At 63.1% G+C, this 57,671-nt stretch carries 42 protein-coding genes (2 of these 42 running past the window's edge); 21 read left to right on the top strand and 21 right to left on the bottom strand.

Translation table 11 applies throughout. The features are described from left to right. The 6 genes from HPY44_05285 to HPY44_05310 form a co-directional block, all read right to left on the bottom strand. On the bottom strand, positions 1-571 hold the start of the coding sequence (locus tag HPY44_05285; GenBank protein ID NSW55404.1) for a family 20 glycosylhydrolase. 1,607 nt of this gene lie to the left of the window's left edge; the window shows 571 of its 2,178 coding nt (coding positions 1-571); the start codon lies at positions 569-571; its stop codon lies beyond the left edge, outside the window. Between the two features lie 62 nt (positions 572-633). Next, positions 634-1,014: a hypothetical protein gene (locus HPY44_05290; GenBank protein ID NSW55405.1), complete on the bottom strand. Its 381-nt coding sequence runs from the start codon at positions 1,012-1,014 to the stop codon at positions 634-636. Between the two features lie 164 nt (positions 1,015-1,178). Then, positions 1,179-3,944 carry a hypothetical protein gene (locus HPY44_05295; protein NSW55406.1) on the bottom strand — a complete coding sequence of 922 codons (2,766 nt, stop codon included), beginning with the start codon at positions 3,942-3,944 and terminating at the stop codon, positions 1,179-1,181. A gap of 142 nt (positions 3,945-4,086) precedes the next feature. Continuing rightward, entirely contained in the window at positions 4,087-4,770 is a 684-nt protein-coding gene (locus HPY44_05300) for a response regulator transcription factor (GenBank protein NSW55407.1), read from the bottom strand. A 437-nt stretch (positions 4,771-5,207) separates the two neighbouring features. Then, complete coding sequence (locus HPY44_05305; GenBank protein ID NSW55408.1) at positions 5,208-6,185, bottom strand: Gfo/Idh/MocA family oxidoreductase; 978 nt, start codon at positions 6,183-6,185, stop codon at positions 5,208-5,210. Between the two features lie 120 nt (positions 6,186-6,305). Further along, entirely contained in the window at positions 6,306-8,729 is a 2,424-nt protein-coding gene (locus HPY44_05310) for a right-handed parallel beta-helix repeat-containing protein (GenBank protein ID NSW55409.1), read from the bottom strand. 1,277 nt (positions 8,730-10,006) lie between these two features. On the opposite strand from HPY44_05310, the gene HPY44_05315 reads away from it, so the two are divergent. The 6 genes from HPY44_05315 to HPY44_05340 all read left to right on the top strand — a co-directional run bounded on the left by HPY44_05315 (position 10,007) and on the right by HPY44_05340 (position 20,588). Next, complete coding sequence (locus tag HPY44_05315; GenBank protein NSW55410.1) at positions 10,007-11,176, top strand: 1-deoxy-D-xylulose-5-phosphate reductoisomerase; 1,170 nt, start codon at positions 10,007-10,009, stop codon at positions 11,174-11,176. A 45-nt stretch (positions 11,177-11,221) separates the two neighbouring features. Continuing rightward, entirely contained in the window at positions 11,222-12,646 is a 1,425-nt protein-coding gene (rseP, locus tag HPY44_05320) for an RIP metalloprotease RseP (protein ID NSW55411.1), read from the top strand. 9 nt (positions 12,647-12,655) lie between these two features. After that, the gene (ispG, locus tag HPY44_05325; protein NSW55412.1) at positions 12,656-13,747 is read left to right on the top strand and encodes a flavodoxin-dependent (E)-4-hydroxy-3-methylbut-2-enyl-diphosphate synthase; all 1,092 of its coding nucleotides are present in this window, start codon (positions 12,656-12,658) and stop codon (positions 13,745-13,747) included. 63 nt (positions 13,748-13,810) lie between these two features. After that, positions 13,811-16,678: a DUF1638 domain-containing protein gene (locus tag HPY44_05330; GenBank protein NSW55413.1), complete on the top strand. Its 2,868-nt coding sequence runs from the start codon at positions 13,811-13,813 to the stop codon at positions 16,676-16,678. Positions 16,679-16,757: 79 nt separating this feature from the next. After that, positions 16,758-19,430, top strand: a complete 2,673-nt coding sequence (gene mutS, locus HPY44_05335) for a DNA mismatch repair protein MutS (GenBank protein NSW55414.1) — start codon at positions 16,758-16,760, stop codon at positions 19,428-19,430. A 24-nt stretch (positions 19,431-19,454) separates the two neighbouring features. Beyond that, positions 19,455-20,588: an LCP family protein gene (locus HPY44_05340; protein NSW55415.1), complete on the top strand. Its 1,134-nt coding sequence runs from the start codon at positions 19,455-19,457 to the stop codon at positions 20,586-20,588. 14 nt (positions 20,589-20,602) lie between these two features. Here the strand turns inward: HPY44_05340 and HPY44_05345 are convergent, their stop codons facing one another. Further along, a complete protein-coding gene (locus HPY44_05345) occupies positions 20,603-21,349 on the bottom strand; it encodes a hypothetical protein (GenBank protein ID NSW55416.1) in 747 nt (248 codons plus the stop codon). Between the two features lie 77 nt (positions 21,350-21,426). Continuing rightward, positions 21,427-22,632: a hypothetical protein gene (locus tag HPY44_05350; GenBank protein ID NSW55417.1), complete on the bottom strand. Its 1,206-nt coding sequence runs from the start codon at positions 22,630-22,632 to the stop codon at positions 21,427-21,429. 183 nt (positions 22,633-22,815) lie between these two features. Here HPY44_05350 and HPY44_05355 point away from each other — a divergent pair, with 183 nt between their 5' ends. The 3 genes from HPY44_05355 to fsa all read left to right on the top strand — a co-directional run bounded on the left by HPY44_05355 (position 22,816) and on the right by fsa (position 26,075). After that, positions 22,816-23,778, top strand: coding sequence for a sugar kinase (locus HPY44_05355; GenBank protein ID NSW55418.1), 963 nt, complete (start codon positions 22,816-22,818; stop codon positions 23,776-23,778). A 1,344-nt stretch (positions 23,779-25,122) separates the two neighbouring features. Further along, positions 25,123-25,356 carry a NifU family protein gene (locus HPY44_05360; protein NSW55419.1) on the top strand — a complete coding sequence of 78 codons (234 nt, stop codon included), beginning with the start codon at positions 25,123-25,125 and terminating at the stop codon, positions 25,354-25,356. A 68-nt stretch (positions 25,357-25,424) separates the two neighbouring features. Continuing rightward, positions 25,425-26,075 (top strand): fructose-6-phosphate aldolase, encoded by a 651-nt coding sequence (gene fsa / locus HPY44_05365; GenBank protein NSW55420.1) that lies wholly within the window; start codon positions 25,425-25,427, stop codon positions 26,073-26,075. A gap of 208 nt (positions 26,076-26,283) precedes the next feature. Here fsa and HPY44_05370 read toward each other — a convergent pair whose 3' ends face one another. From HPY44_05370 to HPY44_05395, 6 genes are all read right to left on the bottom strand, one after another. Then, entirely contained in the window at positions 26,284-26,592 is a 309-nt protein-coding gene (locus HPY44_05370; GenBank protein ID NSW55421.1) for a redoxin domain-containing protein, read from the bottom strand. 18 nt (positions 26,593-26,610) lie between these two features. Next, positions 26,611-26,754: a redoxin domain-containing protein gene (locus tag HPY44_05375; GenBank protein NSW55422.1), complete on the bottom strand. Its 144-nt coding sequence runs from the start codon at positions 26,752-26,754 to the stop codon at positions 26,611-26,613. Positions 26,755-26,767: 13 nt separating this feature from the next. Beyond that, entirely contained in the window at positions 26,768-30,334 is a 3,567-nt protein-coding gene (locus HPY44_05380) for a hypothetical protein (protein NSW55423.1), read from the bottom strand. A 53-nt stretch (positions 30,335-30,387) separates the two neighbouring features. Beyond that, a complete protein-coding gene (locus HPY44_05385; GenBank protein ID NSW55424.1) occupies positions 30,388-31,785 on the bottom strand; it encodes a hypothetical protein in 1,398 nt (465 codons plus the stop codon). Between the two features lie 29 nt (positions 31,786-31,814). Continuing rightward, a complete protein-coding gene (locus tag HPY44_05390) occupies positions 31,815-32,198 on the bottom strand; it encodes a response regulator (GenBank protein ID NSW55425.1) in 384 nt (127 codons plus the stop codon). A 126-nt stretch (positions 32,199-32,324) separates the two neighbouring features. Beyond that, positions 32,325-33,206, bottom strand: a complete 882-nt coding sequence (locus tag HPY44_05395; protein ID NSW55426.1) for a DMT family transporter — start codon at positions 33,204-33,206, stop codon at positions 32,325-32,327. Between the two features lie 458 nt (positions 33,207-33,664). On the opposite strand from HPY44_05395, the gene HPY44_05400 reads away from it, so the two are divergent. The 8 genes from HPY44_05400 (at position 33,665) to HPY44_05435 (ending at position 44,155) form a co-directional block, all read left to right on the top strand. Further along, positions 33,665-36,124: a PBP1A family penicillin-binding protein gene (locus HPY44_05400; GenBank protein ID NSW55427.1), complete on the top strand. Its 2,460-nt coding sequence runs from the start codon at positions 33,665-33,667 to the stop codon at positions 36,122-36,124. Positions 36,125-36,241: 117 nt separating this feature from the next. Then, positions 36,242-38,362 (top strand): hypothetical protein, encoded by a 2,121-nt coding sequence (locus HPY44_05405; GenBank protein ID NSW55428.1) that lies wholly within the window; start codon positions 36,242-36,244, stop codon positions 38,360-38,362. 38 nt (positions 38,363-38,400) lie between these two features. After that, complete coding sequence (locus HPY44_05410) at positions 38,401-39,471, top strand: peptidoglycan bridge formation glycyltransferase FemA/FemB family protein (GenBank protein NSW55429.1); 1,071 nt, start codon at positions 38,401-38,403, stop codon at positions 39,469-39,471. Positions 39,472-39,504: 33 nt separating this feature from the next. Continuing rightward, positions 39,505-39,852, top strand: coding sequence for a hypothetical protein (locus tag HPY44_05415; protein ID NSW55430.1), 348 nt, complete (start codon positions 39,505-39,507; stop codon positions 39,850-39,852). Next, positions 39,824-40,189, top strand: a complete 366-nt coding sequence (locus tag HPY44_05420) for a hypothetical protein (GenBank protein NSW55431.1) — start codon at positions 39,824-39,826, stop codon at positions 40,187-40,189. Before HPY44_05415 ends, HPY44_05420 begins: the two co-directional genes overlap by 29 nt. A gap of 73 nt (positions 40,190-40,262) precedes the next feature. Then, a complete protein-coding gene (locus HPY44_05425) occupies positions 40,263-41,657 on the top strand; it encodes a TldD/PmbA family protein (protein ID NSW55432.1) in 1,395 nt (464 codons plus the stop codon). A gap of 42 nt (positions 41,658-41,699) precedes the next feature. Continuing rightward, positions 41,700-43,037, top strand: a complete 1,338-nt coding sequence (locus tag HPY44_05430; protein NSW55433.1) for a TldD/PmbA family protein — start codon at positions 41,700-41,702, stop codon at positions 43,035-43,037. Between the two features lie 29 nt (positions 43,038-43,066). After that, positions 43,067-44,155 carry an NADH:flavin oxidoreductase gene (locus tag HPY44_05435; protein NSW55434.1) on the top strand — a complete coding sequence of 363 codons (1,089 nt, stop codon included), beginning with the start codon at positions 43,067-43,069 and terminating at the stop codon, positions 44,153-44,155. Between the two features lie 34 nt (positions 44,156-44,189). Here the strand turns inward: HPY44_05435 and HPY44_05440 are convergent, their stop codons facing one another. The 7 genes from HPY44_05440 to HPY44_05470 all read right to left on the bottom strand — a co-directional run bounded on the left by HPY44_05440 (position 44,190) and on the right by HPY44_05470 (position 53,633). Continuing rightward, complete coding sequence (locus HPY44_05440; GenBank protein NSW55435.1) at positions 44,190-46,826, bottom strand: hypothetical protein; 2,637 nt, start codon at positions 46,824-46,826, stop codon at positions 44,190-44,192. 20 nt (positions 46,827-46,846) lie between these two features. Then, positions 46,847-47,602, bottom strand: a complete 756-nt coding sequence (locus tag HPY44_05445; GenBank protein ID NSW55436.1) for a sugar phosphate isomerase/epimerase — start codon at positions 47,600-47,602, stop codon at positions 46,847-46,849. Between the two features lie 47 nt (positions 47,603-47,649). Continuing rightward, a complete protein-coding gene (locus tag HPY44_05450) occupies positions 47,650-48,549 on the bottom strand; it encodes a sugar phosphate isomerase/epimerase (protein NSW55437.1) in 900 nt (299 codons plus the stop codon). Further along, positions 48,527-50,212, bottom strand: coding sequence for a hypothetical protein (locus HPY44_05455; protein ID NSW55438.1), 1,686 nt, complete (start codon positions 50,210-50,212; stop codon positions 48,527-48,529). Before HPY44_05455 ends, HPY44_05450 begins: the two co-directional genes overlap by 23 nt. Before the next feature lie 253 nt (positions 50,213-50,465). Further along, the gene (locus tag HPY44_05460; GenBank protein ID NSW55439.1) at positions 50,466-51,329 is read right to left on the bottom strand and encodes a formylglycine-generating enzyme family protein; all 864 of its coding nucleotides are present in this window, start codon (positions 51,327-51,329) and stop codon (positions 50,466-50,468) included. 119 nt (positions 51,330-51,448) lie between these two features. Then, positions 51,449-52,225 carry a hypothetical protein gene (locus HPY44_05465; protein NSW55440.1) on the bottom strand — a complete coding sequence of 259 codons (777 nt, stop codon included), beginning with the start codon at positions 52,223-52,225 and terminating at the stop codon, positions 51,449-51,451. 424 nt (positions 52,226-52,649) lie between these two features. Next, positions 52,650-53,633 carry a DUF128 domain-containing protein gene (locus HPY44_05470; GenBank protein NSW55441.1) on the bottom strand — a complete coding sequence of 328 codons (984 nt, stop codon included), beginning with the start codon at positions 53,631-53,633 and terminating at the stop codon, positions 52,650-52,652. A gap of 202 nt (positions 53,634-53,835) precedes the next feature. Between HPY44_05470 and HPY44_05475 the strand changes: the two genes are divergently transcribed. From HPY44_05475 to HPY44_05490, 4 genes are all read left to right on the top strand, one after another. Beyond that, entirely contained in the window at positions 53,836-54,927 is a 1,092-nt protein-coding gene (locus HPY44_05475; protein NSW55442.1) for a glutamine amidotransferase family protein, read from the top strand. Between the two features lie 5 nt (positions 54,928-54,932). Continuing rightward, on the top strand, positions 54,933-56,438 hold the full coding sequence (locus HPY44_05480; protein NSW55443.1) for an IMP dehydrogenase: 1,506 nt from the start codon (positions 54,933-54,935) through the stop codon (positions 56,436-56,438). A 217-nt stretch (positions 56,439-56,655) separates the two neighbouring features. Further along, the gene (locus tag HPY44_05485; protein NSW55444.1) at positions 56,656-57,090 is read left to right on the top strand and encodes a 4Fe-4S dicluster domain-containing protein; all 435 of its coding nucleotides are present in this window, start codon (positions 56,656-56,658) and stop codon (positions 57,088-57,090) included. Continuing rightward, on the top strand, positions 57,083-57,671 hold the start of the coding sequence (locus HPY44_05490; protein NSW55445.1) for an NAD(P)/FAD-dependent oxidoreductase. The gene runs 701 nt beyond the window's last position; the window shows 589 of its 1,290 coding nt (coding positions 1-589); the start codon lies at positions 57,083-57,085; its stop codon lies off the right edge, out of view. Before HPY44_05485 ends, HPY44_05490 begins: the two co-directional genes overlap by 8 nt.

The raw sequence follows: 57,671 nt of genomic DNA on the forward strand, positions 1-57,671 counted from the left end.
AGACTTCGCCCTCGTACTGGATCGGCCAGCAGTTGTAGATGCCGATGGTCAGCACGTTGAGCTTCATCCTCGACAGGATGTCGATGGCGTTTTTCCAGTCTTCGAGGGTCATCAGGTCCTGTCCCCAGCGCGACTCTGCGAACAGGCCGCGCCACGCAAGATCTGGCCAGTCGCGGATCACGCCTGCCGGCGCGATAATGCTCTCACCATCCCTGCACATTAGATTGCAGAGTGTCACTGCGCCGTAATATGCCCCAAGCGCCGCTGATGCCCGGATCGTCGCCCCCTGTCCATCGATACGCAACTCGTAGGCCTGTTCGCGGTTTTGGGGGGCGAACTCGGCCGCGTCGTCGTAGATTTCTATCCGGATTTGGCCTCCAACTTCGCGCACGAGGTCGCGGCCCAATTTCGTGGCCGTGCGCTCCAGTTCGAGGATCGCAGACTGAATCAGTGGTCCGGCTTGATCATCCGCGAAAACGCTGAGAGCGGCCGGTCCTGATGCCAATGCAACTGTGTCGCCCGACCATTGCTGAAATTGCGGCTCGGGGAAGATTACGACCTCACTTGGCATGGGATAGTCGCCATCCTATTTGAGCTTGCTCTCTACTGCCCGGCTAGTCACACCCGGTCATCTCAGTCCCGGCTCGCCAGTTCCTTCTCTTTCTGGTCAGCCAGCGCCTCCTGGCGTAACGCAGCAACGCGCTCCATCTCCATCGGCTCCCAGTGAGGGCAGCGATCTTGGCCGCACTGCCCGAAATCGGAGAGCCTCTCCACGAGTTTCTCGCAACTCGCGTAGTAGACGTTCACATCATGGGCCCCACCGTACTGGTCCACCTCAACACCCATGTTCAGGTGAGCGCACCGGACTTCATCAACGATGGCCCTGGCTCTGCAACCGCCGCAAGCGCTGGGCACAACCTCGGCGGTTGTATACCGACGGTCGCGGATGGCAATGGCGCAAAATGTGCGCCCCTTGTAGATGTAGCGAAAGGGACATGGAGCGTGCTCAGGCATCGAGGGGCTTCTGCCTCCATTTCAGGGTCTGGACGGTGCTTTCTGCGACGGCTCCACGGTGACCTGCCCCGGATGTGGAAGAGCCGACCGTGTCTACGGTCGGCTCCTGTGGATCACTCTCGTGGATGCGGCCACCGTTCACCTGACGCGCGGGTGGCAACGGCCTAGAATTTGTAGTCGAACTTCAGGCGACCCTCGTAATTGTCCTTCACATCAGGAAGGCCGTCTGTGACATCCGTCTTGTTGAATTGAAGAGTGAGCTTATTGCCCTCTTCATCCCACTGCTTCTCATACTGGAGCGAGAAGGTCGACGTGGGCGTGTTGGCCGGTTTGTTCGCGACCAACTCCACAAAGTCGCCGGAAGCGTACGCGAACTGGATAGCGCCGCCCCGGTTCACCTTACCACCTGTGAGCTTCATCTGGAGCCACTGGTCAACGCGGTCATCGACTGTGGCCTTCTCGGGATACTCGCAATACCGATAGGAGAGCCCCAAAGCCACATCACTGAACACCGTGCTCTCCAGACTGGCGTCGTACATGTCCGCGCCGCGGATGCGTTGCTTCTTGGGATCCCTGGGGTCAATGACGTTCTGTGACAGTTTCAGTCCCAGCCGGGCATCGCCCAGGGGCAGACCCAAGCCGTATTCGCGTCGGGGATCGGGCCGCCCCTTCGCATCCTCGTAGGCCAGGGAATACTGAACCTCATTCGCGTCCCCGTGAACCATATCCACCTGGATGGTCGGTTCGCCGAGATCCGTCAGCTTCGTTTCATCGTACTCCTGGTAGCGAACGCTGGTCTCTACGTTGCGCTTGCGGTCGCCGAAGCCCACCTCAACTACTTTCATCAGGTCGCCGTCCGCATTATGGTCGTCCGTGGAGGTGAGCGCTGCGCGCAGACGCAGATCCGATGGTTTCTCGTTCTTATGCTGCAACACCAGCGTCCTCTGGATCAATGGGCTCTTATCAAGCTGCTCCTTCTCCAGGTAACGCCAGTTCAGCGCGAGCCGCTTCGAAAGGCTGTAGCCCATGTCCACGCGGCGCTCATCGGTCTCTTTGAGCGGGCCGAGATCGACGATCCGGTAATCACCGGTGATTTGCAGGGCTTCCGTCGGTTTGGCCTCGACCGCAAAATGCGTCGTCCGGTGCTCGATGTCTCCCGGCAGGTCCTTCGCTTCCCAGTCCGCCTGGATCGACGCGGTCTGGGCAATCGGGACCTTCGGGCTGGTCACGTTGACTACTCGCGTCTGCTTTTCCTGGCCGCTGGGGGTAACCTCGGTCACCGCCTGGCGCCTCACGGTTACCTGCCCCGGCTTGGTCGGGATCGCAAACTGCGTCACGAGGCTGTTCTGCTCGCTGCCGTCGGCCCGGTTCAGCGCCGCATACTCATACTGGGTCTGCACCTTGCGGTCGATGACCATTATCGGCGCCGCAGCGCTTGCCAGGAACCGTATGGACTTGCCGTCGGGGCCACGCTCGGTGATGCGCTGCAGGTCCGGGGTGACCGGCGTTCCGAACAGCGTCAGAGGCATCAGAAGGTGAGCAGTCCGGATCTCCTTGAAGGGCTGGCCTGGCTTGGGTTGCAGGCCCTGGATATCATACGTGAAGCTCGAGCCCTTCACGAAATGGGAAAGCGGCAGGTTCAGCTTCGCGATCCTTTCCTTGCTCACCAGTGCAGTGTCCGCCTGTACGCTCTTGGACGTGTAGCTGATGCCGGCATCCGTCCCAAAGAAGCGGAACGGGAGACTGAAGGCCATGTTGGTCGTCTTGTTGTCCTTGCCCTTGTCGTACCGCATCGCCCGGGTCCACGACGCGGAGACGTCGTAGCCTCCGAGCTTGGTCGTGAAACTCGCGGCGCGGTCCTCGGCCATCAGCTTCTCATCCTGCTGGACGGTGCTCGCATCATATTTCATTGCGAGGACCGTGCCATCGAACCGGAACGGAATCTGGTAAGACTGCTTCTTCGTTTCAGTGACCGACATGTTCTGGCGCTTGGCCTCGTTGGCGATCGAGAAGACAGCCGCGCCGCTGTTGAACTGTCTCGTCAGGCTGATGTTCCGGCTCTGTGAGTGAAGTCCCGTCTCCCGGTTCGCATGCGCCTGGGCGTAGCCGGCCGTCAACTTCGTCTGCGCCCAGAGGCCGGTGTCCAGCTGAAAGCTCTCTGTGCGGAGTTCATCCGGTTGCTGGTCGGGCTTCGCAATGGACGTGAGACCGCGCCGGTATTGCAGATTAGCCTGGCCGCCGAGTATCGACAGGCCCTGCTTTATGCCCATCTCCTCGGTGGTGTTGGTCTGCGTGTTCTGCAAAGGCGCGAAGGGATCGTCTGCCGAGGCTGTGAGCGTCTTGACAACGCTGCGCTTGTAGTCCAGCGTGCCGGTGCTCTTGCCGCTCCCATAGCCCTGCTGGAGGGACATGGTCGTCTTCTCGCTGCCACCCAGGCTCATCCCGGCGAGGTCAATCGTTTCAGTGCGTTCGCGGTTGAACCCCATCACGAGACCTTCGAGGGCTGAGAAGGTGACGCCTTCCTGGGTCACCCCGCGGATACCCATCCCGAAAGGCCTGCCCTTGGCATCCACCCGGTCCTCATCGAACTTGCGGGTGACTGTCAGGCCTTCGGCGGCACCCCATTCGAGGTCAAACTGGTACAGGTCAAGCTGGTGCTTCCCTCGGACCCAGTCGTGGCTCTCGTCGTACAGGATGCTCTCCAGTGGGTTGTTCAGAGGCTGCAGGCTCTCAAACCCTGCCTGTCCGGAAGGCTGCAGACTCTCCTGCTGGAAACTCTCGGTATCCGCCACTGGAGGGACTGTGGGGGTCGGCCGGATGCTTTCCACGTTGATGCGCAGACCCGCATGCTGCGCGGTCGCACTCACAGACACGATCGCAAGCAGGAAGATCAGCGACAGTTGCAGATTAGTTTTGATGAGTTTTGCCATGGTCATCAGGCCATGCCGACTATATTTTGTAGTAGACGTGAGCAGACTCCTCCGCCCTGTATAACTATAGACACCGCCTGCCCCATTATTGTTTCGTGGTTCGGCGGAAAACTGCACCAAATCCCCCGGCGGCCGGAGCATTCTACACGGCGAGTTTGTAGCCCAGGCCCTTGACCGTCAGGATCACCCGCGGCCTTCGGGGGTCCGGCTCGATCTTCTGTCGCAGGTTCGAAATGTGCACCTGGACCGCGTGGGCATCTCTGTCCTGGGGCCAGAGCGCTTCAAGAAGGCGCTCTTTGGAGAACACCCACCCGGGGTGCTCGGCAAAGAACATGAGCAGCCGAAGCTCGGTTGCACTCAGCTCGACCAGCCGCCCATCAACCTTCACCAGGGCGCGGTCTGGGTCGATCTCCAGCGGCCCCACTCGCATAACCCCCTGGCTCGGCAGGGACCTCCGGCGCAGAGCGGCGCGAACACGGGCCCGCAGTTCATTCAGATGGAAAGGTTTGCGTACATAGTCGTCGGCGCCCAACTCCAACGCCGTCTCCGCTGTTCGCGCGTCGTCCCGCCCGGTGATGACGATGACGCGGGGCCCCTGAAGCCCCACGATCTCCTTGCAGACCGACATGCCGTCAATGTCCGGCAGGCCCAGGTCAAGCAGCACAAGTGCGGGAGGGTGTTCGCGAACGCTGAGAAGGGCCTGCGCCCCGGTCACCGCTGTCCGGACCCGTTCGCACACACCCTTCACCATCTGGGCAAGGGTGTTCGCCAGATCGACGTCGTCCTCGACGATGAGCACGTCCCAGTCCCGGCGAGTATCTGCCATTCTATTTTTGCCCTCGGACCTGCGGCTGTGGCCCATCAGCGCAACCGTGAACTCGACAACCTCTCTCGGACCAGACGCGCGCCACTGGTCCGCTTCCCCAGGGAAGTTGCAGCCAAATTGAACCTGTCTGGAAGCGGAGTGAACCTCCGTCACCTACACTGATCGCCGTCAGTTTTCGGGAGGGCACGGGTTTTCGCCGTTCGCTGCACCGACCCGGCATCGGTGCACTGCGGCCAATCGGGGGGCGAGCCCACAACTCGATGCTACCATACTCACAGAGGTAGTTCAAGGCCGCGCCCTGGGGCAGATCACGCTCCGGGGCTTGCGAACAGAGACCCTGGCCCTCCCGACCTTCTACCTGACGCCGCTTCGGTCCTGCTTTTCCCACCGCCACTGCCCGCATTTCTTGCCTGCGCGACGCCGCATCGCAGACAGGCCTACAGACTCACGCCTTTCGCCTGTGCGTCCGCGTAAGCCGCCGCGATCACCCTATGGGTGTGCAGGGCCGTCTCGGCGTTGCTGATCAGCTCTTGCTGCCCTCTCACCGCCGCCAGGAAGTTGGCGAACTCGCCTTCGAAGCGATCGCCAGGTTGCACCTCGTGGTCCAGCCATTCTCCCGATCCCTTGGGCTGGAAGCGAACCGGGCCCGCGAAGTAGTTGTCGATGCGGATGACACCCTTCTCGCCGATGATCTTGAACTCCGTGTGGTCGCCGGGCAGGGAGTAGCCCACGAGGATCTCTCCGAAGCAGCCATTCTCTCCCTCGAAGATCATCACGGCAACGTCATCGGTCTCCATATCCTGCAGGAGCGTCCCCGCGCGGCAGGAGACATTCGCAACCTTCCCCATGAGGAACTGGTATATGTCGGCTGCGTGTGAGCCATTGTCAATCAGCGCACCGCCACCAGCCTGTGCCTTGCTGGCCCGGTGGTTGCCCGAGAACTCAACCCAACCCGCGAAAGCGCAGCGGAAGAACAGGGGCTTGCCGAGAACGCCCGAGTCCAGCAGCTGCTTCACCTTGAGAATCGGCGGGTGCCAGCGGTGGCAGTAGGCGATCATGAGCTTCGCGTCCATATCTCGCGCTGCCTGGGCCATCGCCTCGGCGTCCTCGGTGGTCGCCGCGATGGGTTTCTCGCACATCACGTGGACTCCGCGCTGCATGGCCTCGATCGCCATCTCCCGGTGCAGGAAGGGCGGCGTGCAGATGCTGACGACGTCGAGGCTCTCCTCATCCAGCATCTTCTTCCAGTCGGTATACCCCTTGAAGCCATACTTGTGGGAGACGCTCTTGGCGAGTTCCTCGCTGATGTCGGCTCCTGCCACAAGCTGGACACCCTCGGCCTTGCGGTAGTTGGAGATATGCTGCCCGGAGATGCCCCCGAGCCCGATCACGCCTGCTCTGAGTGTCTCTGACACAGGCTACTTCACCTTCCCACTGCTGGTAGTGTGCGGCCGTCGGTTGGCCGTTCGCATCGTCAACGCTTTTTCGCCGCCATCTCTCGTGTTACCTCTTAGCGCCGGCGTCTCGCCTCAACGTTACCTCACGTTCTGCTGTTGCCATTCATAGATGGAAGGCACCGGGGGCACGGGCCGCGCTGCATCCTGCAACTCCAGCGCCTGATTCCCCTCAGTAACCAGCGGCTTGCCCAACCCGGCCGCGAACTTCCCGCTTCCTCCGTAGACACGGTTGCCGATGATCTCCACCCCGCTGCAGTCCGGAGTGGCAAGCATCACCATCGGGGAAGTGCTGTCCTTCAGTACGAAGACATTGCCCTTGATGATATGGTCGAAACTGGCGGTCTTCATGAATACACCACGACCGGCGGCCACGGTGAAGCGGTTATACAGGATCAGCCAGTTCTCGTTCATCCCGCCCATCCACAGGCCGTCTTTCGGCGATGTCACGTCGCAGTTGTAAACCACATTCCGCGGCCCGTTGGGGCCATGGGCCGTATCTTCCGGAGGCGATGCCCACATCCCGAAACCGTAGCCCCCATTGCCGTAAGTGGACTCGATAATGCAGTTCTCGAACAGGTTCTCGTTTGTCCAGCCGGAATGCCACTGGCCGTCACTGTCGTGGAACACGCTGTTTCGGATAACGCATCCGCTGGCGGCCCACTGGTACAACGGCGCGTGGCGGAACTTGAAGGTCTCACAGTCCTCCATGAGGCAGTCGAAGCAGTTCTCCCAGCCGGTATAGGCCGTCCCGCCTCCACCCTTGTACCAGGCATCATCGAAAACGCAATCCCTAATCTCGCAGAACTTTGCATTCCCTCCATAGACCGGATTGCGTCCGCACTTCCTGACCGTAACCCCTCGCGCCCAGCAGTTCCAGGCCCAGTTGAACTGTGCGGTGGTGATCCACAGGTCCTCAGTCTGCTCGATGCTGAGGCCCTCCAGCCCGCAGTTCTCTGTCGCGACCAGTTTCTGAACATACGAGCCGTCGATCACCGGGAACTCGATCCGCAGAGGCTGGGCCAGCGACACCTTGTTCCCGTCGACACCCGTGATCTCTACCATGTAGCGCCGGTATGTGCCCCACGGGCACTTGTTTCTTGTGAGCTCCTTCCAGCGTTCCGTTGCCGGGCCATCAATCAGGATGCGGTCTCCCGCCTTCAGGTCGCCGGCGTCCTGGAGCTCAATCTGTGTCGCGCCGCGCTTGCCGTCCTGCGCGAGGAGCCTCTTCGGCCCGACCAACCCCTGGCCCGAGAACGTGATGGCCGCCTGCGACCAGGGAACCAGGTTCTTCTCGGTGTAGGCTGAATCAACATCAATAGTAATCTGGCCTGTTCTCTCCGAACCGTCCTGGTATTCCGCGACGCCTCTGAGTGTGTGCTTGCCGTCCGGTACCTTGCCGACCACCTGGCTACCCCAGGCCGTCATTGCAAATGTATTGCCTGAGTGCGCGCTGCGTTCCCAGCTCTTGATTACCACGTCGTCCACCATGAGTCGCATCTTCATCAGCTTCGCGGGAACGGCGTGCATCTCAAGCTGCGTGTTCCTGCCTACCTTCGCCCCGTCCTGAGGCGCGTAGATTGCCACACCGCTTTCGGGAAGCGCATATCGGAAGATGATTCTGGTCTTGCCTGCTCCCTGTCCCCGGATGACCACGCCGGAGTCGCGGATGGTCACCGGCCGATCCATGTAGTAAATGCCCTCCCCCAGCACCACCGCTCCGCCGCCCGCCTTGCCGCAGGCCACGCAAGCCCTGTCCAGGGCTGCCGCGTCATCCTCATCGTCGTTGGCCACACCACCAAAGTCCGCGAGGTTCGCGAACGCCCGGACTTGCGGGATGCCCCCCTGCACTCCACACTTCGTCCAGTTCGGGTATACGATGCCATCAGGCCCGACGACATCGGCGGCCGTGAGGCGACCAGTCTCTTCCGGGCGGATCTTGTACTGGGGTTCCCAGGGAGGCTTCAGCGCATCCGCTCCCAGGGACACGAAATGCAAATCATCGAGATACGCCTCCACGATAGCGTGGCTGTAACTGTGCACCCACAACTCCAGGAAAGCGGCTTCGTCGCCCACATAGATCGGCAAGGTGAAATCTACCCACTGCTTCCCCGAGCCTCCAAGGCCCATCTGGAAAGTATCCCCCGGCGCAACCAGGGCCCCGTCCTTTCCCTGGACACGCACGTACATCCCCAGGCCGGAACCGGAGACCGGAAAGAGCTTCCCGCGCAGTTCATAGACCCCCGCGCCCGGGATAGCGACCTTGGTCGCCACTGCATGGGAACCGTTCTTGTCGTGAGAGTCCACCACTTTGAGGGAGTACTTCCCACTCGCGGCCTGTTCGTCCGATACGACCGTCTTGACGCCGTCGAACTCCTGGATCTGCCAGCCTTTGGCTCCAGCCTCGAAGTCGCCGTTGGGTATGGGGATTACCTCCGGCGCGGGCGACGCTACGGCAGCGAGCAACGCAAGCGCCAGACTCAGAGAGATTCTCGTGGAATGCATCAGAAACCATCCCCTGGGGTGTGAAAATCGCGCTGATCCATTCGCGCCGCCTGGAGATCAGCCGCCGGAGAACCGGCTTGGGCGATCAGGATCGGCCTGCGCAGCCCCCCGCCGCCCTTGCCACATTGATGTTCCGCACTGGAAGCCACCAGACCTGCCGGACCTCGGAAGTCCGAAGGCCGGACATAGCAACGGCTCCCGCGGGAGGAACGGGAGCCGATAGAAAGGCGGGTGTCAGCCGGGAACAGTATCATGGCGTGATCATTGCTTCGTTTTTTCTCGCCGCTGACGCCCGCTCTTGGCCTATTTTTACCCACAGGCCAGCACAGGCAAACGCAGCACGCATCTCGAGGGGAGAGGGAAAAAAGGAGCGCGCGGGCCCTGTGGGGGGTGACAGGGCTCGCGCTCACATGGAACGAAATCGCCGGGCGCTTGTCTTTGCGGGGCAACGCGGGTACCAGCGTGTCTCCGGCGACCTCATGCGTCCCATGTGTGTTCAGATCATAGCACAATCTCAAGCTAGACTCAAGGGCCAAATGGCAAAAAAGGTGCGTTCCCCGAAAACAGGTGCGTTTCGTGGAGCCCGAGCCTCATCTTTTTCCTCGGGCGTACCCGGCAATGAAAAAAGGCTTAGCTCCTACCCAACAGCCCGTGAAGCGGGCGGCACGACCCCGCAGCATGTCGATCATTTCTGTCGCCTTCGGGGGCTTAGGCGATCCGAGGCGTACCGATTCCACAGGTTCCGTTCCGCTTCGCTCCACTCCACCCGTGGCTATAGGCTACCGCCCGCTTCGCGGACTGTGAGGCAATAGGCCCACCAGCGGGATTTCCACACGCTCCAGATCAGCGGAGCTCATGTCAGAGAGGGAGGCCGCCCGATTTCTGCGGGTCCAGAGACACTCCGTGACGGCGGAACTTATTCCAGACAGGCAGAGCGGATGCTTTTGTTGGGCCCAGAGACGCTCGGGACAGCGTCAGAAAACGCGCAGATGCTTACAGGACTGAAACGGCCTCAGCGAAAACTGCCTGTCGGTTATGTGCGGGCGGCAAATCATCGCGATGCCCGGCGGCAGTGGGGAGGACCTGCCCCGGATCCGGATGGACGCCCTGTTCGTCGCCAATGGGGTCGCTTCCCGAAAACCTGGCGGTGCTGCTGCGCTTCGCTTTCGTGAAGTGTCCGACGGAGCTTGACGAAGGCGGTGTGTCGCGTCTATCCTTGCTCGAGTGCATCCGGCTCCGACAGGCCTGAATCCGGCTGGAAACCGGGAGCGAAGCAATTGTCACCGAGCCCGCGACGGATATACATCTTGGGTTCCACCGGCTCTATCGGCCGACAGACGCTGGACGTTGTGGCGCGCCATCCCGGCGCCTTCGATGTCGTCGGCCTGGCTGCCGGAACAAGGGTGACCGCGCTCCTCGAGCAGGCGCGAGACCACGGCGTTCGGGCAGTCGGGGTCACAGGTGAGAGTGCGGGCACGGAACTGCGGGGCGGTGTGTCAGGACTGCAGACTGCCGTGGGCATGGATGAGATCTGTGCCCAGATGGTCTCTCTGAAGCCGGACCTGGTGGTCGCGGCCATGTCCGGGGTTGTCGGGCTCATACCGGTGATGGCCGCCGTCTCTGCCGGGCTTGACGTCGCTCTGGCCAACAAGGAGCCGCTGGTAGCCGCCGGCGAGCTCGTAACGGGCACAGCTGCCCGCACAGGCTCCCGCCTCATTCCCGTCGATTCCGAAATCTCCGCCGTGTTCCAGTGTCTTGAGGGGCCGTCCCGCCCATACCTGAAGCGTGTCCTGCTGACCGCCTCCGGTGGCGCCTTCCGTGACCTGTCGCGGGAGGAACTGGCGCGGGTCACTCCCGAGCAGGCGCTCAATCACCCGACCTGGAACATGGGGCCGAAAATAACCGTTGATTCTGCTACACTGGCAAACAAAGGGTTCGAAGTCTTTGAACTCAAGTGGTTGTTTGACCTCGACTTCTCAGACATCGAGGTCCTCATACACCACCAGAGTATCATTCACTCCCTGGTAGAGTTCGTGGACGGGTCGATCCTTGCCCAGATGAGTCTGCCGGACATGCGCTTTGCGATCCAGTACGCTCTCACCTGGCCGGAGCGCGTGGCGTCAGACTACCCGCGCCTGGACCTGGCGCAGGTCGGCAGTCTCACATTCGGACAACCGGATCTGGTCAAGTTCCCTTGCCTGCGTCTCGCCTTCGACGCCGGCAAAGCGGGCCGCAGTTACCCCGTGGCACTCAATGCCGCCAATGAAGAAGCGGTGGACCTGTTTCTGTCTCGCAGGATCGGGTTCACGACGATACCTGAACTGGTGGAAAGGGCGCTGGACGAGCATGATCCGGCTGATGTCAAGTCCCTCGATACCGTGCTCGCCGTGGACGCCGACACACGCAAGCGCGTGCGAGAGTTGGTCAAGAGTGACAGATACGTGTAGCTCATTACGAGATGTGGCCGGCGAAGCGGAGGTATCCTGAACTTCATGGAATGGTTACTCTCGGGGGTGAACTCGGTTCTCGCAATTGGGGTAGTGCTGGGGTTGTGCCTGTTCTTCCACGAGGCGGGCCATTTCATCGCGGCCAAGGCCTTCCGGATGCGGGTCCACCAGTTCGGCCTGGGCTTTGGCCCTGCCATCTGGAAGCGGCGCATCGGCGAGACACTTTACAGCATCCGTCTGGCTCCATTGGGCGGCTTCGTGCAGATCGCCGGGATGGATGGCGAGGACCGGAGTGTCCCCGACAGTTTCTACAGCCGGCCCCGTTGGCAGGGCGCCATTGTAATCTGTGCCGGCGTTTTCATGAATATCGTGCTCGCGGTTCTCGTATATTGGGCCGTCAACGTGGGCTCGGGCATGCCCATCCCGGGCGACCGCTCCGTGGTGATACGAAAGGTCTTCAGTGGCGGTCCTGCTGCGTCCGCCGGCATCCAGCCAAATGATGAGATCATCGGGCTGGCTGGAAGTCATCGGTCACTGGAAGTCACCGATGTCACCGCCGGATCAGTGGGTGACAAGATGGGGCTGCGACCCGGTAGCCGCATCTTCCAGATAGGCGACAAGCCCGTGGCTGTCCCAGCCGATGTCCTGCGCGTGCTCAGCGCGGGGCTGCCCAAAGGCCACCGTATCTGGGCGGTCAACGGTGAGGCCAAGGGCATCGAAGATGCGGTCATTCCCCTCAAGGCACCTTCCCCTGACGTGTTTGCCGGCGTGCCGGATAACATCACGAACCCCGAGGCTGACCGTCTGCTGGGGAAACTCCTGGGCGTGCGGTTTGCGCCCATGGACCAGTTTACCGCGCACCGGTTCATCTCTGCCAGACCCGGTGAGACCATCACTATTTCCATCCTGCGCGGGGACGAGACCGTCAATGTGCAACTCAAGCTCGCCAGCGACACCGATCGCGTGGAGATGGTGGCGTCTGACGGCAAGCTCACCAGCCCTCACAGGACGGTGGGGCGCATTGGGATCACTCTCGGGCCGGACGTGAAGCCAACCGGCGTATTCTACGGGCTGCAACTCGCCCTGGTGCAATCGTACAACGCCGTCGCTACAGTGTTCGTGGCCTTCAAGGCGATGGTACTTGGAAAAATCGCCGCCGAACCCGCGGGCCCCATCGGGATCATGGCGATGACTGCAGAGCGCGCCAAACTGGGCTGGGCATCGGTCTTGTCACTCTGCGGGCTGATCAGCGCCAATCTCGCGGTCATCAACATGCTGCCCATGCCCCCGTTTGATGGCGGGCATATCCTGCTCATATCTGTTGAATCGGTCCTCAACCGCTTCGGGCGGCGACTCGACGAACGATTCGAAATGCTCGTCCGGGTCGCGGGACTTATCATCGTCGTGAACGTCTTCGTCCTGCTCACCTACAAGGACATCGCCAATCTCGTGAAGTACGGGACGTACTGAGGGACCCGTATGGCCCACGCAAGTTCGGCGGACTGGGTTCGCCGACCGACACGCGCGGTGTCGGTCGGCAGCGTTCTTATCGGGGGTGGGGCTCCCGTCTCCGTTCAGTCCATGACCAAAGCCGACACCGCTGACGTCGACGCTGTGCTCGCGCAGATCAGAGCCTGCCACGATGCAGGCGCACAGATCATCCGCGTCGCCATCCCCGGCCGCCACGTTCTCGACGGCTTCGCGCGTATCTGCGAACTAAGCCCGCTGCCCGTGGTTGCAGACATTCACTTCGACCACCGCCTGGCAGTTGAGGCCGCACGCTTGGGCGCTTCCAAGCTGCGGATCAATCCAGGGAATATCGGCGGCGATGATCGCCTGGGCCCCGTAGTCGAGGCGGCTGCCGCAGCCGGGATCCCCGTGCGCGTTGGTGTGAATGCGGGGTCACTGGAAGCCGATTTGTTGGATCAGTACGGCGGGCCCACCGCAGATGCCTGCGCCGCCAGCGCCTACCGCAGCGTGGAGCGCATGACCCGCCTGGGGTTCTCGAATCTGGTGGTATCCATCAAGGCGTCCGACGTCCCGCGCACCGTCCGGGCAAACCAGCTTTTCGCCAAAGACAGCGATCTGCCGCTGCATATCGGCATTACGGAAGCCGGCTTTGGCGAGTCCGGTCTGGTCAAGTCCGCAGTGGGGTTGGGCGCCTTGCTATCTCGGGGCATCGGGGATACCATACGGGTCTCATTGACCGGCCCCCCGGTGGAGGAAGTGCATGCGGGCAGGGACATACTCAAGAGCCTCGGACTGCTCTCCGGCCCTGAGCTTGTTTCCTGTCCCACCTGCGGGCGCTGTCGCGTGGATCTTGGCACCCTCGCGAGGCAGGTCGCCGGGCTCCTGCCCGGCATCGATGATGACATCGTGATCGCCGTCATGGGCTGCGAAGTCAACGGTCCGGGGGAGGCCCGAGAGGCCGACATCGGCCTGGCCGCCGGCAAGGACCGGGTCACGCTGTTCCGGGGCGGAGACGTCATTCGCTCTGTGCCCTTCGAACAGGCGCTCACTGCTCTGCAGGAAGAACTCGAGACCTTGCGCTCCGAGCGCAGTCGCGGGTAATGCCTGCGCTGCACAGTAGACCCTCGCGCTTGACCAGCGCTTAGGATTGCGGGGAAACCAACCGTGCGACTGAAAGTCGTTGCCTGTGGAGTGTTCGAGCCCGAACTCACCGCACTTGCGGAAGAGACCCCCAATGAGGTGCACCTGCATTTCCTTGATGCCGGGCTGCACGCCACGCCGGATCGTCTGCGCATTGAGACCCAGGCGCAGATCGACGCTGCGGTGGGGCAGGGATACGACGGTGTCGTCGCCGGATACGGCCTTTGTGGACGAGGCACTTCGGGGATACTTGCCGTGGATACCCCTGTCGTCATCCCCCGCGTACACGACTGCATGACTCTCTTCCTCGGTTCCCGCGAGGAGTACCGGCGCCAGTTCTCGCGGCACCCAGGAACTTTCTACACCACCCCCGGTTGGTACGAAAAGAAGTCCCTGGGGGATCGGCTCAGCGAGTCTCGCAACGAGACCCTGGAAGATATTCACAACGACGTGCGATTCCCCGAACTCGCCGAGCGGTTTGGCGAGAGCAATGCAGAGCATATTATCTTCTTCTTCGATAGCTGGAAGCGCAACTACACTCGCGCCGCGTTCATCGACACCGGCGTCGGAGCCACCGGCCGGTATGAGGATTACGCGCGTCAGATGGCTGAAAGCTTCGGGTGGGAGTACGAGCGCATCCCCGGCGACGTATCCCTCTTGCGTGAGATACTGGATGGACGGTGGGACCCCTCCCGTGTCCTCGTGCTGCAGCCCGGCCAGCGTTCGGTCCTCACTGGAGATGACAGCATCTTCGCCGCCGTGGACGTTCGCTCAGGCCAGGAGGCTACGGCGACCGCCACAGAGCCGGAGCAGCAGCAGGAGTCCGTCGCCGTTCCGGTTTTCTCGGGTTCATCCTGCACCAGTCCCGGACGCATCGTGCGTCCGAAGCGCAGGGGCGAGCCTCAGCCGTCGCTCACTCCGGGCAGTATGCTTGGGCTCGGCATCGACGCCGGCGGCACCTACACTGACTGCGTGCTGTACGATCTCGCGTCGGAGCAGGTCGTGGCGAAGTCCAAGGCGCTCACCACCCGCCATGCGTTGATGATCGGGATCGACGAGGCCCTCGACCGCCTGGACATCGCAGACCCATCCCGCGTAGTCCTGGTCGCTCTTTCTACGACCCTCGCCACCAACTCAATCGTCGAGGGCAAGGGCGGCATTCCCGGCGCCCTGATCATGTCATCTGCAGTCGGTGGGACGCTGGACCTCGACTGGAAGCATACTCGCTTCATTGCCGGCCAGATGAGCATCGGCGGCCAGGAACTGGAACCTCCCGATCCCGACCAGATTGCGGCTGCGGTGGACGACCTTCTCGCCTCGGGCGTCGACGCCTTCGCGGTCTCTGGCTACTCCAGCGTGAAGAACCCGGCGCATGAGATCCTGGTCCGCGACATCATCCGCCGTCGGTCAGACCTTCCCGTAGTCTGCGGGCATGAGCTGTCCAGCCGGCTCAATTTCGTGAGCCGCGCCAACACGGCGATTCTCAATGCGCGGCTCATGCCGGTCATTCGCGAGTTGCTCGACGCCGTTGAGGCCTCACTGCAGCGGCGCGAGATCCGTGGCACGCTCATGGTGGTCAAAGGTGACGGTGCGCTGGTTAACCGCGCCACCGCTCTTGAGCGGCCTATCGAGACAATTCTCTCCGGCCCCGCAGCCAGTGTCTCCGGTGCCAAGCACCTCACCGGTCTTTCCGACGCCATCGTCCTCGACATGGGGGGCACCACCACCGACACCGCAATCATCGAAAACGGGCTGGTCCGCATCAGTCCCGAGGGCGCACGAGTTGGCGGTTGGTTCACCAGTGTGGAGGCAGCCGATATCTCCACCGTTGGCCTGGGCGGAGACTCTCACATCGACTTCACGGCCGACCGCAAGCTGCTTGTGGGGCCGCGCCGAGTCGTGCCGCTAGCCTATCTCTGCGGCCGGTATCCTGAGGCGCGCCGGTTCCTCGAAACCATCGACCCGACCACACAGCAGGAGCGCTCTCGGGCAGCCGCCCTCGACTTCTTCATCCTCGTTCGCCCAGACTACCGCGGGCCTTTGAGCGACCGCGAGCAGGCCATCTTGAAAGCCCTGTCTGACGGGCCGTTGTCCCGCAGTATTCTCGCGCTGCGCCTGGGCATCCAATCCCCGAGCCTGCTGCGCACGGCCCGGCTCGAAGAACTGGGAATCGTACAGCGCTCCGGCTTCACGCCCACCGACGTCCTGCATGTCACCGGTGAGTTCAGCGCGTGGGATGCGGAGGCATCGAAACTCGCACTGGATATATTCGCAGGTCTTTACGGAGCCGCTCCTGACGAGGTGATCCGTGCGGTGAAGCAAGCGGTGGTGGAGCGCCTGGCAGGGCAGATTCTTGCCCGCGAGTTGCCCGACTGGCCCGCTGGCGATCCTGACGGCTGGCCGTCTCTGGTGCACACCGTGTTTCGTCCGAAACCTGGTGCACACTTGTCTGCGCAACTGGCGTACAAGCGCCCGATTGTCGCTCTTGGGGCGCCGGTGGAGCCTTTTTTCCCGGCGGTTGGCAGCTACCTCGGTGCGCAAGTGGTCATTCCACAACACGCTGAAGTGGCCAATGCCATCGGCGCAATTGCCAGCGAAGTTGTGGTGCGCGAGCAGGCGGTCATCCGGCCCGGTGAAATTGTGAACTTCGTGCTGCACACCCGGGCTGGCCGGTACGAATACGACGACCTGCACGAGGCGATCGAGTCTGCAAAGAGCGAGACAGCCCAGTTGGCGCATGAACGAGCGCTGCGGTCTGGAACGGCTTCGGCGCAGGTCCGCCATATTGTCAACGAACGGCGGGCGCTTTCGGCAGACGGAGACAATGTGCTCATCGAGGTTCTCGTCGAGACAACCGTGAGCGGCAAGCCTGAATTGCGGGCGGCCACCTGATCGCCCCATCCTTCGTGCGCATCAACTCCCCGGATCCGCGGGTGTCCAGTCTGTGAAGAAAGAAAGCGACCTCACACCCATGTACCGCCAGTGGGCGCAGGCTAAGCGGGACTATCCCGATGTCCTGCTCCTGTTTCGCATGGGTGATTTTTACGAGATGTTCGATGAGGATGCCCGGGTGGCATCCGAGGCCCTCGGCCTTACGCTGACCAGCCGCAAGTACTCGGGCGATGAACGAATCGCCATGTGTGGAGTGCCGTATCACGCCCTGGACCGATACCTGCGGCAGTTGGTTGCAAAAGGCTTCCGCGCCGCGATCTGCGACCAGGTGGAAGACCCGAAATTGGCGCGCGGTCTGGTTCGTCGTCAGGTGACCCGGGTAATCACTCCCGGCACTCTCATGGAGGACGAACTCCTGCAGGGGGCTGACCACAACTTCTTGCTCTCCCTGGACGTCGTCGGCGACCGTGCCGGCATCGCGGTGGTGGATGTGTCCACGGGAGACTTTCTGGTCACCGAGATACCCCTTGTCCCGCGACACACAGCAGGCCCGCAGACGCTGGAATCCGGGCTGGATGGGGGAGACGGCCGATTCCTTGCAGTTGCTGACGAGATTGCCCGCCTGCAGCCCGCCGAGATACTGGTCGCTTCCGAACTCGCCGAGCAGGATGGAATGGACGCTGTCCTATCGAAAGTAGGGCGGGCGCAGGTGACCACTCTGGACGCTGACCCGACGGAGTTCCGCTCCGCGAGCAGGCAGCTTCAGGAGTTCTTTGGGGTTGACTCACTGCGTGGATTCGGGTGCCAAGAGATGCCCGCTGCCCAGAGTGCCGCGGCTCTTGCGCTCCGGTACCTGAAGCAGAACCGCATGGACGCCTTACCGCATCTCACCGGTATCGCGACCTACTCAACAGCGCAGTTCATGGTCATCGATTCCGCGACCCGCCGGAATCTTGAGCTTGTACGCACCTTGCGCGATAACTCCCGCGACGGCAGCCTCCTGTCGCTCCTTGACCGCACCCTCACACCCATGGGCGCCCGGCTCCTGCAGCAGTGGCTCCTGCAGCCCTTGCTGGATGTGGACCAGATCTGTCGCAGGCTGGATGCCGTCGAGGCCCTCGTGCAGGACGCAGTCATGGCGGAGAGTCTCCGGGGAGCGCTGCGCAGCGTTCGCGACCTTGAACGCCTCACTAACCGCGTCACTGCAGGTACCGCAAATGCCCGGGATTTGTCCGCTCTCGGCGCAAGCATCGCGTCCGTGCCGGAGGTTATCCGGTCCCTGGCTGCGGGGCGGAGCGGTTCCGCCGAAGACGGCCTCCTCGCAGACCTGCGCGACCAACTCGATCCGCTCGAGGACGTTGCCAACCTGATCTCCCGGGCCATCGCAGACGAACCACCCGCCCAAATCACTGAGGGCAACGTCATCCGCGATGGTTATTCCGCCGCACTTGATGAACTGCGGGACGCCATGATGAATGGGCGTGAGTGGATCGCACAGCTTCAGGAGAAGGAACGCCGGCGCACGGGGATCGAGAAGCTCAAGATCGGCTATAACAAGGTTTTCGGGTACTACCTCGAAGTCTCACGCGTCAACACTGATCGGGTGCCTGCAGACTACCTGCGCAAGCAGACCCTCGTGAACGCCGAGCGCTTCATCACCCCCGAGCTCAAGGAAATGGAGGACAGGATACTCGGCGCGGAGGAGAAGTCCCACGAGCTGGAATATGACCTGTTCTGCCAGGTGCGCGCACAGGTCGCCGCTGAGGCCGACCGTCTTTTGTCCACAGCCCGCTCAGTGGCCCAACTCGATGTGCTCCTTTCCCTGGCCCGGGTGGCGGTGGAATACAATTACACCCGCCCGGAGGTTGACAACTCGGACATCGTGGAAATCCGGGATGGCCGCCATCCCGTGGTGGAGCGCACCCAGTTGGCCGAAGCGTTCGTGCCCAATGACGCCCATCTCGACTGCGAGCATAGCCAGATGCTTATCGTGACCGGCCCCAACATGGCGGGGAAGAGCACGTATCTGCGGCAGGTTGCGCTCATCTGCCTCATGGCGCAGATGGGCAGCTTCGTCCCCGCCCGGTCTGCGCGCATCGGGGTGCTTGATCGCATCTTCACCCGCGTGGGAGCAAGCGACGACCTGGCCACCGGCCAGTCAACCTTCATGGTCGAAATGACCGAATCCGCCAATATCCTGCATAACGCCACGGCCCGGAGCCTCATCGTACTGGATGAAATTGGCCGCGGGACAAGCACCTTTGACGGCCTGTCCATCGCTTGGGCGGTGGCCGAATATATCGTAAACCAGATCGGCGCGAAGACCCTCTTCGCGACCCACTACCACCACCTGAACGAGCTGACTGAGACCGTGCCTCGGGTTCGCAATCTGCGCATTGCGGTCAAGGAGCAGGGGGAAGACATCGTCTTCCTGCGCAAGATTGTGCCGGGCGGAACCGATCGCAGCTACGGCATACAGGTTGCTCGGCTTGCGGGGCTGCCCCGAGCTGTCATTGAACGCGCGCGGGAGGTCCTGCACTCGCTGGAACAGGAGGATCTGGGCGCCGGTGTCGCCCCGTCTCGTGACGCTGCGGCGCGAGTGGCCCCGGCGATCCAGTTACAGCTCTTCGAGGCCGCTCCCGACCCCGTGGTGGACCGACTCTGCAAGCTCGAACTGGAGACACTCACGCCTGTTGAAGCGTTAGTCATGCTGAAGGAACTACAGGACCAGGCGCGCAAGCGAATGGTCTGAAGCGATCACGCGAGGAGTACAATATTGCCCAGTGCAGTTGCCGTTTCACGTCCCTATCGTCCTCCGGTGCGCAACCGCGTGGCCCTGGATGCTTTCGTTGCCGCCCTCGCGAGTTTTGTCGTGCTCGCCGGTACCTATGGTGTCTATGATGTGCTCATGGCTCCACAGGCCAACGGGCGCGACAGCCAGGCGAGCTTGTCCGCCGGGACACGTCGCGCAAGTGGCGGCCTGCTCGGGTCCGTGTTCGCCCATGGGGGGATGGAACTGTGCCCCGGAAAGCAGCAGGTCAACATCCTGGTCCTGGGTACAGATGAGAAGCGTGAGGGCGGGCGAGCAGACACCATAATGCTTGTCATGCTGCGCAAGGATACCAAGCGCGCCGCGGCAGTTTCGATCCCCCGAGATCTGAAAGTCCGTATCCCGGGTTATGGGTATCAGAAAATCAATGCGGTCTACGCCTTCAACCGCCGCAAGGGCACTGGTGAGATCATGACCCTGCGCACGGTGGAGGAGATGTTCAGACGCCAGGTGGGCTATCCGCTGGACATTGATTTCTACATAAAAACCGATGTCACCCGCTTTCCCAAGCTATTCGATGCCGTGGGCGGCCTGGACCTCTACGTGGACCGCGATATGAAGTACCGCGATAATTACGGCGGCCTGGACATCGACTTGAAGAAAGGCTTCCAGCACCTGAACGGCAAACAGATCGAGGGTTTCGTTCGGCACCGCAAGGACTGGAGGGGAAGAGCGAGCAGCGACTACATGCGCAACCAGCGCCAGCAGTACGTGCTCAAGGAACTGGTCAAGCAGAAGGCCAAGCCGGCCACCGTGACCCGTCTGCCCCAGGTGGTTCACGCGCTGCGCGAGATGGTCAGCACCAACATGACCGTCGCCGAGCTTGCGGCGCTCGGATTGCTGGCGAGGGAGCTCGACCTCGATAACACCATCTCTCGTGTAATCGCCACTCGCCCTGAGCACAGTAGCGCATGGTATGCCATCCTGCTTCCGGGCGAAACCAAGGCGCGAATGGAGGAGGTCGACGCGGCGCTCTCGGGTGGAGAGATCGCTCCCGACAAAGATGTGGAAGCCGACCCCACAATCGGTGGGGGGCCCGAGCGCTCGGAAGCGGGGGGTACTGAGGAAACCGAGGACTAAGGGGCGCGCCGGGGTTACATGGTCGATGCCGACTCGGTCTGCGGCAGGGGCTTGATGCGGTACCGGTACTGGGGCGCAAGTCTCCGGATCACCACATCTCCGGGGCTGTGGCAGTTCCGCACGAACTCCGCGAATGGCGTCCGGCTGTAGCGCGCCTCAGGCCAGCGTTTCAGCTTCGTGTAGTCATACACTCGGCCGTCGCTTCCGACAATGCCCACGTGCCAGCAGGCGCCTGGATATGGTTTGTACCAAGGCGAGTGACGCACGCTGACTATGTCGCCCGGCTGCACCGGAACCCCGGGCGCCCAGGTTATCGCTTCAAACAGCCGCGGGTTCTCTCCATGTATGTGCTCGCCGCCGGCACGCCGGAACCGGGCACCCACTCCCAGCCCCTCATCAACCGCGCAAGCCACAAAGTCCGAGCAGTCGTTCCCGTGCCGGCCTGGCTCGACGGCGAGTACGAAAGGCCCCATCGGCTTCTCGTTGTACAGCCTGACAGCGGCAACTGCGATGTCCCAGTTGAGCGGCTTGCTGTTGGGGAAGTTCACACTGAACTGGAAACGCGCCCATTGCTCGTAGTCGACAATCCGCAGTGCGGGGAGAACCACAGTCCGGCGCATACACCCGTTCGAGCCCTCGGTGAAGTACAGGACCGCAACCAGCGCGCAGATGGCAGTGACCACCATCAGCGCAAAGTACGTAGACCCCTTACGCCGGGCCTGCATGGATACGGTGTCCCACTGTTCTGGCGATGCTTCCATTCCAGTTCGCCCAAAAGGAACGGGCCGGAGAGCAAAGCCCTCTGGCCCGTTTCCGCAAGCGATATCCGCCCAATTCTCTACTCCGTGAAATCCACACCCAGCAGCTTCAGCGCGGAGTCCACATAGCGTTCTGATTCATCGAAATCCCCCCTCGCATAGGCGCTACGGCACGCTGCGAGAAGGTCGGCGATGGGTTTGGCGGCGTCTGAATTGCTCTGGCGCAAGTTCAGGTAGGGCTCCCGCGTGGCCTCCAGCTTCTTCCGGATGCGGTTCTTCTGGGGCACCTTGGCATACGACGGGTCACCGCTTTTCGCCGTGGGCAGGTTGGCCGCTGCTGGAACGCTAGCCTGGGGGCTCGGGGGCGGGACACTCACGGCGCCGGCCGCTGGCGCGGTGGTGGTGACTTCTGTGTCGCTGGTGCTGGGCTCGACCGGGGCGACCGGTTCGACTGCGGGCTCCACCGGCTCCACCGGCTCCACCGGCGTCGTTGTCACCGGGACGGCGGGGCCGGGCTGCGCGGGAACCGCCGCAATGTGCGTTGTGGCCGGCTGGAGCGTGCTCGCGACCTTCCCGGTGATAAATGGGGTCAGGTCCTGGATCAGGTGCTGAACCAGTTCCTCGCGCTTGTTGGCGTACTCTTCCTCCGTCAGCGCCCGCACGGTATTGAACGCATCGCGCACCAGCAGTTCGGGCGCTCCGATGGCTGCGACCACGGGACCGGCCGGCACCACCGCCCGTGGGGTGGTGGCCCCGGCCAGGGTCGTCTCCGGCGCCGCGGGGGCTTCCGGAGCCTCAGGCTTCGGGACATCGGGAGCGGGAGGCTTGGGCGTCACAGCCGCCGGCGCCTGTCCGGGCTTTGGCTGAAACGCGCTGGCGGGGAGCTTGGAGCAGGGGGTGCAGCGCGGGAACGCCTCGCGCAGATTCTTCAACCACACTGCCGCAAGGCTCTTGGGGGGCAGGCCGTTAGCCTTTGCCTCTGATGGGAAAACGGTGACGAGCTGAACAGGACCCGCATAGATCCGCCACAGCCCCCCCTCCTCCTTCATCGTCAGGTTGAGCTTCTGGGTGTCCTGGGTGGAAATGACCTGAGTGATGGCCTTGTCGATGGCAACGGCCCGGTCCCGGATGGTGTTGTATGTGCCCTTCTCGCGAATCGTGATGACCTTCGTGTTCGCGATATAAATGCTCTCAGATTCGCCGGTCTGGGCCAGACATGGCAGGATCAGGAGAAGGCTTAGCGAGAGGACAGCGACGATGGTGAAGCTGAGGCGCAATGTGGGCATACGAACACCCTCCTCGTACAGACTCCGGGCAGCTTGTGGGAGCATAGCTGACTATATAGCACAGCCGTTCCTGCGTCAAGCAAGCGGCCCGTCTCGCAAGCTCTCTGGGATAACGGAGGATTCCCGAACATGCTCGTGGAACCTCCCCTGTGTCCGACCCAAATCCGCTCGAGGTGATTTGCAATGGCCGACGTAGTCTGTCTTGGTATCCTGGTAGCCGACGTCTGGGGAAAACCGGTCAATGACTGGCCGGAACGTGGGAGGCTTTCCCTGGTCGACGAGATCGGCATCGGCATCGGAGGCTGTGCGGCCAATACGGGCATCTCTTTGCTCAAACTCGGCGGCGACGTGGCCATCATGGGCAAAGTGGGCAGCGACGGTTTTGGGGACTTCGTGTGCGAGACCCTGCGCAGCTGCGGTGCTGATGCCTCCCGCATCCTGCGTGACCCGGAAGTCGGGACATCCGCCACGATGATCATGGTTGATGACGCCGGAGAGCGCACTTTCATCCATTACATCGGGGCAAACGCCCGGCTGAAACCGGAAGAACTGGACATGGATCTGATCAGCGGCGCGAAGGTGTTTCACTTTGCCGGCGCACTGGTCATGCCCGGTTTCGATGGAGAACCCGCGGCGTCCGTGTTCCAGGCAGCCAAGCAGGCGGGCGTCATCACCTCCCTGGATACCGTTTGGAACGATACCGTGGACTGGCTCGGCCTCATGTCCCCGCTGTTCCCGCATACTGATTTCTTCCTGCCTGGACTCTCTGAGGCCCAGAGGATCACCGGGCAGGATGCGCCTGCCGACGTGGCCGCCGCGCTGCTGGACATGGGTATTGGCACGGTGGCCCTCAAGATGGGTGATGCGGGTTCCTACGTGCGCACGCTGAGTGAGGCGTTCACTGTGCCTGCGTTTGAAGTTGCCGCGATGGATGGCACGGGGGCTGGTGACGCCTACGTTGCCGGGTTTCTCCGCGGTGTGCTCGAAGGCTGGGATCTGGAACGCACTGCGCGTTTCGCCAGCGCCGTCGGGGCCCTGTGCGTCACCGCCATGGGAACGACCGCCGGTGTGCGTGACTTCAACGGCACCCTCGAGTTCCTGGCCGAACGCGATGGTGCCCACTGGCTCGATCTGCGCCGCGACTGAACAAGCGCGGCGACGCGAACGTCACCACAGTTGCGGACCGGACCTGGAGGGCGTCCGGGCTTCATTGCGGCACCCAAGGCACCTGCTCTGCGCACAACTCAGAGGAGGTGTTTGCCGTGGCTGCTCATCGAACGTCCCTCTTGCTGCCGGCCGTACTTGCTGTGATCTCCTGCGTCCCCGCCATCGGCCAGGTCGTGGGTGAAGGCATGACGGTCGCTCCCAACGAGGGAACACTGGCCAGTCGGACTCCCGCCACAACCGAATCGTCTCCGGCGGATCGGGCTCTGGAGGGGTCCCGCCTGCCCGAACCCTTCGACGAGCCGGAATCCGATAGTGTGGCAGTTCCCGAGCTCACCCCTGGCGACCTTGCTCAAAGTGCTGCCGCCGGCCGGAATATTCCGCGCGCCGATCGCGACGCATTCCGCGCTCGTTGGGGGCTGGACGCCGAGCGCCAGAACATGCGGACCAGGCTGCGCGCGGCTGCTCGGAACCGTCCCCGGACGGCAGGAAAAGACCGCCAAGACGACTCGGATAATGCCTGGCTTCGTTGGCGCTTCCACCGCTACGATTCTCTGGACAGGATGCTTCATTGGCCTGACTCAGCCGTGCCCGACCGTCACGGCCTTCGGACTCTTGAGCCGCGGCAAGGCGATTGGTTTCGCCCCGGGGGGCATGCCTTCCGGGACTGGCGAATGTGGAACCCGGTCCCGGAAAAGCCCGAGTATAATGGCCCCTGGCCCTGGGAACAGGATTCCGATGGGACACCGCCGGGGGATACAAGTGTCCGCGGGGGTATTCGAAACCTGTAGACCAATTCCCAGTATCAGGCGAGCGCTTCAGTTCCCGTGCACGCACCCGATTTGTGCCGGGTGCGTGCACGGGGGGCAGGTGGGGCCGTTCGCGCCGGGGCCTCGCACTCTCCCTCGGCTCTGCTCGACACCGAAACGGGGCACTGCCTCGATCCGTAACCCGCGAGAGGGTGGCGCAGGACTATCCGGGGCAGGGTCCGCGAAGCGGACTGCAGCCCATGAATGCCGGCACCCGAAGTCAGCCAACAGCTCTTGGATGAGGACGCACAACCGCGGAGCGCTCTCATCATTTCTGTCCCCCCTTCGGGGGCTCAAGTGATGTGAGGTGCGCCGATTCCACGGGTTCCTTTCCGCTTCGCTCCACTTGGGCCTTGAGCACAGGGGCGTCGCGTGGTAAACTGGTGCCCGTGGGCATCCGCGCACTCTCGCCCGGATGCCCTTTGCCACGACCCGTTGAAAGACTGCTTGTGCTGAACGTAATAGAGTTATATAATGGATGCGTTGGCCACAACGCTGCCCATTGGAGGCAAATTAGATGACCCTCAAGGAAAAAGTGGAAAAGGCACTGGAGGACGTTCGTCCCGCTCTGGAGGCCCACGGCGGCAACGTCACGCTTTTGGATGTCAGCGAGGACGGCGTCGTTTCGGTCGAGCTCCAGGGAGCCTGCAAGGGCTGCCCGATGTCCCAGATGACCCTGCGCATGGGCATCGAACGCCATCTGAAGCAGGAGATCCCGGAAGTCACTCAGGTCGTTGGCGCCAGCCAATAGCAGAAAGCCGGGATTGCCCCGGCGTTATGCTGCGTGCGTCCAGCCGCAGGCAACACAGGTGATAGGGCATGAAGTTTTTTCTCGACACGGCGAATGTAGACGAGATCCGCAAGGGCATGGATTGGGGGTGCGTGGACGGCGTAACCACCAACCCGTCGCTTGTTGCCAAGGAGGGGCGCAACTTCGAGGAAGTCGTCAAAGAGATCGTGTCTTTGGTGCCGGGCCCGGTCAGCGCCGAAGTGGTGAGCGTGACCGCGCCGGAGATGCTCGAAGAAGCGCGCAGGCTGGCCGCATGGGCGCCGAATATCGTCGTGAAAATACCCCTGATCCCCGAAGGTATCAAGGCGGTCAAGGTCTTGTCCGCCGAGGGCATTCACACCAACGTCACCCTCTGTTTCTCACCCAACCAGGCGATCCTTGCCGCCAAGGCCGGAGCCAGCTACATTTCGCCCTTCGTTGGCCGACTTGATGATGCGGGCAATGAAGGCATGAAGATCGTCGCGGAGATCAAGCAGATCTACGAGAACTACGGGTTCGAGACAGAGATCATCGTGGCCAGCGTCCGCAGCCCCATGACTGTGACCGAGGCTGCCCTGATCGGCGCGGACATCGCTACTGTACCCTTCAAGGTCATGGAGCAGATGTTCAAGCACCCGTTGACCGACCGCGGCCTCGAGAGTTTCCTGGCGGACTGGAAGAAGTTCCAGGAAAGCCTCTGAACCTGACAATCTCCTGTCGCGCCTTTGCCGGGCGGTCACCCTTAGGCGGCCGCCCGGGTTTGCTTGCCGTCACCCCTCGCAATGAGCGCGTCAGTCAATTGCGCCCCGTTGCCGGTTCTCACACAGGCATTTCGCTGCACCGGACGCCGTGCCCCTGGTCCGGGCTGAAAGTCCTTCTCCACGCCGGCCCCTTGGTTTCGCCCGGCCTTCAGCCTTCAATGTCCGCCAATATGTCCGAAACAGCGGGAATGTCCGCCATTGTCCTTCCGTAGTGCGCGGAGCGCACCACTCCTTCCCGATCTACCAGCACCATGGCGGGCATGCGACCAAGCTTGAAAAGGTTCACCTCTTGTCCGTACAGCTTGAGCACCGACGCAGAGGGGTCGGGAAGGCCTCGGAAGGGCAGATCGTGCTTGGCCCAGTACTGGGCAAAGCGTTCGGGGCTATCCGGCCCGAGAACGACGGGTTCGACACTTCTTGCTTGCAGCGTGGCATAATCCCGGCGCAACTGCGCCATGCTTGCGCGGCAGAACGGTCACCCAAAACCACGGTTGAAGACCAGGAGAATGGCGCCCTTGCCACGCTGGTCGGAAAGACGAAACACTTCGCCCTTATGGTCGGGAAGGGTGAAATCCGGGGCCGGAAGGCCGATCTCCACGCGCCCGCTTTTCGGTCTCATGCCTCCTTCCTCCTCAGGGTTTCGCCACCGCCTGCGCGCCCTGCGGCAGCGAAATCGTCACCGGCACCGGCGCGCAGACCTCGTATGTGTGTTCACCAGTCTTCTTCACACTCACTGAATATGGCCAAATGACCTCGTACCCTGGTCCGAAGTCGTAGACGTCAAACCACGCGCCTTCCGGGAACTGGGCCGCGAGGACATCCGCGCCGGCGCCTCCATGGGCCTGCGCGTCGATATACGCGCCATCGCCGCTACGGACATCGCTCAACGTGTACCCGGTCTTGCCGTCAGGACTCACCATCCACGCACCCTGATAATAGCCGTAGTTGTGCAGGGGGAACTCGGTTGCTGACCGTACCTTGTTGTCTGCCACGGCCGCCACTCGGCCGGTGCCGATGCGCGGGTCGGTGTACAGGACAAGCTCGGCTTCATCGCCGACCTTGCGCGCCCCGATGACTTTATACGCCACGCGGCGCGGGCCGAAGCTGAAATAGATCGTGGCGCCCTCCATTGCACCGGGGGATGGGGGACAGGGGGCTATTCGCACCGTCTGGTTAGCGTAATCCGCCGACACCACGCGTCCCCGGTATTCACCTGACTGGGCCTGGATTCCGAAGCCGTTCTTCTCGAGCCGGGTGCCGCCGACCAGCGACATCGCCTCCGGCACCCCGTCTCGCTCGGCATACAAGCAGAAGCGCCCCGCGAACTCCAGGCCATCCCCGGTTCTGCAAGCGACTTCGGCGTCTGTAGAGTGAACCAGCGTATCCACTCGTCCGTTGGCCAGTGCGACCCGGCAGGCCTTTGCAGTCCCAACGCCCTCGGAGAGGGTGAGCATGGTGGTCGAAGTAATCAGCGGCTCTCCCTCATATGTTTCCAGCGCGCTCACGAAACTGCTCCGTACCGGTTCGGCGCCTTTCGCGTGCAACATCAACCATTTCATCTCATAGGGTGAGCCGCCGGACGCCGCTTTGCCGTCGGTGATGTTGACCTCCACCGGGCTCCCGTCGCCGTTCGCGGCCTGAATCATATGCAGTCGCACCTGCAAACCATCACCCGTCTTGAGCCTCCAATTCGCCCACCACGGATCGCGCGTGGCTCCCTTGTCCACGTTGTACAGGAACGGGAAGACGAAGTTCACACCTCTCCACCCATAGCTGTGGTGGAGAGTGGCGCCGTGGTCCTTGAGCCACTGTGTATCGCCGTAGGGCACATCGGGTCCCGCCAGGGTTCCGCCTTCTTGTCTCTTGAGCTCAATGCCCCCGGTGGTGAAATCGCCTTCCTGGCAGTGAAATGCCCACCAGTGGTCCTCGCCGCCGCTCACATCGTAGAAGTCCACACAGTAGAACTCGGTGGGCGAGACGTCCACCAGTGCCAGGGTCCGGCGCTGGCCGTAGTTTTCCGGCGGCGTGGCTCGGACCCCGTCCGAACCCAGGTTGTTGTGCGCCTTCGCCACGCACTCGGCTACCTGCGCGATCCCGGCATCTGCGAACAGTTCGCTGCGCGCGACCTGCGTCAAGTACGGGAACTGTCGCGCCAGGTTGTGGCTGGACCACGAGTACTCCCAGTAGCCCCAGTTGCGCGGGTAGCCCATGTGTCCCAGGATCAGGCCCTCATGCGCCTGCAGCCCGATGTCCATCAGGTCGTCCTGGTTATGCCCCCGCGCCCAGCCGTAGCGCATCCACAAAGCCCGCTTCGCGTCGCCTTTGCCGCCGCGCAGGATCGCGATCCCGTATCCGTCGTGCAGAGAACTCGCATCATTCCAATCATCGGGCCACAGTGCCGCCTGTTCCTCGATCTCCTGTCTCGTAAACGGGAAATCAGGCGATGGTCGCCACCCGGGTGCATTGGCCAGCGCCCAGGCGAACTTGGGTGACCTGAAGATCCGGTAGGCGTGCTCGAAGGCCGGGATGTCCGCATCGTGCCAGGTGATCTTGGGCAGCTTGTGGTACTCCGGGTGACTCCCGCCGTCTCCGATCTGCGGGAACGAGCGGTCGATGGTGACGGTATCCATGCAGAAGTCGAACACATTGCGGTACCGCACGGACTTGCTCAGGCTCGGGTACCGGTCTTCGGGGTAGACTTCGGGACGCATCGACCGGAGATGTTCCACAGACTCCACAATTGGCCCAAGCGCAGTCACATGCATCGAGTTGTAGCCGCCAGTGGACTCGTAGGGCGCGCCGTCCCGAAAGAACCCGTTGGGTACAAAGGTCCGCATTCTCCCCGCGCCGTCGTAGAGCCAGTCCATGAACTCGTTGCCGCGGGGGTAGTTGAGCACTTCGGCCATGCGGATCAAACCGCGTTGGTGGAATGGCTCGTTGGAATGGGTTGCCCCGTCCATCGCGGCCTGCATCCACACTGCGAAGAGATTCTCTTCCAGGAAGCGCCGCACGTCCTCGTGGGTCTGCACATCAATTCCCTTGCCCTGCAGGAAGGGGATGATCTCCTGATCTTTCTCAATGTCCGGGAAGATGAGGTCGTACGCTTCCGCGTGGCTCCACTGGTAACGGGGTTGGTCGATGCAGTAGACCGTAAGCCCCGCGCCATACAGTGATGGCCCCTCGCTGAAAGGCGCAGGGCCCAGCCTCTCCACCTGTGATTGGCTGTTGCGGTGCCGGTGCTGGGTCATTGTCGCAAGGTAGGCATATTCCAGGGCGAGACGGGAAAAAGCCACAAGGGCCTTGTGCAGGTACGTCTTGTCTCCGGTGGCAATGTACGCTCGAGCGCAATCCGGCGCCACCTTCAACATTTCGTGGCAATATGCCTGGTTGATCTCCGCAATGAACCCGTACCTTTGCCCTCCCTGCGGGTACCCGCCGCCGATGCCGTCGTCCGGGAATTCGCCGCTGGTCATGTCTCCGGCGCCGAAATCATTGGAGGGATACTCCTCGCCACCCACCGGACACTTGATCTTCCAGCGGTACGGAAACGATGTGTCCTTCTCCCACGGATAGTATGCCTTCTTCGCATAGATCTCCGTCCCGTGAACCGGGCACCCGTGGGACACGTTCACCCAGTGCCAGCGCGGGATGGTGCTGTCGGTCTGCAAGGCCCAGATATCATCGTCGCTCATCGCGGCCCACTGTGACGCCCTTCCCGGGCCGCCCCCGGTCATGCGCGCGATGTCCGCGTCGGTGTACACCGTGCGCCCTTCCTTCAAGCTCGGCAGCATCTCGCCCAGCGGCCATCGACGCGGCAACTGGTAACCTTTGAGCTGACGGAACTCTCGCAGGTCGTCGTAGGACCAGATCGTCACCGGGACGCGGATGTCGTACCCGCCGCCCGCGAAACGTATCTCCGCATTCTCCGCGGGCTTCACTGACCGGAAGTAGTACCTGCGCTCGGCGTGCTTCGCCGGCAGGGGTGTGCGGTCGAACAAGACGATGCTGTCGGGGTGCGTGACTTCCATCCTGGGCGCATCCACCGGCAGCGCCAGCACCACCATGAAGATGCGGTCAACGCCCACGATATCCGGCGCGTAGGTCACCAGTTGCTCCATGGGTTCTCCCTGTCCGGTACACGCTGCTGCCACAAGCAGCAGCAGAGCTGTAAATACGGTTGTCAGCATTCTCTCTCGCATCTGGTTTCCTCGTTCCGCCCTGCGCGGGATGTACGGATACTGGTTTGGGCACCCTACGCGAAAACGATCTGCAGAGCCCCTATCGCGGCATCGCGGATCATCTCGAAGGCTTCGGGGGATAGCTTCGCCCAGTACCGCGTGCTCGCTTCGTGTCCGCCGCGTTTGAGCGCCTCCGCGGAAGGGATGTACCCCACGTACTGGGATGTGCAGTGTGCGATCAGAGTGCGTCTTGCCGGCGACGCGAGTTTGATCGCCAGCCCAAGCTCCACGAACGGCTCGCCCGGAAGCCCGACGACAGCGTCGTCTCCGATGCGCAGAATCTGTATCTCGTAGTCGAGCACAGGTGATCGACGCCGCGCCAGTTCCACACTCCACTGGCTCGCTGCCGCCATCCATGCCGGGTCTATAGTCACCGGATCATTCCCCGTCACTTGCGGCACTGGATGACGAGACAGCACGTCCTCGCAATGCGCCCTTTCCTGGGACGTCAACTCCCGCAAGGGTATTGGCAGACGGGTGACATGGACTGCCAGGGCGGCTACGGGCTCGAATCGCGTGTGTGCCAGAGCGGTGCGGGCAGTCTCTGCAAGTCCTGCGCCCATGCGCCGGTGATCCGCCACGTACTCCGGGTCGAAAGGCGGCCACGGGTTGATGTTCCCGCAGGCGCCATTGACCACCAGAGCCGTGCAACCCGGCCCACAGTCGCTCTCAATCTTATCCGCCAGTGCGCCGGGCCAGTCCGCCGACACGAAAGGCCGGGGGAAAACATGCACCGGGTGGCAAGCGTAGTTGGCCAGCACCGACACGAACCCCAGCGCCTCATCGCGGAAGCTCAGAACCGCGAGTTCCGGGTCGATCGGGCCTTCGATGTACTTGATCCACGTCGGACCGAGAGGCGCTTCCCACGTCGGCCCGGGCATTCCCACCGACCCGTCCGCTCTCACCGCCCGACGGTTGTGTGCCCAGCGACCGTCGATCGCACTGACCGACCCAAGACACACCGGCCGCAGGCCTTCCAGTGCATGACCCACTGCCTCCACGCACCGCGAGGCCGCCCAACGGCTGTGGGAGTCCTCACTCCCGCGCACCCACTCCAGTTCGGGCGGAAGTTCGGGGAAGTCCGGGTCCAGCATGATGTGGCCCAGAGTCGGCGCCGAATGGGTCTGAGTTGCGTGGACCATGATCGCGTCGGGATCCAGGCCGAAGCGTGAGGCGCACTGCTCCCGGATCCAGCCCGTGTATTGCCCGGTAATGATCGTTGCATCCACACAAAGCAGGCAGGCCCGGGTCGCCCCAAGCTCCAGCGCCAAAGCTCTCGCGTGCAGGGGGTCCCACACCTGCTGTGCGGGTCGGTGCCGGGCAATGTCACCCGCGAGATGCACTCCCCAACGCGGGGTGATATCCACACTCGCCGCTCCGGCGCCCAAGGCCGGGCTCTTTCCGCTTGCCACGCGCTGCGCCTCCAAGTCGCCAGTGGGCACTATGCTTCCAGGATGCGTTGCACAATCAGCGCGACGTCTTGTGTGAAGCCCATTCGCTTCTCGACAAACACGCCGTCGTACTCGATGATGTGCGTCAGGTCCTCAGCGGACTGCAACTCTCCGCTGACCACAATCACTTTGATGTCTTGCCACAGTGGATTGTTCTTGATTGCCTTCAACGCTTGCCATCCATTGAGTTCCGGCATCACAATGTCGAGGGTGATCAGGTCATACGGCTTGTTTTCCACGACGCTCGCACACAGTTTTTCAAGAGCAATGCGACCGTTGGCGGCAGTGTCTGTTTCCATGCCGGCCATCTCAAGCTGCATCTGGATGACCTCGCGCACAGCGGGATCATCGTCGACCACGAGGATTCTGGGCATATGCGAGCCAATCCTTTCACCATGGTTGCGCCCAATCACGGGGCAGCGACTGCGGAAGGCGCACCCTGCGCAAAGGCTGGTTTCCCGCTTGCCCGCTCCGTCACCTGCCTGTGGCCTGAGCCGGGGTTACCCGAACTGCAGCAGGATTACCCCCGCCACCAGCAGACACGCGCCGGCTACTGCGGCCGCCGAGAACCGTTCCCGGAAGAACACCCAGCCGATTATCGCAGAGATCATGGGGTAAGTTGACGTGATACAACTGATCCGCGGGGGACCGGCGATCTCGATCGCTCTGACCATAAGCACGTAAGCCACGGAGAAACTTATGAGGCCGTGGGTTACGTAACACAGGATGTCCCGGCTTGGTATGGTCGCGAACCGTCGCCAGGCGCCCGACACCACTGCGTACCCGGCATACACCACCAGCCCGCACCACAGCAGCAGCGCATTCTTGGCCACCGCGTTGATGCTTTCGGGCAGGGTTCCGATCAGCGTCTCACCCGCCCCCCAACAGATGCAGGCCCCCATTGCCAGAAGTAGTGACAGCCGGTGACCGTCGCGGGATTTGCCCTCCGGCGCGCAGTTGGTCTGAAGACCCAGGACAACGCCGCCCAGAACCACAAGCACACACGCGCCCAGGAGCCACCAGGTAAAGGTCTCCAGACCCAGCGCCAGCGTGAAAGCCAGCACAAGAATGACCTTGAGCCGGGTCACTGGAACGGCGATGCTCATACTGCCCCGCCGGATGCTCTCGTAGTAGAGCATGCACCCGAGCGTGAACTGGAGCGTGCCCGTCAGCGCGAATCTCCCCATTTCGGTCCACGGGAGCGACGCGAAGGCCAACAGCTCTCGGCCCGCAAGAATGCTCGTGGCCAGTGCCCCGGTGAGCATGGAGATGCCGATACCCAGCTTGCCGGAAAGTTTCGTTAGCTTGATCGGCACGACGACAACGCCCCAGCAGAGCGTGGAGACTGCAGCCAGCGCATAGGCGTATGCGAGTTGAGACACAGAGCCGTTCCCAGGGAGTGAAATGGCGCGCAGACGGCCCATTCCTCCTGTGGGGCAGTCAGACCTGCCCGCGCGGAACACTCCAGCCGGGCCAGACGTCGCTACATCAGGGCAGGAGAATCCGACTTTGTGAGAGGCGTGCTTGCCGGGTGCGAGGTCAGCGTCCGGTGCCCGGGGTATTGGGGCCGTGGCGTGTGCTGGCAGGCTCGGCTCCGGATAGAGCCATCCGCCTGCAGTATCCGGCGGATACCGGGGGATACAGGCCCCGGCTATGCGCTGTCCCTCCCTCCACGGCCTGTGGGGCAGGGACTCGGGGCGATGGGTCCGCTGAACGCGGTTCGGCTCAGCCGGCACGCGTCCCGCGAGACCGATGCTCCTGCACATCAGGGCCCCGCGATTGCGGACCTTCTCTGCATGCCGTATAATCGACCTGCGATTTCCTGCCGGAGTGCTCGAATATGCGTCGCAGTCGGAGAAAGAAGGCAGTCTCACCCGTCCGATACTTCTTCCGCTATCTCAATGCGGGGGTCGTTGTTTGCTGCTTCGCCGGGACGGGGTTCGTCCTGGGCGCTATGCAGCAACTCAACCACATCATGCCCCAGTCTGATGAGCTGTGGGACTACCGCCCCCGGCTTTCCACTGAGATTTACTCTACCGAGGTCCACCCCGACGGCACCGAGACCCACCAGTTGCTCGCCAAGGTGTTCGACGAAGATCGCGAGCCAGTGGAACTGAAAGATGTACCGGAGGAGTTGGTCCAGGCTACCATTGCCATTGAGGACCGGCGCTTCTACTCCCACCGGGGAATTAGCCCTCGGGACATGTTGCGCGCCGCCTGGGTCGACTTGCGCCACCAGGACGTCAAACAGGGCGCGAGCACCATCACTCAACAGCTTGTCCGCAACGTCTGGCTCAGCCAGGAACGCACCTGGGATCGCAAGGTCAAGGAAGCCGTTCTCGCCCTGGAGATGGAGCGCAAGTACTCCAAGGACGAGATCATGGAGATGTACCTGAACCAGGTCTGCTACGGTCACGGCGCCTTCGGCGTCAAGACCGCCGCCAAGCTCTACTACCGGAAGGCCCCAAAGGACCTGAAGTTGCATGAGGCAGCCATGCTCGCGGGAATGCCTCAATGGCCCGTAGGCTACTCCCCCTACCGTTACCCGGAACGCTGTGAGCAGCGCCGAAACGCGGTGCTCAGGGCTATGGCAGAGGAGGGCTTCATCACCGAAGCCGAGCGCAGAAAGGCCGCTGAAGTGCCCATCAAGCAGGGCCTCAAGCCTCTGCAGGAACGTGGTGTTGTTTCCCTGCTCGCGCCTCACTTCACCAACTGGGTCTTGCGCGAACTCATTCGCGAATACGGCGATGAGACCGTCTACCAGGGTGGGATGCGGGTCTACACCACGCTTGACACCCGCCTTCAGAAGATCGCCGAGAAGGAACTCACCCAGCAGGTCGAGCGCCTCCGGCGCAGCGGGGCCATGAAGCCCGGTGTTCACGGCGGACAGGGAGCGCTGGCCTGCGTGGAGGTCAAGACCGGGCGCGTGCTTGCTATGGTCGGCGGTGTCGGGGATTACAAGCAGGTCCAGACCAACCGTGCTCACCCCGGCCCGCCGGGATATGGCCGCCAACCCGGATCAAGCTTCAAGCCCTACATCTGGGCGTGCGCCGTGGAGAACGGTTACGGGCCGGACTCAGTCTTCAGCGCTGAGCCCATCAATATCAACGGCTGGTCGCCGAAGAACTACTCCCCCCGCCAGGGGGGCACATACACCCTTCGCAATGCCCTGCGCGACTCGGTCAACCTGGTCTCCGTGCGTCTGGTGCTGAAGCTGTCGGTCTCCAAGGTCGTTCGCTTCGCTGCGCGCATGCTCAACATCCCCCGGGAGCGCCTGGCCCCATACCCGGCTATCGCTCTCGGAGTATCCAATCTTAGCCCTCTCGAACAGGCCCTGGGCTACTGCGCTTTCGCCAATAACGGCTTGCGTCCGACCTGCCGCTACGTGCGCCGCATCGAAGACCAGGAAGGCCGCGTGCTGGTGAATTATCAGCCCGAGCTGGAGCGCGTCATCCGCTCCACTACCGCTCAAAGCATGCTGTCCATGCTTCAGACGGTGGTCCAGTCAGGCACAGGCACTCGCGCTCGAGCCTGTGGACGCCCTGCGGGTGGCAAGACCGGTACCACAAACAGCGCCTGCGATGTGTGGTGGGTCGGTTTCACTCCGGAACTGTGCGCCGCTATCTGGCTTGGGAACGAGCGACCTTCCCGTCTGTACGGCGCCACTGGAGGCGGTTGGGCAGCACCAGTGTGGGCTTCCTTCATCAAGCAGGCCAGCGAGATTCTGGGCTGCAACGGCGACTTCCCTCAGGGCCCTGGCGCCACTGCGGTTGAGCGGGGAGAGCCCGCCAAGCGCGAGGGCACCCGCATTGAGGTCTGTGTGGAGACTGGGCTTCGTGCCGGGCCCTACTGCCCGGCGAAGCGCACTGTCTGGATCGGGCGAGACGAGGAAATGCCCGGCGTCTGCGATGTGCACACAAAGCCCGGGGGCAATCAGTCCCTTGAGACTGAAGTGGTGCGACCGGACACCATCGGGGCCGGCTTGGTTACCCGGCGGATCTGCACCTCAACCGGGCAGCTGGCCGGTCCCGGTTGTCCGTCCACTCGCACCGCGACGTTCCCGGCGGGCGAACAGCCGACCAGCCGCTGCAGTCTTCACGGCGGGGGATCTGGTGGCGAACACGCACGGCCCCAGGGCAACGGCGAGAGCCCGGCTGCTGTCCAGCCGGATCGGCCTGAAGGTGGGGCAGGGGGAGGCGCAGCGCCGCCAGCTGCTGCGGCAGGGCCCACGACCTCTCCGGGGCCGCCGGCGGACAGGCCCCAGGGCCAGGCCGACGTGCCGGGGCCGCCCGGCGAGTAGAGCGCCGGTTCTGCCTTTAAGCGCCAGTCATAGTCGTGCCGACACCGAAATCCCATCGCCTCGTGCCGACGGTACCACGCCGCGAGGCCGTCCCAATCATTCATGCATCAGCAGACGTTGCGCATCCGAATTCTAGGCACTTTCATGGGGCTGCTCCTTGCGGTCCTGCTCGCGCGCCTCTGGTGGCTCCAGCTCACCAACTGGTACCAATACTCCTCCCGCGCCCTGGACAACCGCACCACAGTGGTCTACAAGCCTGCGCCGCGCGGCCTCATATATGACCGCCGGGGCGAATATATCCTTGCGGAGAACTGCGATGTCTGGAGCCTCCACGCCGTGCCGGGCGAGCTTCCCCGTGATGAGCAGGAGCTTGAACGCATCGTGCAGTTCCTGGCGGGCGTCCTCTCGACCGAAGACGCGCCCACATCGACCGCCGAAGTACGCCATGCTCTTGCCGATGCTCGGCTCGCGAAAGCTGTCGAGCCCGTGCCTCTTGGGACCCTCGGTCAGGACCTGACCTTTGATCAGGTCGCGTCCATCGAAGAGCATCGAATCGAGCTGCCTGGCATCGTCGTCGTGACTACGACCCGCCGTCATTACCCCTACGGACGTCTCGCCGCGCAGGCGGTCGGCTATGCCCGGCAGATCAGTCGCGAGCAATTGGACAGGCTGTCCGGGTACCAACAGCCGCCCGACCCGGACGACCCCACTGCATCGGAACTCGAAGCCACCGCAACCGACCCGGTCTACCGGCCGGATTCTATCATTGGCGCCGAAGGGGCCGAAGCGCTCCTCGAGCTGGACACCAACGGTGACCGCACGCTGCCCATTCTGCCCGGTCGCGCGGGCCGCACGATATATGAGGTTGACGCCAACGGTAACCCGCAGCGCCTGATCGCCACGCGGGAACCGGAGATTGGCGCTCAGGTCTATCTCACCATCGACGCTCGGGCCCAGGCAGTGGCCGAGAGGCAACTCCGCAAGGCCCTCCAGGGCCACCCGGAACGCATGGGTGCGGCGGTGGTGCTTGACACCCGCAACGGCGATGTGATCGTCCTGGCCAGCGAACCGTGTCTTGATCCCAATGACTGGGTCTTCGGGCTGACCGGGGACCAGTGGAAACAGGCGCTCGAGGACCCGGGCCTGCCGCTTCTGAACAAAGCCCTGGCAGGGACGTACCCCCCGGGGTCCATCTTCAAGGTTGTCTCCGTTTGTGCTGCTCTCGAGACAACAAACGTCAAGCCAACCAGCACCGCGGTGTGCACCGGCGCCATTCACGTTGGACGCAAGCGTCGCCCCTTCGTGTGCTGGATGGCGGATCGCGGCGGCCATGGTCCCGTGGACCTCGTCTCCGCCATCGCCAAGTCCTGCAATATCTGGTTCTACAATTGCGTCCTCAAGTTCGGCCTCGATCCCAATGATATAGCCCTGTATGCCCACCGCTTTGGCCTGGGCAGCCCTACCGGGCTCGGCCTGAAAGGAGAGCTCTCCGGCGACGTGCCGGAACCCAGGTACGGTGAACGCCCATGGACCCAGGGGAACTCTCTCAACTACGTGATCGGTCAGGAACTCACCGTCACGCCTGCCCAGATGGCTCGCGTGTGCGCTGCAGTGGCCAATGGCGGTAAGCTCCCCAGGCCTCATCTGGTCCGTCGCATCCGCTGGCCGGCCCGCATGAACCTGCCGCCGACCAAGCCCGCCGGGGTGCTGGAAAAGGTGAAGCTCGAGCACGAAAACACTCTGCAGATCGTCCGCCTGGGGATGCGCCGCGCGGTGACCATGGAACACGGGACCGCGAAGCTCCTCAACGATCTGTCCCAGCTCGGGGGCAAGATCAACAATCCCGGGCCCTCGGTGTTTGGAGAGCCACTAGGCCGTCCGCTTCTCGTCGGCGGCAAGACGGGAACTGCCCAGCACGACCGCCGGAAGGAAAACCATTCCTGGTGCATCGCTTTCGCGCCGTATGATGCCAGGCCCGATGAGCCCCAATACGCGGTCTGCGTCTTCGTCGCGCAGGCCGGCAGCGGCAGTGGCACTGCAGTACCCATCGCTCGCGAGGTGCTCCGGGCGCTCTTCGGTCTCTACGAGGCGGATGACCCGGATTTCGCCGTGCCCCGGCCCATGGACCCGGCTGAAGTGGCGGCTCAGCGCAAGCAGCGAGTTGCGCAGGCCAAAGCGTGGGCTGCACGACGCGCCGCCGACGCCGCGGAGCAGCCACAGGCCGGGGACGACGACTGAAGAAATATCCCCACACGACGGGAGAGAGCTGCCCCCAGATGCAGATCAACGAAAACGATCGCGCGGCCTGGAACCGGTTTGTGGCCGCTGCCCCCGCCGGTGACGTGCTCCAGTGCTGGGAGTGGGGGCAACTCAAAGCGCGCACCGGGTGGGAACCGCTTTACTTCAGCGTGCGTCGGACCGATGGTATCCGCGCCGTCGCCCTGGTGCTGAAGCGCACCATCCCGCGCACCAGGCGCTGCCTCTTCTACTGCCCGCGGGGTCCCATCGTGACGCCCGGTGACACCGACAGCTTCACCCAGCTGATCGCTGAAATACGCGCTGAGGCCCGACGCCATGGTGCAATCGCGCTGCGCATTGACCCCGCCATCGAGCCGTCCGATAGCTGGTATCTGTCCTGCCTGCGCGACCTGTCCTTTCGCGATCCCGGACCCATGAGAGAGGGCTTTGGCGGCGTCCAGCCCCGAGCGGTCATGAAGGTCGATCTTTCTGCCTCCCTCGACGAGGTGATGGCGCGCTTCCACAGCAAATGGCGCTACAACATTCGTTACGCTGCGAAACACGGCGTCACCGTGCAGGCGGACTGCCAGCGCGAAGACCTCGACCCGTTCTACGACTTGCTCACCGTGACCGCCGAACGCGACGGCTTCGGCATCCGGTCGCGCTCATACTTCCACGATATGTGGCAGTATCTTGTGGAGCCCGGTCTTGCCAGTCTCTTCATGAGCCGCGTGGAGGGTCAACCCGTCGCAGGAGCAATCGCCTTCGTTCTTGGTGAGCAAGCCTGGTACGTGTACGGGGCCTCGTCCAACGAGCACCGCAACCTCATGCCGAATCATCTCATGCAGTGGGAGATGATGCGTTGGGCGAAGGAGCGTGGCTGTCGGGTCTATGACATGCGGGGTGTGTCCCCTGAGGTTGACGGCGAACCCGTCGTGGAGCGTCTTGCTGGCCTGAATCGGTTCAAGAGAGGTTTCGCCGCCGAGTACGTCGAATACATCGGCGACTGGAACTTGGTGCTCTCACCGCTGTGGCATGCACTTTTCGAGCGCGCCGTTCCCTTCGCCAAGCGCATCCTGAAGCGGTCTCAGAAGCAGTCGGCGGACTGACGCGGAGTCGCGAGCGGAGCCCGGAGGCCAGCCATGGAGGAAAACAGGACGCTCGGAGAGCTCCTGCGGGAGTTCGTGGCGGTGCTGGGGGAATACCTCAAGCAGAATGCCGCCGACGCCGTGGACCGCGCGCTCTCCGAACCGCTGAAGAAGGCGGCGCGCCGAGTGGTGTTTCTCGGGCTCGCACTGGGGTTTGCCTTCGCGGCAGCCCTGATGCTGGCCCTTGCGCTCTTCCACCTGATGGTGGAGCTCTTCGGCGTTCCGAGCGCGGCCTATGCCGTCTCCTTCGTTCTTTGTGTGCTGGTCGGGGTGCTTTGTGCCCGCGCTGTTGGTAGCGAGAAGAGGAAGCGTGATGGAAAGCGATCAGCGGGTGACAGTTGAGGACCTGAGCAGCCGCTGGGCAGCGATCAAGCAGAAGCTGACTGATGAGATCAGGCCTGATGTCCTGCGCAAGGCCCTCTGCAGGCCGTGGTTCGCGGCCGCCCTGGGCATTGCGGTCGGGACCGGTGTCGGATACCTTCTCGCGCGTCGCTCCGTGCCCTCTCCGCAAGGGGCGCCGGAGCGCCTGCCGGCAAAACCCGATCGTCCGGAGCAATTCCCGAACAGTCCGAGGCTGGTGGACCGTGTCGCCGTATCAGTCCTCGAACTGAGCACCCGGGCTCTGCTGGCCCGCATGCCCCCTGATCCGGGTGCGAAGCTGACCAAAAAGTGTCACTGAAACACGCGAACCAACACAGCCCGCCTGAGTCCGCTGGACCGGCGGGTCTTGCTTCACCATTGGAGAGTCGCCCATGCGAGAGATCATCGAGGATGTCCTGAAGCTCGCCAAATCACTGGGAGCGGAGTTCGCGGACCTTCGCGTCACCGAAGGCACCGGCACCAGCATTTCGGTTCAGGACGGCATCGCCGACCGTGTGAACACCGGCCATGCCTCCGGCGCCGGGGTGCGCGTACTCGTCGATGGCGCCTGGGGTTTTGCGCCCACTAACAACGCCACTGCGGAAGAGATGAAGCGCTGTGTCCGGGATGCAGTCAGCATGGCGAAAGCCGCAAGCGCCGACGTCTCCGACCCGGGCATGGTCTGCGACATCGAGCCCATCGAAGACCACGTCGAAGCCGAGTTCGAGGTGGATCCGCGTGATATCCCGCTAAGCCAACGAGTGCAGACCGTTTATGAACTGGAGCGCGCTGCCCGTGAGACTGACCGCCGCATTGTGAACACGATAGCCAGCTACCGCGACTCTGCCGGGACCAGCATCATCGCCAACACGGCGGGAACATACATTACCGGCACCGCCGTGCGCTGTGGGCTGAACATTCACGTCACTGCTTTGGACGGGGATGTGCGCCAGTCCGCCTCGAAGCACCAGTCCAACTCCCTGGGCTATGAGATGATCCAGGCCATCGATCCGCAGACCTTCGCCGTCGCCACCGCCCAGAAGGCCTTGGCGCTCCTGTCGGCCAAACGCGCACCCGCAGGCAAGTTCGATGTCATCATCGACCCGCTCATCTGCGGCCTGCTTGTCCACGAGGCCTTTGGGCACAACTGCGAGGCCGACGCAGTCTGGTCCGGCAACTCAATCCTGCGCGGCAAGGAAGGACAGCAGGTCGCGGCGCGAGGCGTGAGCATCTACGACGACCCTACGCTACCGAAGCTCAATGGCTCCTTCTCGTATGATCACGAGGGCACTCCTGCGAAGCGCCACGTGCTCGTCGAGGACGGCATCCTGCAGGGCTACATGCACAGCCTGGAGACCGCAGCACGCTTCGGTGTCCGGCCTGAGGGCAGTTGTCGTTGCCAGGGCCACAACTACGGCCCTATTGTGCGCATGAGCAACACCCTCATCGCCGCGGGTGACTGTTCCTTCGAGGACATGCTCGCCGACACCAAGTCGGGTCTTTACCTCGCGGGGGGCCACTGGGGATACGTCTTCACAGCGCGCGGCCAGTTCACCTGCAACGTCGAGAACGCCTGGGCCATCGAGAACGGCAAGCTCGGCCAGCATTACCGCAATGTCTGTATTTCCGGGCTAACCCTCGAAACCCTTTCCAAGGTCACCGCCGTGGGCGATGATGTGCGATTCGAGCTGGGAGGCACTTGCGGGAAGAACGGACAGGGCGTGCCTGTGGATTCAGGCGGACCGCATCTGAGAATAAGCGACGTCGTCGTGGGCGGTCAGGAGTAGCAACGGCCGGGCAATTGCTCCCGGCGAACCAGGAGGAGTCACATGCCGGACTTACTTGATATCGCCCAACTGGCTGTCCAGGCCGCCATGCAAAACGGCGCGGAGTTCGCCGATGCATCTGTGGGTTCGGGCATCAGCGTGGGTGTGGACCTCGAGAACTCCAGTCTCAAGGAGTGCGAGGTCGTGCGTGACTACGGAATCGGCGTCCGCGCCTTCTATCGTGGCGGAATGGGCACAGCAACCACCACCAGCCTCAGCGAGGAAGCGGCTCGAACCGTGGGCCGACAGGCGGCTGAGATGGCGAAAGCCACCCACGGCGACCCCGATTTCGTCTGCCTGCCCGACCCTCAGCCCTGGGAGGAAGTCCCCGGCCGATGGGACGATGCTGTTGCAGGCTTGCCGGTTGACGTTGTGGTCCAATGGTGCCGCGCGGGAATCGAAGAGGCTCGCGAGGTCGCGCCCGAAGTGGCCCTTGAAGGCGGTGCGGGCCTGGACTACGGCGAGAAGGCTATCGCCAGTTCCACCGGAGTCGCCTACAGCACCCGGGGCACCAGCGTCGATATCAACTTCTTCGCCGTGGTCCAGCGCGGGGACGATGTCGGTGCGTACTTCGAGTTCGACGCCGCGCGGCGGCTGGAAGACTTCAAGCCCGAGGGTGTCGCGCGCATCGCTACTGAGACCGCGCTGCGTTTCCTGGGATCCAGGCAGATCGCCAAGGCGCGCATGCCCCTTGTCCTCGGGCCAATGGCCGTCTCCGGGCTCATCGGAGCGGTCATCGGGGCCAGTAATGCCGAAAGCGTACAGCGCCGGCGCTCCTTCATGGTCAACCGCGCCGGGACGCGGATCGCCGCGCCCTGCCTCACTGTCCGCGAGGAGCCCTTTATTCCCGGCGGCCTGAGCTCTACAGGGATCGACGGCGAGGGCGTGCCGAAGAGAGCACGTGCCCTCATCGACAACGGCGTCCTCACCACCTACCTGCATAACTCTTACACGTCCAACAAGGCAGGCGTCGAAAACACCGCTCATGCGCGGCGCAGCGGCTCCTCAGCGGGAGTGGGCATCGGCCCGTCGAACCTGCACATCATGCCCGGCAGCCGCACCGAAAAGGAGCTCATCGCCGACATCGAGGACGGTCTTTACATCGACTACGGCGGCCTGCAGCCCGACAGCACTACCGGCGATATCTCCGCCACGGTGGACTTCGGCTTCAAGATTGAGAACGGGGAGATCGCCTACCCGGTGTCCACCACTATGGTGGGCACTGACGTTTTCGAGATGCTGGGCAACATTGACGCCGTCTCCAGCGACTACCGCGAAGAGCCGGGCAGCATCACTCCGAGCCTGCGCATCCGCGACATCATGATCATCGGCGGGGCCTGACGCCCACGCCTGCGCCCCGGAGGCCGAAGATGCCCGGCGCCGACAGCTACCCCGTGCTCAGCGGACCCGCGAACATCGCCGGTCTCGACCTGCGCAATCGCGTGGTCATGCCCCCGATGGCTTCAGCAATGGAGGTCGGTTCGCCCCAGTTTGAGTCGTGGTATGAGGCCCGCGCCGAAGGTGGCGTGGGCCTCATCATTATGGAGGCCCTCTGGGTAGAGCGTCTCGCGGACCCCGACTATGCCGACCGCCTCGCCGGCACCGTCGAGCGCATCCATCGTCACGGGATCCCCGTAGTGGTCCAGCTCTTCCAGCCTTCCCGGGCTGCTAACGGCGACCCCTTCGCCCCAAGCGCCACCCCCGATGCGAGGGCGGCCACCGAAGACGAACTCGCCGCAATGCCCGACACCTACGCCAAGGCCGCCGCAAGGTGCCAGGCAGTGGGCTTCGACGGAGTGGAACCCCACGGAGCACACGGTTTCTTCCTGAACCAGATGTTCAGCGCTCAGCAAAACCGGCGGAGCGATCGCTACGGGGGAAGCCTGGAGAACCGCATGCGGCTGGGGATCGAGATCGCGTCCGCAATCCGTGCGGAGGTGGGGAAGAGCTACCCCGTCTTCTGGCGCCACACTATGCAGCAGGCCGAAGGGTATTCCCTGGATGACAGCATCGACTTCCTGGGCGCCCTGCTGCAGGCCGGCGTCAACGTGCTGGACATCTCGCCCTCAACCACCGACCGCCCGCCCCAGAGCAGATTCAGTACCGCGGATGGATCCGTCGGTCCGGCCGAAGGATGCGATCTGGCTGACCCGATCCACTGCAATCTCGCGGCTCTGGCGCGCAAGACGCTGGGCGCTCCCGTCATCGCGGTGGGCGGAATGGAGGACCCCGCCCGTGCCGAAGCCGCCCTGGTCTCCGGCAAGTGCGATCTCTGCGCCGTGGGCAGACAGCTGATCGCCGATTCCGACTGGCCGCGCAAGGTGTTTGAAGGACGTGAGCGCGAGATCATCGCGTGCACCAAATGCGATGCCATGTGCTTCGGCAATCTTCGCAAAGGCATCCCCATCGGCTGCACTCAGAACCCGCGCTCGGGCCGCGAATACCTCCAGCGGCGCTGACTAACCGGGCGTCACGGTCCAGGCTGCGCCGGGCTCACCTGCTGTCGTTGGCCGCCAACTCGTATTTCTGCCACGCTGCTACCCGTCGCAGGTGACCCGCGCGCTCCCCATGCCCATTCAGCGCGATGCAGTCTGCGATCAGGTTCAGCGTCTCCGGCCTCGGCTCGTCCAGATACGCCAGCCGCGCCCAGCGTACGGCCTGCGGGTGTCCTGCCGCCAGCATCACTTTTGCGCGACAGCTGTTTCCCTCGGCCAGCAGGCTCCGGCGATCCTCATCTCTGCAGCCATCCCGAACCCAGAGCAGCCCACTGTCCACAAGCAGCAAGGCGGCATCCAGGTTGTCTTCGCTTGCACGGGCCCCCGCCAGCGCCCAGGCCGCTCTCGCAGCCTCCGGCGCATCACCGCTCGCGGCAATTCGTCGCAACGCGTCCCTTGCTGCCGGGCAGAAACATCTGCCCAGAGATGCAATGAGCACCGCTTTCTGCCCAGTCTCAGCATTGCTGAACTCCCGCAGGAGTGCACGGGCGCCCCTGTCGCTGAGACCCGCGGCCAGGCCTGAAGCGAGTGATCGCACCCCGTCGTCACCGTCGAACAGTGCCCTCTCACACAGCGCGCTCCACCGTTCCGGCATCAGTCGGGCCAGCGCCCGCAAAGCAGCGGCCCGGATTGTCGGCGCGTCGGCGAGGAACGGCTCCAGCAGGAAGACGGCCTTCGGGTCTCCGCACAAGCCCATTGCCTCAATCGCGGCCAGCAGCAGCGGGATCCGCTTCGACCCCGAGTGCCACGCCGCGGCAGGGGCATCGTCGGCCAGCATCGACAGCAGCTCTCCGAGCGCCGTATATCCGGGGCCGCCACCGATGTTGCCCACTGCACGACACAGTTCCACCCGTGCCTTCGCATCCGTACCAGCGCCCAAGAGGGCATGACGCAGCATGTACTCCGCGCCGTCCAGCCCCGCCGCGGCACAGAGAGCAAGCAGGTATGGATCGTCGGTGTCGCCGCGCACCTGCGAGGCGACTGCCCGCAGTTCCTCGACACCGCAGCGGTCTGGCCGGAGCAAGCCGCTCACGGCGGCATGCCGGACCGCGGAGCAGAGCACGCTATCCCGAACGTTTCCCTCCAGGCCTTCCGCATAGCGCAGCAAGACCGACCGGTCCTCGCCACCTCGCCACATCAGCGCATCGGCAGCAAGCTGCCGCACCCTCGCGTCATGGTCGTTCAGCGCTTCCAAAAGCGCCTGCTGCGCTTCCGTTCCTTCCACCGGGGCCAGAGCGCGAACGCGCTTCAAACGGCCCTCGGTCGTCATCCAATTCGCTCTAAGGCCCCGGAGCCGGGCTGCCGCCTCCTGCGTCCCCATCGCTCCGAGTGCATCGATGAGCCGGCAGAGCGCATCCTCGTTCAGTCCCTGCGCAGACCCTGGCATTGGCGCGGTTCTCAGGGGTTCATCGGCGACCAGAAGCCCTCTCAGGGCCAGTTCCACCACGGGCGGGGCACTCGCGGCCAAGCCTCCCTGCTCCGTCCAAATGCAGGCCGCCAGCGCACGGGAGGCATCCAGCGTTCCTTCCGCCGCCAGCATCCGCACCGCCGCGTTGGCTTCGGCTGCATCTGCACTCCTGGCCAGCCTCGTGAGGACTGTCATACCGTCTCGCTGTCTTGCCACACACTCGGCGGCGCGCCACACCCCGTGCCCTTCGTCTGCCATGAATGTGCCCAGAACGAGCTCATCCGCCGCTGGGGAGTCTGCGGCCCAGGAGTGCTTTCGGATCAGTGCATCTCGCGCTGGGTTGCCCATCGCTATGCGGGCAGCCGCGCCAGGGTCGATCCGCCCCAGCCCGGCAATTGCTTCGCGCCGCACCCCCGGCGCCGCGTCATGACAGGCCGAAACCAACTGGCTCCGGGTCCCTGGCACTCGCGAGGCCAGCGCTGCTGCGAGCGCTCGAACGGCCGGGGCTGGATGCCGCAGTCCAGCGGTCGCGCTCGGCTGCTCCAGTCCCGCTGGGGCGGCCATCGCGCGAAGCATGCCCAGGGCGTTCCCTTCCGAAGGCTGCTCAGTCATCATACGCCCTGCAAGAGCCGCGGCAGTGTCCGCGTCGACGCACCAGATCAGGGCCTGCAGCGCAAGGGCGTGGTGGTCCTGATCGGGATCATCCAGAGCCGCGATCCCGAACTGAAGCCCCGATCCGGCCGGCATGAGCGGCAGGCATTTGAGGCATTCTCGGCGAAGCCTCGGATCTTTGTCGGCAGTCAGCCGGGCCATCAGAGCCAGGTATTCGGGGCTCGACAGTGTCGCACACGGTAGGATGAAAGGTTTGGCCAGCTCCATGCGCAGATCAGGGTCGGGCGTGCCGAGTTCACCCGCAAGTCGCGCAACCACGAACGTGCCGTACGATTCTGCACCGATCTGTGCAAGCGCCACTGCCGCTGCCTCGCGAGGTTGTCTCGCCCGGTCGCGCATAACCATGTCGGCCAGCGCGGGTCCGTGCTCCGCTCCGCCAAGATATCCCAGCAGTCGCGCAGCACGGGCACGGACGTCATACTTTCCCGCGTGAAGTTCTCCAGCCGCTCTCGCCGCCGGCCGATCATCGGCGCGAGCCGAGATGACCAGACACGCGAGGGCCACGGCCCAGCAGACCGTGGCCCTTATGCATGTGCGCTGTTGGGTGCGGATCATCCAAGCCCCCCGGAACGCTTCTATCGGGTCCACTCGCGCCAGAGCAGGTTGTAGTACTTTAGCAGCCGCTCGGGCTCACAGCTTTCGGGCATCTCGATGTTGCAGAAACCCGTGAAGCCCGACTCCCGCAGGATCCGGATCATCTCCCGGTAAGGGTAGTCCTCATACAGATCGTGAATATGGCACTCGCGGACCTTCGCCACCAGCGGCCGCAGGTATGTTTCCACGGACTTGTTCACGATGTCTGACTGGTTGCAGTTCCAGCAGACACCCACCAGCGGATGGTCGCACACGTCCATGATGGTCTTGATGTGCGGCGGGTGACAAGTGCCCCGGCCGTGAACTTCCAGCCAGATCTCCACCCCGTATTCTTCAGCGAACTGGCCGCACTCCTTGAGCGCCATCCCGATCTGTTCCAGCGTCTCCTGCTCGCTCTTGCCTTCGGGGAAACCATTGGGTCTTACCTTGACCCCCACTGCCCCCGTGTCCTTTGCGAGTTTCACCCACTCCTTCGTCTCGTCGATTTGCCGCCGGAGTTCATCCGGATCGGCCGTGTGATACTCGCAGGTCGTTCCGAAGCCGAAGAGCACCACGCCGCTCTCCTGGAACTTGGTTTTCACTGCTGCCCGCTCATCCTGTGACAGAGATAGCTCCACCCCGTGGGCGTGGGTCGTCCGCAGTTCGCAGCCCTCGAACCCCGTCTTGCGGCACATGTCGATCAGCGTGTCAAGGTCCCAGTCCTTGGCGACCTGGTAAGTGACCATTCCCAGTCTCATCGGTGACCCTCCCTTGGCTCATCCATGCAGCTGTCTCATTCTTCGCCTCAGTCCGCGCGACCTGTCTCCGCCAAGATTCTTAGCATGTTCTCGTAGCAGGCATTGGTGAGCTCCTCCGGTGACATGCCCTTCGTAGCCTCGACGTGGGGGATCACTTCCATCATCAGCGGGCCCGCGTAGCCCACCTCGTCGAGTGCGTCCAGCACGGCCGGCCAGTTCGTCGTGCCCATTCCAGGCGGAAGATGCTCGTCGATGCTCCCCTCGCCATGATTGTCGTGCAGGTGTACGCTGCGCAGTTGCGGCCCCGACATGCGGATGCCCTCCGCTGGATCCCTGCCCATCTGCCACTCGTGCCCGGTGTCCAGCACGATCCCCAGCCCGTCCTCCCCGGCCAGATCAACAAAATCCAGCAGATCCTCGGGGTCGAAGATCGTGAAGTTCTCCACCAGCAGGCGTATTCCGAAATCCTGTGCCACGAATCTCAGGCGCATCACTGCATCGAGCCCTACCCGCAGTCGCTCCTCGGGGTCATTCTCGGCGGTTGACACCTGGTGAACCACGAAATGCGGGATTCCCAGCGCCGCGAGGCCCTCCAGGCAGCGACAGTGCACATCGAACGCCTCCGCGCGCTTTGCCGGGTCGGGGTCCGCCAGGTCCACCATCGCTGAAGGCGAGTGTGCCGACCACAGGACCAGCCCGAGACTGTCCGCGCAGGCCCGGATCCGCTCCAGTTCATCGTCCGGCGAATCGAGGAACGACGGCCTTGACTGGTCGCTGTACTCGACATGGGTGAACCCGGCCTGCGCGATAATCTCCAAACCCTTGTACACATCATTGCCCGGCGAGGACACACAGCTTGAGGCCGCAAGGGAAGACAGTCCCAGGCGCTTAGCCCAGCCGCCGCCGTCCCTGCCGCGGGCCCGGTTACTCTCCGATAATCCAGTCAATCTCCAGCTTCCCTCCATTCTCGGGTCCTGCAACTGTGGGATCCAGTCGGATCGCCGTGATTCTTTGCCCCTTCCACTTCGGATGCTCCGCCACGGGTATGGTGTACTCGTGCCATTCCCCGTCCGGCTGGATAGCGAAGTTCAGGTACTTGTCATCTGCATATCCGGGCTCCACATCCGTTGTCCAGAAGAATTGGGCGGTGGGTGCGCCGCCAGACAGCCTCATGCGCACCTTGATGGTGCTGTACAGGTCCGGCGCGATATTCAGGAAGCGCCGGCACATCAGCGGGTCGGCGCGGCCCAGGTCCAGCGAAAGGATGCCGCCTGTAACCTTCGGCGAACTCAGCGAGCCGAAGTTGCCCCAGCCCTCAAGCTCGCCATCCTTGTCGAATTGGAATGCGATCTTGTCTTCTACCACGGGTGGATCGGGATACTTGAACTGTGTCTCCAGCTTCAAGAGCCTGCCGCCACCGGGTTCCAGCGTCATTCTCACCGCGTTCCCATCCACATCGACGGTCTGCCCATCCGACGCAGGCACAAGCGAAACGCCGGTGACGTGGGGCTTGAACCGCGCCTCCACGTCCGCCGGCTCATCGTGGTTGCTGTTGGTGATCATCGCATACTGCGCACCCTGTGCATCTTGGAAAAGCCCGACCACCAGAGGGACATCCGTTTCGAATCGCACAATTGCGTCCGTTCCCAGCCTGGTGCAGCCCGCCGGAATCTGATCGCCCGTGTGGTAGACGCCAGTGGACGTAAGCCCCAGCAGCACCTTCCCCAGCCGCTGTATCTCGAAGTTCAGCTCGCGCACGATGGGGTACAGCCGCGCGGGATTTCCCTCGCTGTCAACGATCGCGACCTCCCCTTTTTCCAGCCACGATGGGTCGGTCCAGTAGGTGAACCACAAAATGCCTTTCATGCCATACGCCAGGGATGTGTACACCTGCCATCGCATCTCGCCTGCCGTCGGGTCACGGTAGCTCAGGTGGGGCAGGGCCAGGATGATGTTCCACGGGGGCACTCCGTACTGCAGGGCGGCATCCCGGATCAACCGCAGATTCTCGAAGTAATCCACGCGATCCTTGCCGTTTTTCAGGAGGCAGTAGTGGTCGTAACTCAGCACCCTCGCTCGGGTGATGCTGAGGAACTTGTCCAGATGATCCGCGTATGTCGGCGTCCCCAGTTGATCCACCGAGGCGTAGGTGGGGAAGAGGTTGATGTACGGCAGGTGTGCGGGGTCCAGTGCCTCCAGTTCGCGGCTGATGAGCCCCAGCGCCTCGAATTGCTGGTAGTTCGGCTCGTCCATGATATAGTAGCCATATAGGGCCGGATGGTCCCGGTAGTCCGCCACCACCGCCGCGAGGGTTTCCTTCCACTTCGCGCTTGCGGTCATCTGCCAGTCAATGCGCGGGTCCACCACCAGCGCCTTCAGGCCGACCTGCGCGCACAGGTCAAGCTGGGCTTTGTTCTGCTGGATCGAGTAGCCGCCCCTTGGCCCCGCGAACGTGAACCCACAGTCCTTGACCCTCTGCCAAGTCTCCAACCTGTTCTCGCTCGCAGGCGGGCCGAACCAGTAGCTGATCGGGAACTCCACGGGGGCCCAAGCCTGCTGGGCCAGCGCGGGAACTGCGAGCATGAATGGGAGCAGCCCTGCCTTGATCATAGTTGCCTCCTAAACGGGGACCGGAACTCGTGACGTGTTCAGGCCACAATGGACAGGAGACAGGTTCGCGTGGCCGGCTCTCGGCACCTTCGTGGGACGTACATTGGGTAAACTGCGCCTCGCGTGGTGCTCACTAGTGAAACCGCTGTTTCGAGACCCAGTGACACCCGCAACGTATCGAAGGGCTGACATCCGAGTTTGCGCTGGGACGAACTCGGGGCCTATACCCAATGCGCGTTGCATGCAGGCTGCGCTAACCCGGCTCGCACGCCACCCGAAAGCCGCAGGGGAAGAAGGGGATGCCCCAGGGGCGATCATACATGCGCAGCGCGGCGCGGATCGTGTCTGCCGGCGTATCCCATGCGCCGCCCCGGATCACCTTGCTGCGACCGGTCTCCGGGCCCCTCGGGTCATCCACGGGGGATCGACTGTAATAGTCTGGCGCGAACCAGTCCGCGCACCATTCCCAGACATTTCCCAGCATATCCTGGCAACCCCACGGGCTCGCACCATCGGGAAAACTGCCCACCGGAGTGGGGTTGCCGAACTGTCGGCCACAGTTGCAGCGGCGGCAATTCGCCCGCACCGTCTTGCGCCACGGGAAGACGCGCTGGAAACCTTGCGCGAAGTCGGACGGCCTCTTCTCGTCTGCGTACGGCGCGGCATCTCCCCACGGGTAGCGCCTGCCATCGTCACCCCGGGCTGCTCTTTCCCACTCGGCCTCGGTCGGCAGCCGGTAGGTCCGCCCGACCGCGAGGGAAAGCCACTCGCAGAAAGCATTGGCATCGTTCCAGGACACGTGACATGCAGGCAGGCGCTCATCGAAAGCGCCAAATCTCGCTGCGGGTAGACCGTCCGGCACATAGCCGCTCTCAGCGAGAAACGCGGCATACTGTCCCACCGTCACCGGGAATCGACCAATCAGGAAGGCTCCGAGACGCACCGTATGCGCCGGGCGTTCTCTGGCCTCGACGTGGTCCACACCGAGCCGGGCCGTGGCGCAATCGCGAACGGCGGACACCTCCGTGCCCATGGTAAACTCCCCGGCCGGAACCGCGATCAGTTCCAGCCCGTACTCCGCCATGGACGCCGCTCGACCGTACTCGTCGCCCGCCATGCTCAGCAGCGCCGATCACCGCCTGTCTGGTTTCTCACTCCGCACAGGCAGTATCGGCTCGGACAGGCACAGGCTGAAACATTCACCCCCGGCGCGGTCCGTCTGTGCCGCGCCGCTACTCAGTACACACCGACCTCGTGCAATGCCTCGACCATCGCCACGACATTCTCCGGCGGAACATCCGCCTGGATGTTGTGCACTGTGTTGAACACATACCCGCCGCCGGGCATGAGAGCCGACACGTTGCGCCGCACATCCTCTCGGACCTGGTCCGGGGTCCCGTTCGGGAGCACGCCCTGGGTGTCGACGCCGCCGCCCCAGAAACACAGGGCATCGCCGAAGTCACGTTTCAGCCCAGACGGCTCCATTCCTGTGGCCCGTACATGCACCGGGTTGAGGATATCCACGCCGATTTCGATGAAATCCGGGATTATCTCGCGCACATTGCCGCACGAGTGAAACAGCACTTTCGCGTGGGGTGCCGCGGCCTTCATTGTGGCGAGAAGCTCGCCAAGGCGCGGCTTGAACACTTCCCTGAACTTCGCCGGCGGCACAAGCTGCGAATCCTGGGTGCCATAGTCGTCGGCCTCCAGCATGACGTCAACCAGATCCCCAAGCTCACCCAGCGCCATGCTCCAGAAATCCAGCTTGATCTGCAGGATCTTGTCCAGCAACGCGCGGGTCACGTCTTCGTCGATCATCAGATCGCACAGGAAGTTCTCCATGCCTCGCACCCGGCATGCCACTTCACACAACCCCGCGCAGACGCTCTTCAGCACAACCGGATACCCTGCGGCACGGTATGCCTCAGCCTTCGCCCGGAGCCCCACGATGCGCGCCGGGTCGTCACCCTTGGGCCAGGAGTGCTCCTCGATCCGGCTGACCGACGCAGACATCCCGCCAATCGGGCTCTTCACAAGGCTGTAATACAGACCCTCATCCTTGGGCATTCGGTGAACGATGCCCCACTCGTCCAGGTACTCCCAGTAGTCGCCGACGTCGGCTACGGGAACGGTGATGGTGTTGCTGGTCACGGGGAACAGGCCCCGCACATCGATGCCCAGGCGCTCCACCACGTCCTCGTCCGGAAGCGCGATCTGCTGGACATCGTCCACGATGGTCGGCTCTACCGCGGGCAGTCCCAATTGCTTACGCAGGCCCTCATACGCCCGCACGGCGATGCCCGTTACATGAGTGCTACCCATGTCCAGCGGCACCCGGTCCGGCTCCCTGTGGTCCAGAGTGGTCAACAGTCTGTCTCGTGCAGTCATGCGCAGATCGCACCTCGCGTAAGTCGCCCGGATCTCCGGGCGGGAGCTGTCAGTACAGTTCCGCCACCGGCTGCAGGGCTTCGTAGTCGAAGACCACCGCCATCGCCTGATTCTGCGTCTCAAACCCGGCTTCCTCCGCAGCCGCAACCGGGTTCAGCCCCGCCGCAACCACGAAAGCCATTCGCCCCACGTCGATGTCCAGTTCCATCAGAGACTGGTTCTCCCCGGCCGCCGCGATCACTCCCCGCAGCCTCCATGCGGCCATTTCGTCAATCAGGCTGAGCACATGCTCGCGCGCCGCGGACGGGCATGTGCGCAGGCCCGCGCCCACTTTCCCCGAACCGGTAGCCACCGCCTCTCCCGCCGAGGTCGCACGGCCCTTGATGAAAACTTCCACCGGGTCCACGGATGTGCCGCCGTATCTTATGATCTCCGTGAACCGCGCCGGCTCGTGCCCGCTGATCTCCACCAGCCCCCCGAACTCCGAATTCACCGGGATCCCGTGGCTCAGCAGGATTCCGTTGATAGTCACACTGCATACCGTGCCCAGGGCCGTCATGCCTCTTGGCACAGCGAAATCCCCCACCCGTTGTCCCGGGCCCAGCACCGCCACCAGGTCACTCGTGGCGAACCGCGAGTTGAACACCGGGCGCATGATGCGCAGGGCGGCATCGAAGTCGGCCTGCCGGAACAGGGATAGGTTCAGAATCACGCTTCCAGTTCCGCGCGCGATGTCGAAGGTGGTCAGGTACGACAGTGTGTCGATTCTCGCCAGCGTGAGAGCCAGCTTGTCCGCAACCCGGGCATTCGCAAGTTCCCGCCGCCCCTGCTCCGTCAACCTGCGGCCCATGCGCCCCAAACTTTGCGTGAGCCCACGTTCATCCAGCGCCTGGAGGTAGTAACGCACCGCGCGCTCCGTCAGGTCGATGCCCTGGTCACTGAGCCGGCGCGCTATTTTTGAAGCCCCCACAGGCTCATTGAACCCGCCGAGCACCCGCAGGATCGCATATTCTTTCCGTCCTATTTCCGGCAAAGCGCACACCCCCAGCCCAATTTTGGGCCGAATAACTTCCGGATATAAGGAAGCTCTCACGGGGAAGTTGTTTCGTATACGTTTCTGATGCCCGATAATTGCCCCTTATCTTCCGTTGACAGCCGTACCGGGGCAGTATAGACTCGCCATACTCTTTCCGGCAAGCCGTTTCCCTTGTGAGCCAAAAGGTATCCTACTCACCATGCACAGACTACCGCCTTTCAAGATCCACGCTGCCTGCGGCACCTGCGGGATCATCGACCGCAAGCGCAACCGTTTCCGGGTCCATGACCTCGTCAATGCCATGGCGAATATGCGCGAACGCGGCAATGGCCTGGGTGCAGGATTTGTCGCCTACGGCATCTTCCCGGACCACGCCGACGACTACTGTCTGCAGACAATGCTCCTGGACGCAGCGGCACTTGACCGCACCCGCGAGTACCTGAACTCCGTCTGCACTGTTGTCCATGATGAGGTCATCCCCACCCGCAAGACGGCGACGATCACCGATGAGCCGCTCCTGTGGCGCTTCTTTGTCCAGCCGCTTGCGGAGAAGGTCGCGGCGAAGGCCGAATGGACGGAGCAGGACTACATGGTGGATGTGGTCATGACCATCAACCGGGATATCGACGGTGCCTATGTGGCGTCCAGCGGCAAGAATATGGGAATCTTCAAAGGTGTCGGCTATCCCGAGCCCATCGCGGAATACTATCGTCTCGAGGACTACGAGGGCTACATCTGGATCTCCCACACCCGATTCCCGACAAACACCGGGGGTTGGTGGGGCGGCGCACACCCATTCGGCATTCTTGACTGGTCTATCGTCCACAATGGTGAAATCTCTTCCTACGGGGTGAACAAGCGGTACGTCCAGTCCTGGGGCTATGAATGCACGTTGTTCACAGATTCCGAGGTCATCAGCTACTTGTTCGACCTTCTCTGCCGCAAGCACGGCCTGAGCATTGAGATGGCATCTCTGGCCATGGCCCCGCCCGAATGGGAGCAGATCGACGTCGAGCAGCAGCCCGAGCTGAAAAAACTGTATTCCGCGATGCGTCAGGTCTACCCGGGCGCGCTGCTCAACGGTCCCTTCGCAGTTATTGCCGGGCACGAGGGGGGCATGGTCGGTCTCAGCGACCGCCTCAAGTTGCGTCCGCTTGCGGCCGCCGAGAAGGGCGACAAGGGCTACATTGCCAGTGAGGAGGCGGCCATCTGGGCCGCTGCGGGGCAACCTGACCGTTCCTGGCCCATCGACGCCGGGAAACCAGTGCGGTTTGACCTACAGGAGGCATAAGAAGGTTGGCTCTCTCAGTTCTTGCACCTGAATTCATCATCAAACGCGACCCTGACCTGTGCATCGAGTGCGGGGTCTGCTCCCGCCAGTGCTCTTTCGATACCCACACCATCGATCCCGAGGACGGCTCCATCACCTCCGATGCCATTCGTTGCTGTGGCTGCCAGCGCTGCGCATCACTATGCCCCACAGGCGCCCTCACCATTATCGAGCGCGAACTCACAGGCAGATCCCACCCCAACTGGACCCTCGGTGCCCAGCGCAACATCGCCCGTCAGGCCGAGACGGGTGGCATGCTGCTCACCGGCATGGGCAGCGACAAGCCTTACAAGAACATCTGGGACCACCTGGTTCTCAACGCATCGCAGGTCACGAACCCATCCATTGACCCGCTTCGCGAGCCCATGGAGTTGCGAACTTACCTCGGCTCCAAGCCCGATCGGGTTGAGTTCGACGACGACGGAAACCTGCTGAGCGAAATCGGTCCGCTGCTGGAACTCGATGTGCCCATCATGTTCTCGGCCATGTCTTACGGGTCTATCAGCTTGAACGCCTGTAAGTCCTTGGCTGCCGCCGCAGCCCAGTCCGGCACCTACTTCAACACTGGCGAGGGCGGCTTGCACCGTGACCTGTACCAGTACTCGGACCGCGCCATTGTGCAGGTCGCGTCCGGGCGTTTCGGTGTGAACCCCGAATACCTGGCCCACTCCGCGGCAGTGGAGATCAAGATCGGTCAGGGCGCCAAGCCCGGAATCGGCGGCCACCTGCCTGGCGAGAAGGTCACTGCGGACATCTCCCAGACCCGCATGATCCCAATGGGTGCCGATGCCATCTCACCGGCTCCCCACCATGACATTTATTCCATCGAGGACCTCAAGCAGCTCATCTACGCGCTGAAAGAGGCCACCAACTACACCAAACCGATTTCTGTGAAAATCGCCGCAGTCAACAACGTCATTCCCATCGCCAGCGGGTGTGTGCGGGCAGGGGCGGACATCGTGGCTATTGACGGCGTCCGGGGCGGCAGTGGCGCAACACCCACTGTCATCCGCGACAATGTGGGTATTCCCATCGAGTTCGCAATTGCCGCTGTGGACAGCCAGTTGCGCAAGGAGAACATCCGCAACCAGGCATCGATCGTGGCCGCCGGCGGGTTCCGCAACAGCGCAGACATCATGAAGGCAATCGCCCTGGGAGCCGACGCGGTCTACATCGGAACTTCGGCACTGATCGCTCTCGGCTGCCACATGTGCCAGAAGTGCTACACCGGCAAGTGCACCTGGGGCATCGCCACCCAGGACCCGTACCTGACCAAGCGCTTGAACCCGGAGATCGGCACTCGCAGGGCCGCCAATCTCCTGCGCGCCTGGGGCCTTGAGATGAAGGAGATGCTGGGTGGCATGGGCATGGACAGCATCGACAGCCTGCGCGGTAACCGCGAGATGCTCCGCGGCATCGGGCTGACAAAGGAAGAGTTGGAGATCCTTGACGTTGCACCGGCGGGGATGTAGAGACGGCGGACGGCTGCCTCATCCCGTCGATCCCCCTCTTCTTCTCCCGCTTCGCGGGGTCAGGATGGTGGGGAGGGAAGGCGCTTGCCGGCCCGAAGCGCATACGCCCAACTCGATTGTTGGGGCGGGTTTGGCCGCGGCCGTACTCGCCGTCATCTGCCAATAGCTATTCACTGTTCACTATCGGCTATTCACTCCATACTGCGGTGACCGCCTCATGAAGCGCATATACGCGAAAGAAGACTACTGTATCGGATGCCGGCTCTGCGAGATCTACTGTATCTTCCAGCACTCCGGCTGCGATACGCTGGTCAAGGCCTTCTCTCAGAAGGACTGCCTGCCCGATCCAGCGGTGCGCGTGGAGGAGGACGGAGCCATCTCCTTCGCTCTCCAGTGCCGCCATTGTGACGATGCACCGTGCGTCGCCGCGTGCATCTCCGGAGCCATGACCCGGGACCCTGAGACCGGCGCAATCAAGCACGATCCCGACAAGTGTATCGGCTGCTGGAGCTGCGTCATGGTCTGCCCCTTTGGGGCGATCCAGATAAACCTGGAAAAGGGCAAGGTCAGCTCCAAGTGCGATCTCTGCGGTGGCGACGTAATGCCGGCATGTGTGGCCCACTGCCCGAACGAGGCGTTGGTCTATGAGTGAGAAGAGATACGACTACCTGATCATCGGCAACTCCACCGCGGCCATCGCAGCGGTCGAAGCGATCCGCGAGGTGGACCGCGCGGGCACACTGGCGGTTGTCTCGGACCAGCCCGAGCACTGCTACTGCTCCCCGCTTATCACCTACTGCCTCGCGGGCAAGATCCCCGAAGAGCAGTTGGATTACCGCCCCGGCGATTTCTATGAGAAGGCCCATGTGGACACCATTCTCGGCGCGGCTGCAACCGAGGTCAAGCCGGCGGCTCACGAGGTCGTTCTCGCGGACGGCCGTGTACTGGGCTATGGCAAGCTCTTGCTGGCCATTGGCGGCGTGCCTTTCGTGCCTCCCATCCCCGGGTGTGACCTCAGCGGCGTGTTCACATTCACCCGCCACGAGGACATGCGCCGGGTCCAGGAGTTCATCGACGGGAATGTGGTCCGCCAGGCCGTGGTCATCGGCGCGGGCATGATCGGTGTGAAGGTCGCGGAAGCCTTCGCTCACCTCGGCATAGAGACTACAGTTGTCGAGCTTCAGGATCGCGTCCTGCCACTTGCGCTGGATCAGGTCGGCTCACAAATGGCCC

It is taken from the genome of Armatimonadota bacterium, from assembly GCA_013314775.1.
Taxonomy (GTDB): domain Bacteria; phylum Armatimonadota; class Zipacnadia; order Zipacnadales; family JABUFB01; genus JABUFB01.

What these genes read in the sequence shown, in the direction of transcription:
- HPY44_05290 (NSW55405.1), bottom strand. Translation starts at nt 1,014, where the DNA reads ATGCCTGAGCACGCTCCATGTCCCTTTCGCTACATCTACAAGGGGCGC.
- HPY44_05295 (NSW55406.1), bottom strand. Translation starts at nt 3,944, where the DNA reads ATGGCAAAACTCATCAAAACTAATCTGCAACTGTCGCTGATCTTCCTG.
- HPY44_05300 (NSW55407.1), bottom strand. Translation starts at nt 4,770, where the DNA reads ATGGCAGATACTCGCCGGGACTGGGACGTGCTCATCGTCGAGGACGAC.
- HPY44_05310 (NSW55409.1), bottom strand. Translation starts at nt 8,729, where the DNA reads ATGCATTCCACGAGAATCTCTCTGAGTCTGGCGCTTGCGTTGCTCGCT.
- rseP (NSW55411.1), top strand. Translation starts at nt 11,222, where the DNA reads ATGGAATGGTTACTCTCGGGGGTGAACTCGGTTCTCGCAATTGGGGTA.
- ispG (NSW55412.1), top strand. Translation starts at nt 12,656, where the DNA reads ATGGCCCACGCAAGTTCGGCGGACTGGGTTCGCCGACCGACACGCGCG.
- mutS (NSW55414.1), top strand. Translation starts at nt 16,758, where the DNA reads ATGTACCGCCAGTGGGCGCAGGCTAAGCGGGACTATCCCGATGTCCTG.
- HPY44_05345 (NSW55416.1), bottom strand. Translation starts at nt 21,349, where the DNA reads ATGGAAGCATCGCCAGAACAGTGGGACACCGTATCCATGCAGGCCCGG.
- HPY44_05350 (NSW55417.1), bottom strand. Translation starts at nt 22,632, where the DNA reads ATGCCCACATTGCGCCTCAGCTTCACCATCGTCGCTGTCCTCTCGCTA.
- HPY44_05355 (NSW55418.1), top strand. Translation starts at nt 22,816, where the DNA reads ATGGCCGACGTAGTCTGTCTTGGTATCCTGGTAGCCGACGTCTGGGGA.
- HPY44_05360 (NSW55419.1), top strand. Translation starts at nt 25,123, where the DNA reads ATGACCCTCAAGGAAAAAGTGGAAAAGGCACTGGAGGACGTTCGTCCC.
- fsa (NSW55420.1), top strand. Translation starts at nt 25,425, where the DNA reads ATGAAGTTTTTTCTCGACACGGCGAATGTAGACGAGATCCGCAAGGGC.
- HPY44_05370 (NSW55421.1), bottom strand. Translation starts at nt 26,592, where the DNA reads ATGGCGCAGTTGCGCCGGGATTATGCCACGCTGCAAGCAAGAAGTGTC.
- HPY44_05375 (NSW55422.1), bottom strand. Translation starts at nt 26,754, where the DNA reads ATGAGACCGAAAAGCGGGCGCGTGGAGATCGGCCTTCCGGCCCCGGAT.
- HPY44_05380 (NSW55423.1), bottom strand. Translation starts at nt 30,334, where the DNA reads ATGCGAGAGAGAATGCTGACAACCGTATTTACAGCTCTGCTGCTGCTT.
- HPY44_05390 (NSW55425.1), bottom strand. Translation starts at nt 32,198, where the DNA reads ATGCCCAGAATCCTCGTGGTCGACGATGATCCCGCTGTGCGCGAGGTC.
- HPY44_05400 (NSW55427.1), top strand. Translation starts at nt 33,665, where the DNA reads ATGCGTCGCAGTCGGAGAAAGAAGGCAGTCTCACCCGTCCGATACTTC.
- HPY44_05410 (NSW55429.1), top strand. Translation starts at nt 38,401, where the DNA reads ATGCAGATCAACGAAAACGATCGCGCGGCCTGGAACCGGTTTGTGGCC.
- HPY44_05415 (NSW55430.1), top strand. Translation starts at nt 39,505, where the DNA reads ATGGAGGAAAACAGGACGCTCGGAGAGCTCCTGCGGGAGTTCGTGGCG.
- HPY44_05420 (NSW55431.1), top strand. Translation starts at nt 39,824, where the DNA reads ATGGAAAGCGATCAGCGGGTGACAGTTGAGGACCTGAGCAGCCGCTGG.
- HPY44_05425 (NSW55432.1), top strand. Translation starts at nt 40,263, where the DNA reads ATGCGAGAGATCATCGAGGATGTCCTGAAGCTCGCCAAATCACTGGGA.
- HPY44_05430 (NSW55433.1), top strand. Translation starts at nt 41,700, where the DNA reads ATGCCGGACTTACTTGATATCGCCCAACTGGCTGTCCAGGCCGCCATG.
- HPY44_05435 (NSW55434.1), top strand. Translation starts at nt 43,067, where the DNA reads ATGCCCGGCGCCGACAGCTACCCCGTGCTCAGCGGACCCGCGAACATC.
- HPY44_05440 (NSW55435.1), bottom strand. Translation starts at nt 46,826, where the DNA reads ATGATCCGCACCCAACAGCGCACATGCATAAGGGCCACGGTCTGCTGG.
- HPY44_05445 (NSW55436.1), bottom strand. Translation starts at nt 47,602, where the DNA reads ATGAGACTGGGAATGGTCACTTACCAGGTCGCCAAGGACTGGGACCTT.
- HPY44_05455 (NSW55438.1), bottom strand. Translation starts at nt 50,212, where the DNA reads ATGATCAAGGCAGGGCTGCTCCCATTCATGCTCGCAGTTCCCGCGCTG.
- HPY44_05460 (NSW55439.1), bottom strand. Translation starts at nt 51,329, where the DNA reads ATGGCGGGCGACGAGTACGGTCGAGCGGCGTCCATGGCGGAGTACGGG.
- HPY44_05465 (NSW55440.1), bottom strand. Translation starts at nt 52,225, where the DNA reads ATGTCTGCGTCGGTCAGCCGGATCGAGGAGCACTCCTGGCCCAAGGGT.
- HPY44_05475 (NSW55442.1), top strand. Translation starts at nt 53,836, where the DNA reads ATGCACAGACTACCGCCTTTCAAGATCCACGCTGCCTGCGGCACCTGC.
- HPY44_05485 (NSW55444.1), top strand. Translation starts at nt 56,656, where the DNA reads ATGAAGCGCATATACGCGAAAGAAGACTACTGTATCGGATGCCGGCTC.